Below are 56687 nucleotides of genomic sequence, written 5' to 3' on the forward strand. Positions count from 1 at the left end.
GCTGGTGATGGTGCCCATCCAGGAACCGCGGCGCCAAGGCGCTCGGTTCCCGCCTCAACAACCTAAGGAGCAAGACCCATGCACACGCATACCGCCACTTTCCACGGTGTTTCTCGGGCGACGGCACTGTCGCTGATCTGGAACGACACGCATACGGACTTCCGCAGCAGCAAGGGCTATCCCCGTTCGATTCTGACCCCGCGTGGCTTGGTGGCGCTGGACAAACTGACCGACGACGAAATCCTCGTTCGCACGGCTTCGGCTATCCGCTTCAAGAACCATCGTGGCTTCGTGCAGCTTGGTCTGACCGTTAACCCTAACCCTTCCCGTAGCTGGTGCGGCGCGATCGACCAGAACGGCGGCGCGTTCGTGGTGAACCTGCTTACCGGCGAGAGCCGCAAGGTTTCCGACCACAGCGACAAGCGCACCCATGATGCGCGCCTGACGGCCGCATTCATGGCCAGCGAAGCGGAAGCCGACCGCATCGCCAAAGCTGCCCGCAACGGTTGAGGGAGACACACCATGTGCAACGTCTACGCAACCGCCCAGACCCTCGCCCAGCTCGATGCCGCCATGCGCGAGCCGCACGCCCGCACGGTGGCGATCGCCAAGCGGGTCCGGTTCTACCAGCAAGCCGTCCTGCTCTTTGCCGTGCGCCGCCTCAACAGCCTCGGTGATCTGGTTCCCAGCTCCACCCTTTCGGAGCGATCGCTCGACCAGGTGTTCGAGGATCCGCGCTACTCGGACGCGGTGGTCGCCCACATCGTCCAGCTGGCCGACCGCGATCCGGCCTTCAGGGCCGCGCTCATCGAGCAGGAAGGGCCGATCGTGCTGAGCCAGTGGCGCGCACACCGCGCCGCGCCCCAGCTCGGCCTGTTCGCCAGCGCAGCCTAACCCCATCGCTCGGGGTCACCCGACCCTGAGCCCTTTTTTTGTTGCAAGCTGTCCGTGGTATATACACAATACGGACACGGAACGAAGGAGAGCACCCGTGTTGATCCTGCACCGCACCGTCGGCACCGCCCTGGTCATCGGCGACAACATCACCCTCACCGTCTTGAGCGCCAAGGCCAAGAAAGTCCGCGTAGCCGTCGAGTCCCCGGCCAACGCGACCGACACCACATGCCGCGTCGAACGCGTCAGCGAGGGCGAGAGCTTCAACCTGCTGGGTGACCAGATCACCGTCACCATCCTCGGCGTCAAAGGCCGCGACGTGCGCCTCGGCATCGCCGCTCCGAAGGCCGTGCCCGTTCACCGGCAGGAAATCTATGAGCGGATCCTCGCCGAGCACGGCCAGGTGCAGGCGCTCGACACCCTGCGCGGCAAGAAGGAGGACTGAGCCATGGTCGAGAATCGCGAAATCCGCGTGTTCCACGTCTGCGGCGCCATCGGCGGCGGAGCCAAAGGCTTCCAGCGCGCCTCTGTGCGTGTCGGCAACCTGCAGGGCGTGTTCCGTTGCCTGGGCAGCGTCGACGTCGACCCGGCCGCGTGCCGCGACTTCGAGAAGCTGATCGGCAGCAAAGCCACGGTCATGGACCTGTTCAGCCGCGACCAGTACACCGCGTGGCACGGCCACGAGCCGCCGGCAGGCTGGCGCGAGGCCACCCCGGAGGACATTCGCCGCGCCGCCGGCAACGAGCGGCCGCACATCGTCTTCACCAGCTCCCCGTGCAAGGGCTTTTCCGGCCTGTTGAACGAAGGCCGGGCCAAGACGGCGAAGTACCAGGCCCTCAACGAGCTGGCGTTGCGCTCCGTGTGGTTGTCCATGGAAGCGTGGAAGGACGATCCGCCGGAGTTTTTCCTGCTGGAGAACGTGCCGCGCATCGCCACGCGTGGCCGCCGTCTGCTGGACCAGCTGCGCGGCTTGCTTGAGCACTACGGCTACGCCGTGGCCGAGACCACCCATGATTGCGGCGAGCTGGGCGGCATGGCGCAGAGCCGCAAGCGGTTCCTGCTGGTGGCCCGCCACCAGGCCAAGGTGCCGCCGTTCCTGTACGAGCCGCCTGCGCGGCCGTTGCGCGGCATCGGCACGCTGCTTGACCGCTGCCCGCTGCCCGGTGACGTAGAACGCGCCGGCCCCATGCACCGTGTGCCTGCGTTGCAGTGGAAGACCTGGGTACGCCTCGCGTTCGTGGAAGCCGGCAACGACTGGCGGTCGCTGCAGAAGCTTCGCGTGGCCGATGGCGTGCTGCAGGACTTCTGCATCGTGCCGGAGCACGCGATGCCCGGTGCGCAGACGCACCCGGTCAACGATCCGCGCTTCAACCAGTCGGCACGCTGGAACGACGGCCAGCAGTACGGCGTGCAGCGCTGGGAGGACACCAGCGGAACGATCACCGGCCAGCCCAACCCGGGGCAAGGGCGCTTCTCAGTGGCTGATCCCCGATGCAGCGGCGGGTTCGAGGGCAAGGGCAAGTACAAGGTGACGCGCTACGACCAGCCGACCGGCACGGTCATCAGCGGCAGCACCACCGGACAGGGCGCTTTCGCCGTCGCGGATCCGCGCCCTTCGATCGACCGCAGTGCGGGCAACTACCTCACCGCCGGTCACTACGGCGTGGTGCCGTACGACGCCACATCCAAGGCAGTCACGGGGTCGGCTTGCCACGACAACGGCTTTTGGTCTGTCGCCGATCCGCGCGTCCCGGAGCCGTCCGAGAAGCTGACTTGCGTGATCCGTTCTCTCGACGGCACATGGCACCGCGCCCTTACGACTTTCGAGCTTTCGGTTTTGCAAAGTCTGATCGACCCCGAAGAGCAACTGGAACTTGACGGGCTCAGCGACCAGGCCTGGCGCGAGCGCATCGGCAATGCGGTGCCGCCGGACGCGGCTGAGGCCGTCGCCATCGTCATGGGCCGCACGCTGTTGGCCGCGTGGAGCGGGCAGACCTTTTTCCTCGACTCGATGCCCATCTGGGTGCGCCAGGTGGGCGTGGCGATCGCGCTTCCCGGCAACGTTGCGGAGGCGGCATGACTCAGCACCTTGTAAGCGTGTCCGGCGGCAAGGACAGCACGGCGGTCTACCTGCTGGCCATGGAATCGGGTCGCCCGTTTCGGGCGGTGTTCGCCGACACCGGGAACGAGCACGAGCAGACGTACGAGTACGTTGATCGACTGCACGAACGCACGGGCGGTCCCAAGGTCGAAGTCGTGCGCGCCGATTTCACCAAGGAGCTGGCCAGGCACCGCGAGTATCTGTTGCGCGAGTGGCCCAAGCAGGGCATCCCCGATGCGGTTGTGCAGGAGGCCGCTGCCCTGCACGAGCCGACCGGAAACCCGTACCTGGACCTGTGCATCAGCAAGGGGCGATTCCCCTCCCGCATGGCCCAGTTCTGCACCGGGGAATTGAAAGAAATTCCCATCACCACGCAGGTGGTCGGCCCGATGCTCCGCAACGGGCCTGTCCTGCAGTGGCTCGGAATCCGTGCGGCCGAGAGCCGCAACCGGGCGCGCCAACCGCGCTACAACCACCACGAGTCCGGCTCGATGGTCTGGCGACCGATCTTCCGCTGGTCGATCGACCAGGTGTGGGACATCCACAAGCGGCACGGGATCGAGCGCAATCCGCTGTACACGATGGGCATGGGCCGGGTCGGCTGCATGCCCTGCATCAACTGCCGCAAGAGCGAGCTGCGCGCCATCGCCCTGCAGTTCCCGGAGCACATCGACCGCATCGAACGGTGGGAGTCGATCGTGGCGGCCGCGAACAAGCGCCGTTCGGCGACGTTCTTTCCGGCGGTTACCGACCCCACCGACGTGGATCGGCCGGGCACGTACTCGCGCATCCGCACGCTGGTCGAGTGGAGCAAGACCGGGCGCGGCGGTCGGCAGTACGACATGTTTTTCGCTCAACAGGCCGGCGGCGGCTGCGCTTCCGATTTGGGCTTGTGCGAAGGAGCCGACCATGGCTGAGCCAGCACGCGCCAACCAGCTGACCGCGCCGATGCGCTCGATGCGCGAGTCCATGCGCTCCATCTGGGGCGAGCAGTACCTGCAGCGCGTCGCCCCGTGGAAAGAGGCAATCACCCGGATCGCCGACCGCGAGCACATGGAGCCCCTGCAGGCCGCCATCCAGTTGGCGAACACCACCGACGGCAATGGCCTTGCCGTGGTGGCCACCTTCGCCGCGTACGTCGAGCTGGTCGAAGGAACCACCCAACCGCAAGCACCAGGAGCTACCCCGTGATTTCGAGCCTCTTTGCCACCGCGACCTGCATCGGCTGCGGCTGTACGGACCATCGCGCATGCCTGAACCCACATTCCGGCGAGCCGTGCTCATGGCTGCGCGTCGATCGAGCGAAAGGAACCGGCGTCTGCAGCGAATGCCAGGCCTTCACGTCCCGCTGGGACGAGGAAGCCCGAGCAGCTGCCGGCGTCGCCGGCACGCCGGCCAACCCCACCCCGGCGACACCGAACCCGTGAGTCCGACCATGAACAAGCAACAGCGCCTGCAGCTTATTCGGCAGATCCACCAGGGCGAAGACCACGCCGCCCCGACGCCTCCGCCGGCACCCAAGCCCAAGCCGCTGCGGCGGCGCTGGGGCATGACGCCCATGGTGCCGCTTGGGGAATCCTCGCGGCATCGGGCGCTGCCGAACTACATGTTCACCACGTTGCGGAGCCGTACGTGAGCCTGACCCATGGCCAACTCTGCCAGATCGGCGCCAGGTGGCTGCGCGGCCGAGGCCGCTGCCCGATCGTGCTGACCGAGTTCGCCTGCCAACTGACCGAACAGCCTGACGTACTCGGCCTGCGGAACGCTGGCCAGGACTCCCTGCTGATCGAGGCCAAGGCCTCTCGCTCGGACTTCCTCGCGGACAAGCGCAAGCCGCACCGCAGCGATCGAGCGATCGAAGCGCTGGGAAGCTACCGCTGGTATCTGTGCGAGCCTGACGTCATCCGCGTTCAGGACCTGCCCGAACGCTGGGGCCTTCTCTACGCCTCGCGGAACCGCGTGCAGCTGATCGCCGGAGCGGATCCCGACCGGCACTACTGGCCGGCGGAGACCGACGTCTGGCGCTGGCCAGCCGGTGCCGGCGAGCTGACAGTGATGTTCAGCGTGCTCCGCCGGCTGCAGCTGCAGCTCGGCGCGGAAGCCTTCCGCGAGGCTTCACATCGCCGCCTCATGGTCACGCCCAAGCCATCCCCCGTTCGCGATCCACGCGCGACTCACACGCGCTACGCCGCATCCAGCGCGCCATCCAGCGATTGACCACACCCACGAAAGGACACCCATGCAACTGCATCGAGCACTCTGCCTGTTTCGCTTCTCGCCGGCTGTCGCCGACGATCTCAACCGCCTTGACGATGCTCTGACAGAGCACCGGCTGCGCCCCTGCGGGCCGCAGGAGATGGCCACCCGGGGCTTCGTTCCGCCGATCGGGCGTGGACCGGACGCGGCCTTGACCCACAGCGTCAACGCCTGCACCTGGTTCACGGTGGGAGGCGAGGACAAGGTGCTGCCGCCGGCCGTGGTGAACGACGAGCTGCAGCGCAAGGTGCAGAAGATCGCCGAGGAAGAAGGCCGCAAGGTCGGCGGGCGCGAGCGCAAGCGCATCAAGGAAGACCTGCTCAACGAGCTGCTGCCGCGCGCCTTCGTGCGCAGCTCGCGCCTGAACGCCTACGTCGACAAAAGGAACGGCTGGCTGGTCGTCGACTCGACCAGTCGCAAAGCGGCGGAGAATGCGCTGAGCCAGGTGCGCGAGGCGTTGGGCAGCTTCCCGGCCGTGCCGCTCGCGCCGGAGGAATCCCCGCGGATCCTCATGACCGATTGGCTGGCCAACGGCAACCTCCCCGAAGGTCTCGCGCTAGGCGATGAGTGCGAGCTTCGCGACCCCGCCACGGCCACGGGCGCGATCGCCATTGCCCGCCGGCAAGACCTCGACAGCGACGAAGTGAAGGAGCACCTGCGCACGGGCAAGCAAGTCTGGCGGCTGGGGCTGACCTTCGGCGACCGGATGAGCTTTGTGCTCGGCGAGGACCTGGTCGTGCGTAAGCTGAAGTTCCTGGACGTGGTGCTCGACGAGCTGGGCGACAGCCACCAGGACGCCGCTGCAGAAGCCGATGCCGGCTTTGCCCTGCTCACGCTGGAGGTCGAGCGACTGCTCGCCAAGCTGGCCGAGTGGTTCGGCCTCCCCCGCCCTGCCGACGCATGATCGACTGCCGACCAACTTCCCACCGAGAACACACACCCATGTCCTACGACTTGAACACGCAATACATGACTATCGTCCTGGCGCTACCGCAGGACTCCGCCCAGCGCGCCAAGGTCGTGCAGAAGTTCGGAATCGACAACCAGGTGGATGGCGCACGCGTGACCGCTGTTTCCATCGGGGACTGCATCACCGAGCTGGAGCGCCGGGAAGAGGTCGAAGGGCTGCATTGATGGTCCGCTCGATCGGGCGGGGATGCGCTCTATTTGCGTGACTTGGGTCACAAAACAGGCAGGCAAAACCGCAGGATTTCGCGGTTTCCACGCGGACCAGTCGGCAAACCAAGCGTGACGGCGGTCGCGGAATTTCATCCTCGCCGATTGACGCAAACCCGCCTGTTCACTTACTTTTCATTCCGCGCTATATACACGACACGAAACAGCAAGAGGGCCAAAAACACGTCCGCGTCCTGCTCTGTAGGCCGGGGTTAAGAGAAACAAGCACGCCTTAAAGTGGTTCAAGATCCGTCACGGAAGGCCGAAGTTATGGGAATGGACAACATGGATGCCAACAGGCTGGAGGCAGTGGTGCAGGAAGTCGTAGAAGCTCGCTCGGTAGTGTCCGAGTCTCCCCAGGTGATTCGCGTGTTGCCGGGCTTGCCACACCCCTCCGAGGTTCATATCCCCTTACCGGCGCTGGACGGCGCCTACCTCATCGTCACGCGCGGCCCGTCTCTTGAGCACGAAAGCATCTACGCCTGGCTCCAACCAGTCGGGCGCGGCGGTTGCACCGCCCTGATGACCTTCGAGGCCCTGTTGGTGGACTGTTCGATCGAGGATGAGGGCTTCGGCGGTGATCCGGTGGTACGGATCGGGTCCGCGAGCTTCCGCGTTGACCACGTCTACGCGCTCCAGCTGACCAGCCGACTCCGCTTCGCTTCGGCCGATGACTGAGCCTACGCCAACCCGCAGATGGTGGCGTGTCCCGCGCAAGCGGGCCATCGTCGTAGGCGTGCTGTGGTTTCTCTCAACTGTGCTCTTGCAGATCGTGGATCACCTTCACCACGGCTGACGGCATTGCGCCAGCCGATGAAGGGAAGTCCACACCACGCATAGGGAGTTGAGATGAACGAGACCGTGGCCGGCGCGATGTCGGTCGACCAGTACCAGGCGCTTCAGCTCCTGGAAGAAGGTGTGATCGTCCAAGCGGAGGAAATTCGCTTCACGGCCTATCGGCCTGCAGGCGAAATGAGCGTCCGGTTCAAGCTCCCGACGGCGAATGGTCGGCCGAGGTTCCTAGACTCCGAGGTCCGCTCGTACCGTGATGGCGTGCGGTTGATTACCGCGCTCTACGAGTGCCTCACCGACTGGGATGGCCACTTCGATGCCGAGAACGCAGCACGCGAGCACGCGCAGCTGCGTCCCGACGTGAGTGCTCGGCTCAAAGGGCGCCGGGCACGAGTGTGCACTTCTGGCATCAAGGAGCGAGGGCACGAGCGGTCGCTCGGATTCGTGACGGTCCTGACCTTTGCGGCGGACACCGCCAAGGCAACCAGACGTGCTGGCTGAGGCGCTGCCCATGCACGCCACGTTGCGGACGCTGCACGCGATCATCGACGAGCCCGGCCGTTTTCGCCGGGCTGTCTTCCGCCTGCAGACGAACGATGGTCGATCGGTTTTCATGAAGGTCGGCAGAAACAACGGCTTGAACGCAAGCCGCTTTATCGTAGAGGTCGATGCCAACCGGCTGCTGACGCTCTGGAAGCGGGACGCCTTTGCGCCGCCGTCAGTCCACGGCCGTCAACGTTGGTCGGAGGACTACAAGTACGATCGAGCCGAGGAAGGGTTCTCTCGCGGGCAGCAGAATCCCGTTGGCTTGGCCAAGGTCTACGTCCGCGATCGTCCGGTCTACGCGGAGCTGCCGCCCGTCCCGCGGTTCAGCATTCGCGCTTTGGCCACGAGACGGAAACCAGGGCGCCCAGCGGCGCAGCCCTCCGTGATGGAGACCGTTGCGACCTTGAACGATGGGTGCACCCGGACGATCTGGCTGCTGGCCAACGGCGTTGCCACGTTTCCCGTCGAGTGCGATGGCCAGGCATCCGCCGAACGCCTGCAGCACCTTGCCGGCGTTGGCTCACCGATCCTCTCGATCGACCAGCTCCTGCCGCTTCTTGCCGGCGACCAGGTAAACCCGGTGGCGTGAGAAACGCGGTTGCTGAGCTATGCTCAGGAGGCCGCCGCTTGCATATCCCTATCCTGATGCTGCACGTCGCGGCCCCCCGGAGACGGCAACGATCCGGGGGTTTCCTCAGTCCTCGGCAGCCGGCCTGCGGTTTACGGTTGAGCTGGTCACCGATTCCGGACGTCGCTGAACATCGCGCTGGTGCTGATCACCAAGCTCGGCGAGGAGGTGTGGAGCGCTGCACTGTCGCCAAGAGTATTAACCTACTTGCCTAATTAAACCTACTAGGTTAATCTTGTCTGCATGGAGAAAGGCACACCTCACTGCAAGCTGGCCGTCGTGAAGTCCTTGCTTGCCGATGGCAAGGTGCGCTCTACGTTCTCGGCTTTGGCCGGCGGTGCTGCCATGGGCCTCGACTTTGCGGGCATCGTCAACGTGGTTGCTTCGCTGGTCCCGAAGGATTTCTACAAGAGCATGACTTCCCATGCAGATCATCGGGTGTGGCAAGACGTGTACCGGCCCCGCACGCCAGCTGGCGAGGTCTATCTCAAACTGACGGTCATTGATGACGTGCTCATCGTGTCCTTCAAGGAGCTTTGACCATGAAATGTCCATCCTGTGCAGACGCGGAACTGGTGCGAGACACCCGCGACATGCCCTACACCTACAAGGGTGAATCGACCCTCATTCCTGACGTCACCGGGGACGTCTGCCCGAGCTGCGGGGAAATGATCCTGGATGTTGCCGAGTCGGTACGCACAAGTGCGGTGATGCTGGATTTCAACAAGCAGGTGAACGCTTCAATCGTCGATCCAGGCTTCATTGCCAGTGTCCGAAAGAAGCTGGCGCTCGATCAACGCGAAGCGGCCGAAATCTTCGGTGGTGGCGTCAATGCGTTCTCGCGGTACGAAACCGGGAAAACCAAGCCGCCCCTGGCGCTGGTGAAGTTGCTCAGGGTGCTCGATCGTCATCCTGACCTGTTGGGCGAAGTGAGGGCGGCCTAACTCAGGTTGGATCACTCGTCGCTTTCGTCCGCGTAATCCAAGCTTTCCGGATACAACGCAACGAGATCTGACAGGGTGTCGCGAATCTGCTCCAACGCCTCCATCATGCCGCTGACCTGGTCCTCCAATGCGCCGGCAAGTTCGAAGAACTCGCCGGCCTGGCGTCGTGCGCCGTTGTTGACAACGGCCATCGCGAGCTGATGCAGCTTGAGCAGATCATCTCGGATCACGGGTGGTGCGCCGTGGTCGCGGTCGTTCAAGTCGTCCCGAAGGCTGTCGACCGAATCCACCGCAGCCAGAATGCGGGTGGTCTCGAAGTTCTCGTATAGATTTTGCCATTCAGCGTCGGTCATAGCCGCCATACATGATCCTCGCCACGAAAAGAGGGCGACAGCCTCTCGCTCGGATCACACAGTGTCGCAGCGATAGTTGCCGACTTGGCCAAGCGAGCGAGCTTTACCCGAAAGGCACCCGCCACGACAGTGTATCGGCCTGTGGGCTCTCGACGCACGATGATCGGAACGCTAAGGAACTTGCGCCGCCTACCAATCCGGCCGCTCTTTGTTGCGACATAGCGTCTGATTTGGGCAGCCGTAGGCTCCGGTGCATCCCGAAGGTCGCGGGGGATGTCGACTTCGTCGATCGGCAATACCAGCAGCATGATCAGGCCTCACCGGAATCTGCAAGCGGCCACTGCTGCGCGCCGTGTAGCACTCGAACAACGATAGCTGCCGGTCTCAACTCGCTCGGCGGCATGTAAACCACGATGTGCTTTGTGCCGACGAGGACGAACTCGCGGGTGCCGTGAGCGCGGCCCTTTCTGCCGGCGTTGGGGTGCTTGGTCAGCGTCGACTCCAGCCGCTTGCGCAGCTGAAGCACGAATGCCTCGGCTGTGCTGGTCCAGTGCTCCAGCCCGTACCGAAGGATCTTCTGCAGGTCTTTCTGAGCGCTAAGCGCATAGCGGATCTTCACTTGCTCGCCCGCCGGGCAGCATCCATACGCTTAGCCTCGGCAGTCAGCTCGTCCCACATCGCGTCGCTGTCGATCAACGGCTCCGTGCCAGCCTCCACAGCATCCACCGTGCGCTGCACCTGACCGCGAAACCAGCGCTCGTGCTCAAGAGCAGCAGCGGCCTCGCTACTCCGCTTAGCGACGTCTGGCCGAGCCGGACGGATCCGGCCCGCCTCGAAGTCAGTCATGTCGACCTTGGCCACCCGCACACCCATGCCCAGGAGCTGGCGCACCGCCGTATCGACCGACGCGAACAGCCGGACGTCTCCCTCGCGCTTGGCCAGCAGGTGCTTTTCGTTCCCCACCATCGCCTGCAGCGCGAAGCCGCCCTTCTGGCCAACTAGCGTCACGTCGTAGATCGACCCGGACGCGACCAGGTCCTTGAATGTTTCGGGACGCATGAGATTGATCACGGTTCACTCTCCGTTTTGCCTAATGTGTTGCACATTATGCCTAATGTGCGTAACCTGCAAGCAACCGACAATCCATCACGCTGGCCAGTCCAAGGATCCGCGATGACTACCGAAGAGCTTACTGTGGTGACGGAGACCGAGACCGTAGCGGTCAAGGTGCCCGTCGAGTTTCGCCAGTGGCTCAAGGGCGGATACGGCCTCACACCTGAGCAGGTGCTGCAGGCGTTCGTCCACGACCTCTACGGGACCGTGGACAGCAACGGCAGCGATGAGCGGCGGATGGCCGAGGAATGGTTTGATCGCGTGATCTGGCCAGCTCCGCCTGCAGGCCGCGTTTTCCAAGCTCAGAGCGGCCAGTGGAGCTGGGCGATCGAGCAGGATGGCGTCGAGTTGGTCTGCGGCGCCGGCTACGCAAGTGAAGGCGCTGCAGACGAGGATATGCAGGAACAACTGAGCAACTACACCTGACAGAGGCACACAGCCATGAGCATGGAACTGGATACCAACTTCGGCGTTGACTTCGAGCGTGCCAAGGAGCGCTTGCACGCGGAGGCGGGCCGTCTGTACCGCCGGTACTGGGCGATCCGCAACACGGCGTCGCCGGCAGCGGTCGAGGAAGCCAAGGCTGCCTGGACCGACGCTCAGGCTCGCGCAGCTGCGCTGCGGCGCCAGGATGAAGCGGCGATTCGCGCGGTGCTGGCCAGCGGTCTCGCGCTGGCCACCTGACGCCCTCACCAGAGTTTGCACAGCTGCGCCACCCCAATCACGCAAGGAGCACATGCCTTGAGCAACCAAACCAACGTCGGCCTGACCGTGGTTCAGGCTCACTACTCCCAACGGCGAACGCTACGCGACAAGATCAGCCGTTGGCTGACGCCGCCCTACATGCGATACCTTGCAGGCCAAGACAAAATCGTTGTTCTCGTCGGCGATGCCGGGTCCGGAAAGACGACCATCTTGAGGAAGGCAAAGCTTGCGCTCGTAGACGGCCAACCATCGAAGCTTCCCTCCGCGCAATTCGCCATCGATGAGCCGGCAGGAGAGCAACATAGCGGATCCATTAGGAACAGGTTGTGCCACTGCCCAAGCGGCTTCGCGCTCGCCGTGCAGTCCATCAAAGACATCGAAACCCTCGGTGTTCTCCCGGACCTGGCACAAAGGCCGTCGGTAGAATTTTTCGTCATGGACGACGGCACCGGGCGGCGCGTTTCCGAGGCACGCTCATGGATTAGCCAGCATTGGCCCGTGGGTGTTCGACCAACCACACGGCGGATGTGATGCGGCAGGAACAAGGACAAGCCGCGTCGCAGGGCTACCGCCCTCTGTCCTTCGGCGCTGCGCACCTTCGCGACGTCGACTCCCGGAGAGGGCGTACCTCCCTCTCCCACCCGCTGCGGCGGGTGGCCCCCACTCCCCATGCCTCAGGCTGGCTCTATGCCTTCAAGGGCCGTACACCCCCCCGTGTCCTCGCTACGCTGCGGGCCGCGCCAGGGGGCGTACTGCGGCCTCGGCCGCTTCCCTTGATGGCGACCCACCCCTCAGCGTCTGGTTCGGCGTTCTGAAAGCATCCGCGACCCCGGTCGCTGCGCTTCCAGCGCCAACTAAAGGAGAACCAACCATGTCTACCCTGATCGCCCCTTTCGCCCCTGAAGCCCAACGGTTCCATGCCGTTATCCGCTCGAACCCTGTACCATCTTCGGTGACCCGCCAAGGAGGACTCACCATGTTCCGCCATCTCTGTGGTGTACTGCTTGCCCTCTGGACTCTCGCCCTGGTGCCCCTGGGCATCGCGTTCCTGATGAGCTTCCACTGGGACCATAGCTTCGGCCATCCCCCGGTTGCTTTCTGGACCTTCTGCGGCCTCTTTGCCCTCCTGGGCCTCGGCCTCTTCAAGGGCTCTCGCCGGCCCAAGGCCCTGACGACCGCGGAGTAACGACCCAATGCCATCCACCTGACAGGCCCGCTCGATGCGGGCCTTTTTTTTGCCCGAGCCGAACAGTCCTTCCATGCGATGGTCACGCACTCCGTACTGCTCAGCAGCAGCCCCGCATAGCCCTCGAAAATGCGAAAGCCCTACCGACAGGCAGGGCTTCGTAGTCCGGAATCTCTTGGTTATCCCACTCTTGGTGCGGACCCTTGCGGGCGGACGAGCGCCAGACCGGATGTTGCGCCCAGGCGCAAGCGTAACCCCAACGGCAGGGGTAGGCAATAATGGCTGCAGCAGCACCTGGCCGGCGTTGAGCGGCTGTCGCTCAGCCAGTACACCGAGCGCCGGGCACGCGGCGAGCTGACCGCCCAACAGGCCTACGCCTATTCCCTCAAGCGCAAGCGCGAGGCGCAGGTGTCGTTCGCGTGGTTCGCACTGGCCGATGCCATCGGTGTGGCTCAGGGCGAGGTAAGGCCGGGATTCTGGAAGTTTTCGCAGGAACGCAGCTAAGTGGCTGAATTAAAGCTGATATAGCAGGCTGTTGAGAAACCTCCTCGCCTCGCCGGAGTCATAGCCGCCCTCAATCACCGACCGCCCGATCAGATGCGCAGCCCCGACATCCAGCAGCTTGGCATGTTCTCATATGTGTCTGTCGAGGATCGGGTGCCACCCGATCGGTAAGGATGGCTCGGTGCTCTTCGGAGTCTCACCCCTCCACCCTAAGCGCCGGTCCATCCCGTCGCTGTCGAGTGGTGCGCGGCGTGGCCGCGCGATAGGCAAGTTCGCGGTTCAGCGAGATCGGCTGTCCGATCGGCGATGTCCTGCCGGCCGCGCACGTGTCCTCTTCCCGCGCTTCAGTTCCCCGGCTCCTCCGGGTACGCCCATCCGGGCCGGTGCCTTCGGCGAGTAGACGTAAGCCTTCCCGCCGGATGTTCTTCGCCGCATTGATGTCGCGGTCGTGCTCGGTACCGCAGCCGGCACAGGTCCAGTGCCGGTCGGACAATGTCAGGCCGGTGTGGATGTCGCCACACTCCGAGCACGTCTTGCTCGACGGATAGAAGCGGTCGACCGTCACAATGACCCGGCCGTGCCACTTCGCCTTGTACGCCAGCTGCCGGCGGATCTCGCCCAGGCCGGCGTCGCCGACGCCGCGCCGAAACGCCTTGCGGCCCATGCCGCGCGCCATCGCCTTCACGTTCAGGTCCTCGATCGCGATCACCGCCGCGTCGTCGACGGCGGCCGACGTCAGCTGGTGTTGGTGGTCGCGCCGCTGGTCGCCAATCTTCGCGTGCAGCGCGCCGATCTGCGCTTTGCGCCGGTGCATCCGGTTCGACACCACAATCCGCGTGCCTTTCGGGATCCGTTTAGCCGGGTTGAGGCCCTGGCGAACCATCGCGGCATCCCGCTGCCGACAGTAGCCTCGCTGGTACCGACGCAGCCGCCGCAGATGCGCGGCCAGGTGCTTTGGCGCGGCCACCTTACGGCTGCTCACGCCGTCGCTGATCACCGCGACATCCTTCAGCCCCAGGTCGATTCCGATCGCTGCCGTGGCCTCACCGGCATCCGGGGCTGGCACGCGGTCGGCGGTGAACGTCCCGAACCAGCGACCGGCGGCATCGCGACTGACAGTGATCGAGCGCAGTCGACCCGGCATCGCTTCGCTCACGCGAAAGCGCACCTTGCCGATGCCGGCCAGCTGCACGCGCCCGGCATAGCGGTCGACCAGTTCGCGCCGCTGATCCAGCGTGAAGCGTGCCGACATCACCGTGCCGAACGTCTTGCGACGTGGTCGCTTGGCTCTGCCGGCAAAGAAGTTGGTCCACGCCTTGTCGAAGTCGCGCAGCGTCTGGTTGAACGGCTCGCGCGGCAGTTCCGCCAGCCAGGCGGTCTCTGGCGACGCCTTCAGTTGGGTGAACTCACGGCTGAGAGCGACGGCGTTGAGCTTCGTGCCGTCCGCTCGCCATGCTTCGTCCTTGCGTCGAATCGCCCAGTTCCACACGAACCGCCGCGCGCCGAAAAGGCGCAAAAGGACGCGCTCTTGTGCCGGCTTCAGGCGAAGCCGCACACGGTACGCGCGTTCAATGGTGGCGGTGGATGGAACCATAGTTGCAATGTCTTGTACGGGGCATCTGACTCATGCTTTGAGACGGCACCGGATCACCGTCATCTACTTGTAGGCGTGGCCCAAAGATGGGCGAGCTTTTTGTTGAGTGCGTAATGCACTATCCACAGGTTCAGTACGAAATCCACGAGAAACGCGAAGCCGATTCCCCAGCTCGGTCCGGCGAGTGTGAATACGGGTGCGACCATTCCTAAAAAGCCGATCACCGTGACGAAAATCAGCAGGGTGAAATCCTTGACGCGTTGATCACTGACCAAAAGAACCCTCACTAGCAGGTGGATCGCGAGAAAAGCACCCAGCAACATACCGATCACAGGAACGGTCAACATCCCTGCTGCCACACTATTCACGCCAGCCGACGCTCTTCGCATGGCTGCATCCATGGAAACGGTCTTTCCATTCACTCCACACCTCCGGGGTTGGGGTTCAGTTCATCTGTTGAGGACGCGTTGCAGCGGCTCCGCACCTACGGCAGCACTGGGCCGTAGACTTCCGAATCCCAGTCCAACACCTCGCGCCGATTCGGCATCCGGTCAAATGTGCGTTTGAAAAGCGCCAGAAACTGTTCCCGGCGCTCGATGCGGGCGTAGTGGCGCAGTAGCGATCCAGGCCGGAGGCCGAGCGCTGCTTCTGATTCTGCGGCAGCGTTGTCGGCCCACCATCCTGGATGGAGCCACCACACGTTCGGAGACCCATGGCACTTTGCGGTGAGCCATGCCTCACGCATCCGAATTACTTCGACAATGGTTCTCCGCCTTCGTCTTTCACTGCTCTCTTTTAGAGTTCGCCACCTACACATGGTCTGGCTTCCTTCAACGTGTTTACTGAACGCCTAGAGGTTGTCACCAGGTCTTATTTCTTTGAGTCACTGACTGACCTATGCCATATGCGAGGGCGTTGATCAGTCCGACATACCGTTTCCATCCGTAGGAAGACGCTGACTATCACGGCGTATCCGGTCGGAGCCACGCTCATGCGTAGAGCCTGCCTTCTCCGCACCCTGAGCGAAGCCCGAACTGACCTTGTCCGCTTCCATGCCCAGTCGAGCCGAAGCGTAGCCGCCCACCCAGTTGATGACCTGGTCCGGCAGCACAAGAATCAGGTTGAAGCTGTCATGTGTCAGGCGGACGCAAATCTGCACGAACAGCCAGAACAGCAGCAGGATCGAGACCAGGCCGGTGATCGAGTTGAACTGCGCGTTCGCCACGGCCGCCGTGAACCCTTCGGCCGCAAACGTGCCGCCGACGGTCATGATGCCGCCACCGACGAAAAAGCCGATGCACATCAGGAACGGCCGAACGCACATGTTGAGCAGGAACAGGTAACCGTGCATGGACTTCTGGCCAAACCCCTCGCCATCGACGCCCAGGTGCGCGATCGCCCACAGCGGCGCCGCCACGATGCCCTCGGCCACCACCACCAGCCAGTTGATCGCCGCGCCAAACCACACGATGAAGGGCACCATCGGCAGGTAGACCGACAACGTGCCACCGAACAGGAGCAGCGCGAGCACGATCATGAACACGTAGGGCTTGAGCGCCTTGAAAACACCCGTGTATGCGTCGCCGGCACCCGTGACCGCGTTGCCTACGGCCGCCGCGAGTCCCATGACGCTGAACTTGTCCGACTTGATCTCGTTGACCACTTCGAGGCCCACCATCACCGTGATGGTCGCCTCGGCCATGGCCAGGGTGTAGTCGCCGAGATTCTTTAGCCGGATGAGCGGGTTCATCTGCCCACGGTCCTCACCGCTGCTGACCATGGCCTGCACGAGGCGCTGGCCTGGAGCCGCGAAAATCGTCTTGATAAGAGACGTGGCCGAACCGGCGGCGGTGGCCGCTTTCGGGCCAGAGGCCGGCGTGCCGATGGTGTCCGCCGCCGTGCTGTTGGCCAGCTGCGTGTGATACGCAGAAAGCGCGGCCTGCCAGGCTTGCATGGGACCAGGTGCGCCGACCGGAGACGGGGCACTGGAGGACGCCATTGCCGCGACCGCACTGGACAGCTTGGTGTTGGCCATCGCGAAGGTCTGATACCACGAGCCGAGCATCCACCAGCCCTTCTGGGACAGTGACTGCACCATCTGGCCAGAGAGCTGGTTCATGTCGCCGAGCTTCTGGGCCGCTTGCGCCTCGACGGTGTTCTCGTACGCGGCGGCGGCCGAGGCGATCGCCACGTTTGGATCCGGTACCGCCACGGACTTGCCGGACTGGACCTCCATCACCGCCTGCACGTATGCCTTAGCGGCAGGGTTCAAGGTCTGCTGCATCGCCGCCAGCGCGTTGACGTGCGCTTTGTAGACGTCGGCCACCGTGAACTCGGAGGTGTCGAACAGGTTCGTATTCTGTGGCTGGGCTTCCAACTGCGACGGATCCACCGCCGCGCCGCCACACGAGTACGTGCCGTGTCCGTCCTCCAGGACGAAGCCGTTGTTGTCGGGTCTGTCGGCGACCTGGCTGATGTACTCGCTGTCGTCGACCAGGCCGCCGGAGCTGGCCACCTGCGCGAGCCCGTAGTTGATGCCGTGCATGCACAGATCGGCCTCGAACACACCACGCGCCAGCGCGGTTGTCTGCGGCATCACCGGAGACATCACCAGCGGCGTCCCGTTCTGCAGCGCGGCGGCGGCCGCATCGACGGTCAGGTTCGCGGTACCTACACCCATGACCGACGCGGCCCAGAGCATTACCAGCTGAGCGATCGACCACCCGTTGGCCGTCGGAATCAGCGACGCAAGGCCCCAGACCGAGCGCAGCGGCATCCACAGGGAGCTGTTCTGCGCGTCGAATACAGAGCCCGACCCGGCCGTGGCCGCCACGCGCCGGAACACTCCCCAGCCGACGATCACACCTGCGATCGAGAGCAGTGCGACGTTGGTCCGTTGGAAAATCGCGGCGAGCAGCGTGTCGCCGCCGCCGGCGCCGCCACCCGATAGCGGATCGTTGACCACCTGGCCGAACACAGCGACTAACGCCTCGCGGCTCTTGTCGTCCGGGCGTTTGGCGGCTGCGCCAATCTCTCCGAGAGAGGATCCGGTGGCGCTTTGCGCCAGCACCGGAAGCGGAGCCAACCAGGACACCAGCAGGAACACACTGCACAGGCGAATAAGCCAGATTTTCATGCCATGTACTCCTCGTAGCAGGCGCCGGCCTCGACGCGCAGGATGGCCAGCGGCAGCGATCGTCGATCGAGCCGGTGCCGGATCACGGACAGCTTCAACTCCACCAGCATGGCCACCAGCAAGCCGGCAGCCGCTACGGCCACCGCGGGACCGGCGTATGCCGCGCTCCGCGAAAAGAACAGATCCACCGCGCAGAGCAGCCCCAGCACCATGGCCAGCAAGCCCACCCGCTTTGCCCAGAGCCATCGGCGATAGGCCTTCTGCCCGGCCTGCAGGCCGTAACCGGGCTCCGCGTCCAGCGCCCGGCGCCAGGCACCGGAATCCATCCAGAAATCCGAGAGCGAACCGCCCTCCGCCGCAGACAGCTTGCGGTTACGCAGCTGCCACAGCCGGAACTCCGCCAGCCAAGCGAATTCGAGACTCAGGCCGCCGCCAACCAGCATCGGCGCCAAACCCATCAGGTGGCCGTGGACCAGCCCGAGCCCGCCGATCGAGCAGAACAGCGCGCACATGGCCAACGCCACCCGCTTGCGCCGCACAAACCCCACGTAGGCCCGCTTCTCCGCCCCTGGCCGGCGCGCCATGGCCTCGGCGAAGGTCTCATCCGCCACGTCGGCCGGGCGAGCCTCTGCGGCCCCGAAAACACGCTTACGGGCCTGCCCCGCCAGCTCACCGAGCAGGCGGGTGTTATCCGCGGTGCGTGCGGCCTCGTCCTTCATCAGGCGGACGGACCGCTTCATGGAGGGCCACGCGATCCCGAAGGCGCCGTAAGCCAACACCTTCCCCGCCGTTTTGAGCGCCTTCTTGCCGTCCATCAGTGTGCCCTCCCCAACGACTGATCGACCTCGCTGAGCTTCGCCTGCAGGATCGGCGCGTATTCGCTGCGTGCCAGGCTGGCCAGGATCTGGCCATTGATGATCGCCTGCTGCTGCTCGGCGTTCTTCACTTCCAACAGGAGCCAGTTATTCAGGTTCGCCACCCGGATCTGCTCGCGCACCAGGTTGTCGCCACTCATCGCCTGCAGGTCCGCCTGATAGTCCGTGTTGGCGTAGCGGCGACCGACCTCGAACCGTTCCAGCTCCGCGTACGACACGTAGCCCACTTGCTTGGCGTACTTCGAGGCGGTCGCCTTGTAGTACGCCGCCGCCGACGGCGCCTGCAGCGCGTCGTTGAGCAAGTCCTTGGTTGCCGGGTTGGCCGAGTGATCGGCGATCGCCTGACGCTGCGGGAAGCCGGACGCATCGAGGATTGCCTCGTACTGGGTGCGCAGGCCCGTGTACTCGATGCCCTTCGGCGTCATCGCCTCGCCCTTGCCCAGGTCACGGCCGATCGAGCGATCGACGCTGTTCTGCAGGTACATGCGAGCTGCATCCACCTGCTCCGGGCTGAAAGTCAGGTCGGGATCCTTGCCGTTTGCGCCGGCACCGTCGACCAGGGAGTCCATGCGCTTGTCACCGCCCGGCATCTGGGAGACCGCCGGGCACAGCTTCGTGCCGCCATAGGCGGAGTAGTCGACCGAGTCGCAGAACTTGGCGTGGATCGCCGAGGCGCGCCGCGAGTCCGCCGTCGGATCCACCGCTGGGGTGTTGATCGCCTGGCTGATGGCGCTGTCGTTCGCCTGGGTCACGCCACCGCGCAGGCTGCCGCCACCACCAGCAGCAGCGGCGGCCACCTGGTACATGCCACCCGACGCCGAGTCCGCACACACGCTGTCCGGGACACTGAAGCTGTCGGCCGCGTTCTGCAGGCGGTTGTCCAGCTGCTGACGAACCGCCAGTGAACGATCCGCGTTGCCGTTCGCCTCGATCGTCGCCGCCACCTTGTCGCCGCTGGAATTGATCGCCGAGCCGATGTTGGTCAGGAGCATCGCCAGATCGCTATGCATGGCGCTCAGCGAGGCGTTGACCGCCATGTTCATGGCCTGGATAGCGATGACCGTAGCGCCCATGTCACAGCACGCCAGCGCAGGGGTGGCCACGCCCAGCCCGATGGCGCCAGCGATCAAGCGGCGTTTCAGCGTCCTGTTCATGCGTACTCTCCGGCCTCGTTGGCGTCTCTGGGGGTGCGGTACTCGGCAATGAGCTGCCGAGCGAGCTTGTCGATCACGCTTTCGTCCTCACCATCGGCCGAGGCGTCCACGCGCATCTGGTCAATCAGGGCGCTGGCGCTGCCGGTCTTGAACCGCTTGGCCAGCAGCCGGCGCGCCGCAGACGGCCCGATGGCTTTGAACAGGCGCCGCCGCAGCGCCATGTCGTCGGGCGTGGTCGAGAATGCCCACAGCTCCACCGGGCCTGGCGTATTGGTCAGGATCTGAACGATCGTGCCGACCTTTGTCTTGAACAGCGCCAGGTAGTTGCCGCCCTGCGGGCCGGGGCCGGTGGCTTCCCGATTTAGCCGGCGGATGCACTCTTCCGACACCTTCCAGTTGCTGCGCAGGATGTCGTCGTCGGCGGTATTGCCGCCGCGCATGACGTAGACCGATGTCGCCGCGTTGCGCAGCTCCTTCGGGTAGTCCTCCAGGTACTGGGAGCTGCCGATGATGCTCAAGCCCCACTTACGGCCCTCGCGACCGTCCTTGATCATGCGATCGGGGACGATCGTCAGGCCTTTCGCGTGCTCGCCGGGCTCCGGCGGCTTGCCGATGTTGTGCAGCTCGTCGTACGCGATCGTCTTGACCTCATCCTTCATGTCCGCCACGCGCTGCAGGTGGTAGTCCAGATACAGGTCATTCGGGGGGAGCACGTCGCGGATTTCGTCCTCGTCGAGGAAGTAGTTCCGGGCGCCCAGGTTGCGCGCGTACATGTACATCAACGTGGTCTTGAGCAGACCTTCGTTCGTGGTCGATCCGCCAACAACCTGCTGCAGGTCGATGCAGAGCAGCCGGGTTTCGGCACCGATCTCGAACCGCGTGCGGCCGGCGAACATAGCGTAGGTCGACGAGACGGCAGAAATGGCGCGCTGAACGTAGGCAAGCAAGGGTTCGCCGCTCGCGGTCATGGCCGTGTGGTACATCTGCTGCACGTCCTTGTCCTGCAGGCAGGAGGCCAGGTCAGGCAACGTTGGCATGGCCCGGAAATGCGCGAGCTGGGCCTCGCGTCGAAAGCCTGCAGCAAACAGCAAGTCGCGGACTTCCATCCAGGTGGCATCAGCCCACCATGCATCGCCCTGCTTTGCGCGGATCCCGGAGCTGTCCAGCCGCTGGTCCACCATCAGCTCGACGCCCGCCTCGTAGGGTTCCTTCTCGCTCTGGCTCTTCTTGTTGTAGATGTTCTTCAACAGGTGGGCGACCAGGCGGCCAATGTCGCCAGAAGCCGGCTTGAGGGACTGGGTGTCGATCAACATCGCGCCGATGAAATCCACGAGGAAATCCATTTCGGTGCGCGTCGGGCGCAGCGCGCCGAGCTGGGTATCCAGGGGGTTCGTGGCCCACTTCGAGTCGTTGGCGACGCGGATCGCGATCGCTTCATTCGCTCGCTCCGCCGGCAAGCTGTCCCGCACCATCTCGATGAGGCCGGTGGACGACGGGCCAACGTCCACGATCGTCATCAGCGGGAGCTTGCGCGAACCCGGGCGCAGCAGCGCCGCGAAGTTCATGCTATTGAGCATGACGGACTTACCCGAGCCCGGGGGGGCCGAAATCAAACGAATGTCCACGTCCTGCAGGCGGGATGCCAGGCCGATCGGAAAAATCTTTCCTTCCGGGGTGCGCTGCACGAAATTGCCGTTCTTGGACCACGGCGTCGCCGGCCGCTGGAAGGGCATCATGTACAGCGCTTCGCTGACCGGCGGGAACATCATGTTGCCGACGTTCTCCGTTGTGAAAGCCGCGATGCTCGACGCCAGCGCGGCCATCGGATCGCCGTGGGACGAGCGGACGTTGCACACGCCCCAGGACTGCAGCGCCTTCTCCAGAGCAGAACGCCGCTCTTTCAGCTTTCCGTCGGTGCTGGCCCAGGTGGCCGCGACGACGCGCATTGTGGTGACCGGGTCCTCGCGGTCGACCTTCACCAGCTCGTCGAACGACCGGCGGATGAGGTCGTTTTCCGGGAACATGCCGACGAAGGACAGGAGCGTGCGCCGGCCGCGCGTCTTGTCGATGCCGCCCGGCTCGAAATCGAACCGAATACGCCAGGGCAGCTCGCGCGAGAGCTTCTCCATCAGATCCTTGAAGGGCATCGGTTCGAGCGGCCCGAGTTCAAGGCTCAGCGTGGCGTGCAGCAGCTCGTCCGTCTTCACGAAATCCCCCACGGTCTCCACGTCGTGGGTTGCAATCTGGTAGTTGAGCTTCGGGTAGCTGACGTCCGAGAAATCCTTGGGATCCGGTGCGCCATGGGCCTGAACCTTGTCGCCAGGCAGCCGCGGTCGCCACTTCTGCGACGTGTGCTCGCGATCGAGCTGGATGCGGACCACCTTGGCCGCGTCATGCGCGGACATCGGTGTAATGAGGATGCCGCCCTCGCCAGCCGGGCCGCTTTTCAGGAAGTCGTCCTTGACGCGCTCCACGAAGCTGTCATGACGATGCTTGAGCGCTGACAGGTAGCTCGCCGGATTCTGCGCATACTGCAGCAGCGGAAGGTCGGAAGCCTTTGCCTGCTTGGCGCGCTCCATCAACACGCGCTTGCGCTCTTCGGCCGACATGACCGGCATGTGGGTGTAGACCATCAACAGGTTCTGCTCCCACGCCACCAGCGGCGCGTTCCGGTCGACACGGCTGAGCACAATGTCCGTGGCATCCAGACCGATACGCCGTGCCGTGTTGATCTGCGGTTCAACCAGGCGCATCAGCTCGTCGCGTGCCCGGTCCGGGTCGCGCTCAAGGCACACCGAAAACGAATGCCCGTAGGTCCGCATGTAGCTACCAAGACGGCTGCGCAGGTTTCCGATCACGACGCCGAACTCGTCCTCGGACATGAGCCGGAAGGTGCCTTGCACATCGAACACCGAGAGCATCGCGTTGGTGCTGGTGATGAGGATGTTCGGATCGCGCAGGTCCGGGTTCTGTTTCAGATCCTCTTCCGATAAGGGCACCGCCGTGACCAGGTCGCAGTAGGACGCCATGTCCTTTCCGATCAAGAGGCGACTCAGCCCCTCCATCACGGTTTCGACGACGTCGATACTCTTTTGCAGCAGGCTCATCGTTGCTTCCTATTACGCTGGGGAGCGCGTCACATCGTTGAAGAAGCGGCCCCACTGCGCACGCGGCAGCGAGGCCTCAAATTCACCCATCCACACACCAGCATGGGGTTGCATTCGCAAGGGACTGAAAACCAGCGCCACGCCAGCGAGGGCGTTGGTCCGCCGGGCTTTCACCGCCGGGTCGACCCGACGAAGCACCGAGCCAAGGACGTCCGGCGCCGAAGTGCCCACTGCGTCAGCCATGTACTGGTGGTGGGAGGCGAGCCAGTTGATGACGTCACGGGCATCGGCCTTGTCCTGGGGATCGCCCTCGTAGAGCGTGGCGATCGCCACTCGCTGCAAGTGATTCACGTCTGTCGGATCGAGCCCGGGGAGATACGCAAGGCGCGCGTCCTGGGCAGTCAGATCGTCCAGGTGGTGGTATCCGTGACACAGCGGATCCGCTGCCACATGGTTGTCGAGCAGCAGGTCGTGATGGTTGTCGTTGATCGTGTCCAGTTCCAGCGTCGACGACCGTGCGCCGCAGTAGACGCAGCGGCCGTCGCGCTGCAGCACCGCGAGACGAAGTTCTTCCAGCTCGGCGGCACGCTCGGTACCGCTTTCGACCTCAGGCTCCCACCCGCTCGGCGCCGCTTCACCAGCGAACACCGAGCGAGCGGACAGTTCCAACGCGCGCCTGGGGGCGACCTCGAAGTTCGCCCCCAGCGCCGGATCCGGCTCGATCGCGGCCGACGTAGACCCACCTGTTGGTTCGGTGGCCATGGCCGATCAGGAACCCGGCAGCGTGCCGTAGTCCGAGGACTGCAGGCCGACCGACGCACCGGCACGCAACAGCAGCGCGCCACCCGCACCGCAGATGATGGCGGCGATAACGGCGCCGCCGATCTTGCCCCAGGTGATCTGGCTCTGATCACCCTCGTTGCTGCGCCTGCGCATCATCAGGCCGGCACTGACCATGAAGACCGCCGCCAGTGCGATACCGATCTTGCCGGCGAGCGTTTTGCCGGCATCCACAGTCTGCCCGGCCGTGTTCATCGAATCGCCCAGCGACTGCTGCGCGTGCGCCATCGGTGCAAACAGCACCAGGGCGGCCGTCAGGCCGTACACTGCCTTGTAGGTGGCCTTCAGCTCCGGGGTGCCAGTCACGGCCCGTTCCAGGCGGTGCTGCGCGGACGACACCGCACAACTGGCGCGCTGCGCACCCGCCACGATCATGTTTGCGATCGACTTCATCTCGAAAATCTCCATTGGTTGGTTGATTGCGTCACTCACCAGAGGCCGCCCGTGGACTGCCTCAGGTGTTCCAGCAACTGGACGATGTTGACCATGCACGCGCCGCCCAAGACGTGCGTGAAGCCTTTCCAGCCCAGGTCCTGCCCGGCATGCCCTCCGCCGGTACTTGCACGTATCCACATCAGCACGCCACGGAAGGCGTAGATGCCCCCTGCCATGGCGCCGATGGTCAACACGGCATTGATTGCGGGGGCGAGCTTCCCGAAGCTCGCCGCGCCCGGGTAGTCGATGGCGCCGTAGGTCATGGTGCCCATGCCCAGCGTGCCGGAGACCCTGTTGAGGAAGCTTCCGAACTGCATCAGCACGGCTGCGAGCACCAGCACGGCGATCACCTCGCCGCCGGACACGTTCGATTGGCCAGGCAAGCGGCTGGCCTGCATCAGGCGGAACCCCACGTTCAGCACGTAGAACATTGCCAACGCGCCGCCGATGCCGAAAAACAGGTGCCAGAACGGTCCGACGACGTTCTGCACCATGTTCGAGAGGGCTTGACTCAAGTCCATGGCGTCAGCCTCAGCGGATCACGCCGTCGGCGGTGATGACGCGCCGCCCGACGGGATCAATGGTCAGCACGCGGGTCGTGCCGATGCGGTCGCCGGGCTGGACTATCTCCAGGTGGCTACCAGCCTGTATCCACGCGACACCGCGGCCGATCGAGGTGATCGTGTAGGCGTGTCCGTTGAGTGCGCGGACTTCGTCGGATGGCTTCTTTGCAAGCCCTGCTTTGGCGCGCCGCGTCGCTGAGCCAGAGCGCTTCGCGCCCTCCCGGCTGCCAGCAACCTGGGCGGCCAAGGCCTTCACCGCGCTCTGCACCTGCCCGAGCGTTTCCGCATCCTGCTTCACCTGCGCGTCGAGCGCGGCGAACTGCCCTTGCGTAGGGACGCCAGCGGCAGGCTGCGGTGCGGTAGACGACGATGCAGCGGGCTGCGCGGATACCGGCGCGACGGGCGCAAGCGGTTGCGCCGGAGCGGCAGCGACGGTCGCAGCTGACGTCGTGGGGCCGACGTCGTGGTCGACTGGAACCACGGGCTCCGCAGAGCCCGGCCCAGTGACCAGCAACGGCTGTGGAATACCCGGGCGGATCATCGCTCCGCGATCGGCCTGCACCGGGGCCGTAGTGGCCGCGCTGTTGGCCACGGGTGGAGCAAGGCGCGACCTCGGAGCAGGGGACGCCGGCCAGAACACCCACACCGCACCAGCCAGTCCCACCGCCGCCAGGATCGCCCAGGTGGGGATACCTCCCCCCTTCTTGGTGCCCGGCTTGGCGGTCGGCTTCGCCTTTGCGGGGGCCGGGCTGGCGGCCACGGGAGCCGGTGCGGGCGCGGTGGCTGCCTGCGGTGCCTTGCCGCTCATCGCGCCCTCACCGAACACATCGACATCGGTGGATGTTTCACTCATCGTTAAGCCCTTCCGGTGTTCCGTGGTATGTACACTATACGAACTAAGAGCGGCGAGAAAGAGCCGCCTTACTGGGTTCCCGCGAAGCCCGTTGCCGATGGCGCCGTCGAAAACCTCAGGCCTGCAGGAAGGTGCGGCTGCGGGCTGGCCAGCGCCGCCGGCTGAGCACCAGCCTGAGTCTGCGAGCGCGTAAGAGCAGGCGCCGCAGCGACAGAGCCACCGCCTGCAGTCGGCTGCGCACCGGGCTTTGCCAGCTGCAGGTCGTCAGAGGCCAGCACCGGGCCGATAAACTGGATGCCGATCATCTCGCCGCGCCGGACGATGGTCTGCTTCGCCGGAATCTGCGCCGCTTCCTGCGTCAGCACCTGGGCGGAGTTCTGCCCGAGCCCGCCGGCAAAGGTGCCGGCGATGTTGCGCATGCTGGGCGACGACGGCGAGGTGGTGATGATGCCGCCCTGCGGGGTAACGATGGTCTGCTGGTTCGAGTTGGCGAACAACTGGCCGGTGGCCGCAAGACCGCTGGCCACCGCCGGCAACACGATGCGGGTGAAGTAGTGATGGTGGACGTCGCCCGAAAGCGCCGTGCGGCTCGTTTCGAGGTCGACCGGCTTCGCATCGATCTTGTACGAGTGCCCCTGATAGAGCATCGCGTCGAAGGTCAGATCCACATCGTTGTTCAACCGCTTGTAGCCGTTCGCGTACAGCGTGGCGCCGGCATACGGTTGGCCTGGTGGGACCACTGCCCGCACCATCGACGACTCGTCGGTGTCGATCTCCGTGAGCAGCTGCGCGTAGGTGGTCGCGTAGGGCGCCACGATGACCTTTTGCTGCAATGCCGCCATCAAGGCGGCAGACCCGGCATCAGCACTCTCGCCCGCCCCCTCCGCGCTCGAACCGTCGAACGCGGAGGCGTAGCCGGGCTCCTGGTCGACCTTCGCCGCCACGATGCCGGTGTCGTCGGACCAGTTTTTCATCATGCCGACCAGGCTTTGCATGTCGTTCTTGGAGAGATAGCGCCCCCCGGTCACCGGCATCGGCGCCACATAGTGCGCCTGCTGCGGCGCTGGTGCGGCCGCAGCGCGTTGCTCCGGCTTGGGAGCGACCGGCTTCACCGGCTGCTCCATGGTGGACAGCGCCGCGATGTAGGTGCCGCCAGAGGCCTCCGCATGGTCCGCGTTGCGGGTGTCGAACTTACGCTGCACGTCGTTGTAGTGCGGGCTCTCGCTGGTCTTGGCGCCCTTCCCGACCACGTTTATTGGCGCAATCTGCGAGGCGGCCGTCGTGGACTTGCTGAAGTAGCCGTACCCGATGTAGCCGACAAGCAGCACGGCCAGCACAATCGCTGCGACCACGATGCCGGCATGTCGCTTCACTTCCGAATCTGCGGCCATGGCGATTACTCGATGTCCAAGGTGAGGGAGAGGTTGTCGCCCCCCTGCGAGAGGGCGATGAGCGGCGTAGGGGCCAGCTTGTAGACGTGCATCCCGTCGGCCGACGACGTGGTTTCATCGAACGCCGATCGAATACTCAGCGGCGTGCGCAGGTAGAAGGAGTCGCCGAGCTGCCACACCTGGGTGTGGGCCGGTGCCCCGCCCACGATGCTGATCGGCTTGGCGCCAGCGGGCGGCGTTCCGTCGAGGAACGCTTGCAGAGCATCGTCGTAGAGCCCGATTTGCGCCGGGCCGAGGATCGAGGCCTTCGCGTTCGGCCCACGGCCCGGCACATGCAGGTCCAGCCGGTAATCCACGATGCGCGTCTTGGCGTCGCTATCCGGGTCGCCAGAAGTCAGCTTAAGCATGACTGGCGTGGCAAGGCCTTTCAGGAACACCGCGACGCCTACCTGCTCGTAGGACGACCTCGCCGTGATCACGATCGAGGGAGTGCCCTTCAACCACACGACGTCGAAGTTCTCGTTGCCCGGCAAGCGAGGCGCGGCGGCCAACGGCCACGGCGCGCCGGTCGAATCGAGGAATACCACCGTCGAGGGTTCATTGCGCGCCGTACGCACCAATGGCGGTGCGCCGCCCGGTGACAGGTCGACAGCGATCGTGGAAATCCGCGGGACCGTGGTGACTGGCTGCTGCGCCTTCGCGCGGCGCGTCTCGTCGAAGTCCTGGTGCAGCTCCTTGATTTCGGGCGCCGTGAACGGCGACACCACATCCCGCGCCTGGTTGATCAACGGCGGCGGCGGGATAGTTGGCTGACCAGCGGCGCTGCTCGGCTGAGGCTGTCCGCCGGCAACCGGCGTCTCGCCAACAGTGCCGCCGTAGTTCTCCGGCCCGTTCGTCGGCGCCTGGAAGTTGGGGGCTTGCGGAGCCGTTGCCGCCTGCGCCGAGGGAAAGCCACCAGCGTCCTGCGGCGCGCTGGCGCTCACCCACTGCGGGTCAGGCGCTTGCTGCTGACCGCCCTGCCCTGCTGCCGCTGCTGCTGCGGCGACCTGCGATGGCGTCGGCTGCTGTGTAACGGCGGTCTGGGCCGCTGCTCCGGTGCTGGCGACCAACACCGCCACCAGGAACACCAAGATCAAGCTCCGCTGTGCGTGCATCGTAGGTGTCCTCACTGGGGCTTGGTGACGACTTCGGCCACGCCGATGCCTTCAACCGAGTCGAGGGTGGGAATGCGTCGGATCCGAACGGTTGCCATCAGGCGCTGGTCCGGCATTTCGGTGGTCTGGCCGACCAACTTCAAAGTAAGGGGGAAGCGCACCACCCACGCGTAAGTCCCGTCCTCCGGACCGTCGGCGACAAGAACCCCGGTGCCGGTCGACGACGTCAGGTTCATGCGGCGATCCCTAATCATCGCGAGGATCCCGTTGGCCTGAAGGCCATCGATGAAGCTCTTGAAGCCGGACCGGGTGAAGCGGCCACGGCATCCCTCCAGCTGGCCCTGGTAATTGCTGAAGTCGAGCGCGAAGCACTCTTCAAGTGTCCGCTTACCGAACGAGATCACGTCCGCTGGGGTGCGGTATGGAGCCGACAGCGGCGTCATTGGGATGATGCGGTTGTTGTCCGCGGCGAAGTACGTGCGATGAGGTGTCATGACGAAATAGGCCATGAACGCGACGACAACCGCGAGCACCAGATTCGCGAGGGCGTTCATGATCGTCACGCCGATAACGAGGTCCTTGGTGCGCTTCGCCTTACGGCGATCTTCATGGGCGCGCAGCGCCGGATCCAAGCTGTCTTGCGAGCGATGGAGCTTGCTCGCGGCTTCTTTCAGACCATCATCTGCTGCGCTCATCGGGCGGGATTCCCCTTGCTTCGGTTGTCCGCATTATACACACAACACGGACAGAACAAGCCCGCAAAATGGGGTGCTGAGGCCGCCGAACTACACGAGCTACACCGGCCGCGTGGGAACTGTAGAAGGTTCCCACGTCACGGCCCGTGCATCTGTGCATTTCGTCTTTGCAGCTTCCTGGAGACGCCTGCCGCCTACGCCTCGAACAGCTCTTGCTGCCGCTCTATTTCGATCTCAAACCGAAACCCGACGACCTTCCGCCCGGACCGCAGTGGCTGGGCGACTACACGCAGATCCGTGTGCTGGTTGATATCCGACACCGCCGGGTCGATCACCCGCACGCGAAGGTTTTTCACGTCGGCGTACTTGTCGCCCAGGTCGAACATGTCACGCAGCCGATCGAGCGCCAGCTCGCGGTACCCGGTGGTCTTGAACTGCGCGCAAATCTCATACAAGCGTATCGAGTAGAAGGACGACAAGCTGCCCACGTTGCGAAGTTCGTACGTGGTGAACTCTTTGTGCAGCATCGTCAGATACGGGATCACGTCGGGCGAAAAGCCCAGGGTCACGAATCCCTCGCCCGGGGCGTACTCGGACATCCAGACCCAGCGGATGTTGCGCTCGATCTTGCCGCGCGTTCCGTGGCGAATCTCCTTGATCGTGCGGCTGTAAAGCCTGCTGGAAGCTTCCTCAAGCGAATCGTACGCGTCGCGGCGATCAATCCCGAAGGTGTCCGCGAAGTCCACGGCGGACAACCGGACAGTGCCGTTTTCCGGGAGGGGTTTGCGCGGGTCCAGCTTGGCGGCACACGCCAGAACCATTCGTTTCTCGTTGAGCGTGAGCGTGTGCCCTGCCTCAATCAGTCTGTTCGACTGGGTGACCAGGTGATTCACCACGGTGGGGGTCGGTACCGGAGCCAGCGCAGTCGCGTTCATGGTCTGCCCATGCAGGAGATTTGTACCTGATAAGCTAACGGGTACAGGTACAGCATGCAATGCCTGTACCCCATGGCGCAATGGCCTGCGCGATCGAGCCGGAAATCTGTACCTGATAGCCCGGCGCCCTGCCCTATCCCATCCATTCGATAGCCCTGCTTTTCCCTGCTCGTCGGTTCGATGCGCCACCGGAAATCTGTACCTGATGGCCGAGCCCAGATTCGAGCCGGCGAGCAGCATGACCGGAAATCTGTACCTGACGCCCCTGTCCGGTGGACCGGAAGCCGCTGATTTTGGCGCCCATGGGGCACGCGGAGGGGCTTTTCGGCCGCTCGCGAAGATCCTTTAGCGCACCAGCTGGCCAGACAGGGAATCTGTACCTGATAAGACGGCGCTAAAGCCTTGGAAACACAGGGCTCATGAGGGGCGCAGGAAATCTGTACCTGATGCATGTCGCGGCCTGCTCACCGGAAATCTGTACCTGATCACTTTAGGCGTCACCGTGACCGGAAATCTGTAGCTGATGCAGGTTCGCCCACGACAGTGCCCGCTACCGGAAATCTGTACCTGAAGCTTCCGCCGATGCTCAACCAGGCCTCCGTGCAGTCAATCAAGCGCACCAGGGCGCTGCAGGCGCCGCTCTGAGCCTCCTGGCTGTGCATAGTTGGTGGATAACATTTGGATTGCCAGTGGATTACAGCGGAAATCTGTACCGGCACTACCGGAAATCTGTACCGCGTTGGCCGGGAATCTGTACCTCACCACACCGGAAATCTGTACCGCGATCACCGGAAATCTGTACCTGATCGACCGGAAATCTGTACCCGACGCCCCTTGCAAGCCGTTGTTTTTACGTCAATTTCATCCGCCGAAAACAAGATTCTAAAACAAGGCTAAAACAAGCTTTTCAAAAACAAGCAATAACAAGCTTTTAAAAAGGGAGGCTGTGGTTGGATAAGAAATGACCAATCGGGCAAAAAAGCGCCGACCTCCCCCCATCCCTGGGGGGCACCCCGTCGCTAACGCGACGGCCCCGGTGGCCATCCATGGCCACCAGAAGCAGACCTCGCGGGACTGATGCCCACCCCGCTGTAGACGCCGGAGAAGCAACAAAGCAATCGGAGCGGGCATCCTGCCCGCACCAATACCACGTCCATTGCTTCGCGAGGGGCTGCGCCCCTCCTGTCAGCCCTTCGCCGGCAAGCCGGCGAAGGGCTCGAAGTCGACCTCCCGGGGGGACCAAAAAGGTCCCCCCCAAAACGGCGGCAAGCCGCCGTTTCGGCTCCCCTCCCCTCCCTTGGGTTTAGCGGCGAAGGGGCAAGGGGGTGCCTCGCTCCCCTTCCGGCATGGCCCTGTACTGGCACCAGGTGGTTGTGGTGATCCACCAAGAGCGCATCCGTGGGGGCTCCGCCCCCACAACCGGCTCCGAGCTACGGCCTCCGTAAGCGGGTATGGGAACGCCCTGCCCTGCCCCGAGTTCTCGCCGACGAATTTCTCGCATGAGAGAAAAGTGTTGCGAAAGGTGTTGCAAACCGAATCGAGGTGTTGCAACATCTGTTGCGTAGCGCACCACATCGCGCAACACATGATGCCGCTGCCCGTCTTGTGAGCGGTGCTGACCACCTGATCGGCTGAAAGGAGAAACCGGATGCCTCCACGCATCATCGCGTGTTCCAACATCAAAGGCGGCGAAGGCAAGACCACCCTCGCCCGCCACCTGGCCCACTTCGCGGAAGAACGGGGATTGCGCACGCTCGCGATCGACCTGGATCCTCAGGGGGACCTTTCCGCGTCACTAACCCCGTTGGCCATGGAGGTCGACGAGGATGAAGCGTCCAACTCGGCGGAGCTTTTCATCGCGGACTTCGACGTCGCCAACGTCAAGCTCATCAACGTGAGCGATCGCCTCGCCCTACTCCACTCGACCGACGATCTGGACGAGGTCACCGAGCTGGACGAGCGGTCCTCCGCCCTGGTGAAACGGGCGCGGGACAACATCCGTGCCCTGGCCAAGGATTTCGACGTGGTCATCGTGGACACGCCGACCAATGCGGCCACCTGCTACAAGACCGGGATGGCGGCGGCTCACGTCACGGTGTCGCCCCTGCAGCTGGACACCTACGGCATGCGCGGTGCCCAGAAGTTCATCCGCAAGCTCAACCAGGTCAAGAGCACCTTCAACCCGACCGTGAAGCATCTCGGGTTCGTGGTGAATCGCTACAACAGCCGCGCCAAATCGCATGCCCAGATGGTGGAGGAACTGCGCGAAGCCGGGTTCAACCTGTTCCCGACGATCTTGCGGGAACGCGCCGCCGTTCAGGACGCGCTCGATCGACAGATGCCCGTCTGGAGCGGCCCTCGCGGCACGGTCAATCGAACCGCAGCCAAAGAGTTCCGCAACATGTGCGCCGAGGTCTATCTCGGGGCCGGTGTCGCGCTTCCCGTCAGCGCGTAAGGAGTGAGGTGACTTATGGCAAAGCTAAGCAGCCTGCGACTGAGCACCCTCAAGGGCATGAAGACCGAGGACGAGGCCAAGATGGTCCTCAAGATCGACCTGGACGACATGATTCCCGATCCGAGCCAGCCACGAACGAAGTTCAAGCAGGAAACGCTGGAGGAATTGGCCGGCAACATGGCCCAGCACGGGCAGATGGTGCCTGTGCTGGTTCGGGAGAATCTATCCGGCGAAGGTCCGCCGTTCATGCTCTTCGACGGTGAACGGCGTTGGCGTGCTGCGAAGTTGCAGGGCGTTCCGAGTCAGCTGGAGGCCATCGTCTATGCCGGCGACGTGGACCCGGATGTGATCCTAGATCGCCAGGCCCTGATCAACGAGCAAAACGAGAAGATGTCCTTCGAGGACCGCGCAGCTTATTACCAGAAGCGGATCAACAAGTACGGATCCGTGGAAAAAGCCGCCGAGAAGCTTGGCGTGAATCCCAAGCGGATCTACAAGGTGCTCCAGGCTGGCACCTTGGATGGTGCGGCAGGCGTGGCGCGCGACCTGGAACTTAGCAAGGATGCCGAGACGCTCAATGGCATTGGCGCACTGGAGAAGAAGGATCCGCAAGCAGCGCAGACGCTGGTCGACCAGGCGAAGGCGACCGGGAAGAAGATCACCCGGCAAGATGTGACGGAAGCCAACCGCGCCGCGCGAGCCAAGAAGGAAGGGAAGGCTGGTGCGGGGTCCAAGCCGGCGACCACCCCGGCACCGGCACCGGCGTCTGCACCCGTGGCCGCGACGCCGCCGGCAAGCAACGACGACGGCCAGGCGGTTCGGCCGGCGGACGTCTCCGGGCGAGCGGTCTCAGCTCCGCGCATTTTTGTCAGTTGGGACGGGAAGGATGCCGGGCACTCGAAGCTTTGGAAGCAGCTCGAAAAGCTGGGGCAGGCGCAGCTGGACCTGTCGTCGGCTGCAGACGGTGAGGGCAATGCGGCAGTGACGTTCGGCAACGACCGAAAGCTGAACTTCTTTCCGCTTGCCGGCCTGCGCATCGAGCGGATCGAGGCTGGCCAGTGAGTACCCGTCGACCAGCGCGACGACTCACCGGCTCAGAGTTCGATGCGGCAGCACGCCGGCTGAGGATCCAGCCGGCGAACCTGCAGTTGGCAAGGGCGGTCATGGTGGACGGGGTGCCAGTCACTGAGCTGGCCGCAATCCATGGGGTGGCCCACCAGGGTGTGTCGCGGACGGTTGGCCGGGTCTACGACGCACACCTGCAGGCCGCTCAGCTTCCGAGCGACTGGCGCAGCGTGACGGTGACGGTACCGCCGGAGATGGCGGACGAGATAACCACGATGGCCGCCAAGGCAGCCGACGCGCTACATCGCCGGAAGAGGGCAGAGGACGCGATGAATTTCTCGCATGAGAGAAATGGCCACACTGGGGAAGCGGGCTAGGCGGTCCAATAGGAGCCCAGGTTCGAGGTTTTCTCGCATGAGAGAAAATTGGCCCGTCTGGAAAGGGCAGGGGATGGGCCTCTAGCGAGGCCCATCCCCTCATGCGAACAGCGAGACCAGGGCGACGCAGGCCGTCAGAACGAGCCCGGCGCACGCCGCCAATTGCCACACCCTCGGGCGCGACGTGAGGCGGGATATCCACCAGGACGGCACAGCGATACCGGCCGCGACGATAACCACCCAGCCGACCGGCGCCTGCATCACCATTCGCAGCAGGTTGCCAGCGGCCGACGTCGCCGGGGCAGGGCGGAACCACCACGGGGCCGAGCCACTTCCGAGCACAAAGCCGGCCGCCAGGCAGCACCCGGCGAACACCGCCGAAATAGCTACTGCCCAGCCGGACGCTAACCAGAGAGAGGCCTTTGCCTTGTGGGCAGCAAGCCTTTCGCTGGTGTCGGCCACCGATTGCACCAGCTCGACATGAGCCCGCCGAGCTTCACTGCGTGCCAGCTCCCCGACCTGCTGCCTTACCAGCTGAAGCGCTCTTTCGGTCTCCGATGCGATCAGGGTCGGGTAGCGCCGAAAACCCGCATCGTAGAGTTCGAGCGCCATGAGGACGTCCCACAGCGCATCGTTCTCCCGGATGCCCAACGCGTCCCGGATCTGCACCAGGCGCGCCACCTCCACGTCGCTCGGCTGCCTGCCGATCAGCCGAGCGAACGCGGATTGCAGTTCCTCAGCCGAGCGCGCCACGGACCACGTCCTGGGCCATACCGCGCCAGCGCTTCAGCTCCGCCCGATTGCCGATCGGCAGATCCTGCAGGGCGGTCTCGATCGTCAGGCGCTTGCTGTACAGATCGTCCACCACGCGGTCGGCCAGGTCCGGGAAGTGGAAGGAACGCCCACCGTTTGCCTCGATTGTTCCGCGGATCTTCGACCCGTTGTACAGCTCGAACTTGTGCTCATCGCCGAAGTAGCCGTTGCGGAAGACGTGGACCGTGCTCTCCGGCAGAGCACCCATGAAGGCTTTCAGCAGTTCGAGCGAGTCTCGCTGGCGGTTGATCACCCAGAACGTGACCAGCTCCCGATCCAGCTCCGGGAGGCTATCCCGCAGCATCGCGCCGAATCGCTCGATACCCTCGTTGTTGCGGGCTGCCGTGTTGACCACGATGGTCTTGCCCTTCATTTCGTCGGCGTAGTTGACCAGGTCCATCCAGCCGTCGACGGTGTCGAGGTTCATCAGGCGGTGGGGCAGGGTGCTGCCGTACATCTTGAACACGTCGGGGTTCGACGTGTCCGACTCCACCAGTGCCAGATCCTCACCTGCGGCGAGCAGGGTGTCGATGGTGGCGATGGAGACCATGGATTTGCCCACGCCGCCCTTGCTGCCGGCGGACAGGATGATGCGAGCGCGTTGCTGTTGCGTGTTGTCAGATTTCATCGGAATCAGCCCTCGGGTCGAATGAACCACTGGAAGTCACGGCACCAGTCGGCTCAGCTTGAGCCTTTGATGCCGCATCCGTTCGCCCGGACGTGTCAACCGGCGTTGCCGGCTGCCCTCGCTTTTGTGCTTCTACCACTACCTTCCCCGGACCGCTCTTTGGCGCTTTTCCGGTTTCTTTCTTTCCGTCTTTCTTGCCTTCGTTCTTTTCACCAGCTTTCAAGCCTTCCCCAGCGACAGCCTTCCCCTGTTCTTGGCCATCGTTGCTTGCGCCCGTCACACGAGCAGGGCGTCTGCCCTTTGCGTGCTCCTTGTCGCGCAGATACTGCCCGAGCATGTTCGGGTGAATCTTCACGCCATTCTTTTCCATCAGCTCGGCCAGGTCTTTCAGCGTATAGCCTCGTCGCTGTGCCTGCTCCAGTTCCTTCCGCAGTTTCTCGACCATGTCGCGCTTCGTTAGCTGCCTCGTGCGCAAAGGCGCTTGAGGCAGATCGTTCAACGCACTGCGAAGCTGATTGATGTTTTCCGTTGTGATGGTCATTGCATCCCACCGTTGTCTTAGCCGCTTGCGGCGCATTCTTAGGGGGGATGCCTTGCGCCGTCAAATCGTCGTTGCTAAGGTGGAGCGCAGCGGAGCCGCTAGTTTCTGGACAAGGTATGGTTTTGTTATACCGCCCTCCAAGGAGGGGGCATAACAAACCGGGGTGCCTCCACTCGTTTCACTCGCTTTGGACCCCTACCCCTTGCTCAGGGCTGCGCCCCGAGACCCCTTCAGCAAGTAGCCAAGAGAGCAGCCCGGCACACCCGGTTTCGATAGCCATGCGACCCCACGAAATCCACGAAGGTATGGAGCTGATATACGGAGGTGGTCCCGTCGTGGGCGGCTGGTTCACCGTGATGTGCCGCGTGCATGTTCTCCGCTGCGGGCGAGGGCGGTTCCAGGTTCGCCATCAGGATGGCGCGACACCTGGCGTAGTCCGCTGGGTGACCTCTTCGCATCTGTCTCAGCCGGTCGAAGCTGGATCGACCGCATCGCCGGTTTGCGGTCATGAGTAGGAGCGAGAACCGGGTCAAGAAGAAGGCGTACCCGATCCGATTGTCCGAGCAGGACCACGCCACCATCGCCGCAAAGGCAGCGGCGTGTGGGGCGAGCTTCGGTGGTTACGTCCGGGCGTGCGCCATGGACCGGGTGATTCCCACTCGGTCCCGCGAGAAGCAGGTGAACGAGTTGCGGCGGCTGGGCGGCCTGCTAAAGCACCTCTACAACGAGGGTGCCCATGAGCGGGCAAACATCGACCCGCGTCAGTTCATGTTGCTCCTGGCCGAGATTCGCATGGCGATACATCGCACCGAGGCGGCACCGGAGTGATCGCCAAGAAGGTCAGCAAGAGGGCAGACCGCAAGAGCAGTGCGGCGGACCTGTTCAACTACATCACGGCACCTGAGAAGGCCGAACCAAAGGATTCCAACGACCATGAGTTCAGTGATCGCGAACGACAGCGAGGCCGAAGAGTTCTTGAATCTGCTCTCCGCGATTTGCTCGCGGCAGAGGAAAGTCTCGGCAGCGCTCGACGAGCTGGTCCTGTTGTTGCAGATGCCATCCGAAGACGTGCTGCGGGTCTTGCGCGGCTTGCTCATCCCCTTGGACCAGGAGATGGGCCAAGTGAACCTGGCGATCGCACAGCGGATGCTCCCGCTGGCGGTCAAGGAGTAACCCATGGAAGTGAATCTCAGCGACGCCTTGCCGCTGCTGCGGACGATCTTGAGGCAGCACGACACCATCTTAGAGCGGCTGGAAAGCCTGGTGCTGACTTTGAAGCACGAGCCCGAGCCCGTAGAGCCTACCTTGCGCGCGTTGCTGAAACCGCTGCACAACGGGCTGTCGGAAGCCAAGGACACGCTGTCGCGCCGGGATTCGGGCGCGGCATCCAGTACATCCGCAAAGAAGGCGTAGAGGTCGCGACCAATTGCTTGTCGGTCGACACCGCAGCGGCCGAGATGGACGCCCTAAGCGCCGAAAATCCACGCGTAAAGGATCCGCTCTACCACCTGGTGATTTCATGGATGGAGGGCGAGTCACCTTCGCCCGACCAAGCGTTCGAGGCCGTGGCCTACACCCTCAAGCAGCTCGGCTTCGAGGGGCACCAGTTCGTCGCCGCGATCCACCGGGACACCGAGAACGTGCACACCCACGTCATGGTCAACCGGGTCAACCCGGAAAGCTTGCGGGCCGTGTCGCCGTCCAATGACTACTACGTCATGGACCGCAGCATGCGCGAGCTGGAGATACGCCAGGGCTGGGGCCATGCCCCCGGCCCGTACGTCGTGGTCGAGCGCAATGGCCAGAAAATCGTCGAGCGGGCCAAGGCGTCGGAGGGGGCCGCCAAGAAGGACAAACGTCGACCGGCAGGGGCCGAGCGCATGGAAGAGAGTGCCGGCGAGGAAAGCCTGCACACGTTCGTCCGGGGGGCTCCGAGAAAGGCGGTGCTGGCGCTGTTCAAGACCGAAGGCGTGACCTGGGCAGCGCTGCACCAGGAGCTGGCCAAGCACCAGCTGGCTCTGCGCCGGAAAGGGCAGGGGCTTGCGATCCATTCGCTGACCGCGCCGGACGTCACCCCGGTAAAGGCCAGCAGCATGCACGAGGATCTGTCGCTCGGGCGGCTGGAGAAGCGCCTCGGCGCCTTCGAGCCCTGGGACCCGTCGCTGGCACCCGCACCTGTCCCGGTCCCGGATGCTGCGGACGAGGACGTGACCTCCGCGCCGGCATCGCCAGAGGAACGCCAAGGGGGATACACCCCCGGCCGGGAGCTGGATGCAATCGACGAACGCCAGCCGCGCAGCAAGCGCGACCCCGAAAAGCGCGAGGCCCGGAAGCAGGCGAGGGCAGAAGCGCGGCGCGACCTGAAGCAGCGCTACCAGGAATACGTGGACCGCCACGTCGTGACGCGCCTGTCCAAGGATGAGGTCGGGCGTCGGCTGCGAGAGCTGGCCGCCTCGGTCAAGCAGCGAAGGGAAAGGATTAAGGCGCAGGGTGGCCCGGCCCCGGCCCGGAAGATGCTCTACAGCTTGCTTGCGCTGGACGCCGCGAAGGAGCGCATCGTCCTGATGGAGCAGATCGCCAAGGAGCGAGCGGCTCTGAAAGCCGACCCGCAGAATCAGCGGCTGAGCTACAAGGACTGGGTGCATGAGCAAGCCAAGACCGGCGATGAGGCGGCCGTCGCCCAGCTGCGCGGCTGGGCATACGCGGACCAGCGTGCGCGCAAGAACCTCGACGAGATCGAAGCGAACGAGGCGGCACCGGGCATGTCCCCGGAATACGTCAGCGCCACTATGGCCAGCTTCGTGTTCACCCGCGTGCAGGCGCTCGATGTACGCCGGAGCGGCGCTGTCGTCTACTGGCATGGCCACCAACGCGCCTTCATCGACTATGGGCGAGTGGTCCGTATGGCCACCGACCGCATCATGGACGACGCCAGGGTGCTGGCGGCGCTCACATTCGCCCGCCAGAAGTTCGGCGGATCCTTCAAGCTCACCGGCAGCGACGCGTTCAAAGCGAAAGCGATCGAGCTGATCGCCCGGAACAACCTCGATATCAAGTTGAAGGACCCGGAGCAGCACAGCGCTCTGCAGCAGGCGAAGCAACGACACGCCCCGCGCGGACCCCGCGGTTAGGCGGGCAGGCGCCATCTCCACGGACTTGCTCGCCGGCCGAGCTTGCGGGACCGCGTAACGGCGGCCCGGCGCTCGCCAAAGGCGAAGCCGCCAACTTATGGTTTAGCGGACGGACACGATTTGCTTTCACGATCGCGTCCAGCGGCATGCAGACAGGCGTCCGGCCCTTGCTCTGTTCCGTGTTATAGATATGATACGAAACACAAAGGAGACGAAGGCCCCCTATGTTCCGCAAGCTCGCTCTCACTCTCACGGCCATGGCATCCCTATCGGGATGTGCTTACATGCCGTTCCACCACAAGGCGGCTGCGGACTTCGACCAGGCGCTGCTCGATAAGCAGCTGCTCGATGCGGCGCATCGGATCGAGCTGACGCAAGCAGAGCTGCGGCAGGTCAACGGAGTCAGCACGACGGACACGTTGGCCGACCAACTGAACCTCGCTTCGCAGAAAGCCAATAGCCAGCCCGTCACGATCGACTGGTCAGGCGATGCGTCCGAGCTGGTCAAGTTGCTGGCGATGCGGGACGGCCTGTCATTTGAAAAGCGCGGTGTTGCCGTTCCGCTGCCCGTTGCCGTCAACGCGAAGCGGTTGCCCTACGGCGAGGTCATGGCAATGCTGCGCGCTCAGCTCGGCTACCGCGCCACGGTCTACGGCCTGCCCGGCAAGCTGGTCATCGAATACTCCCCGAGCACCGGGGTGCTGCACTGATGAACACCGTCCGTTCCCTTAGCGTGGCGCTGGCGCTGGCGCTGGCGCTCGCTGCGGCCACGGGAGTCGCACGGGCGGACAACGTCACGCCGCCTACCCTCAACGACGTGCTGCAGCTCAAGGGACCGTCGGCCGATCAGGTCGCGGACCTGCGCGCCAAGATGCTCACGACTGCGGGTCGCACCGTCGGCTTTCGCGCTGGCCTGGCGAATCACGGTCTCGAATACAAGCGCATGCTGGACGGTCGCGCTGCAGTGCTGGACACCATGTACCAGTTCCAGACGCTTCTTGGCCCCGGCGGCGTGCTGCCACCCGTGATCGTCGAAGCTCGTGACAGCGAGTCGATCAACGACGACCAGATGCGCACCGCCACCCGCATCTACAAGATCATCCGCCCGGAGAAGCTGGTCAGTGTTCCGCCGACCTGGCGCGATTACCTCTACACCGGGCTCATCCTCAACGGCGATATTGCCCTCCCCGAGGGCGATGCTCGACCGAAGAACAAGGCCGAAATGGCCGTCTGGCAGGCCGCTGTGCGCGAGGGCTGGGCGCAGGGCCAGAAGGAGGCCACGGCCATCTTCGAGGCGAACCTCAATCGTCTGACGCGCGACTTCAACGGGATGCTGCGTTACTCGATCCTGCTCAAGCAGCACATCATCACTCCCACCCAGGTGGCCGAGTCGCATCGCGCCGTCACTGGCGACACCATCGAGATCAAGCTCGATGACCGTCTGCGCCGGATCACCGAGAAGGCGAAGCTCCAGACCGACCCCAGCAAGTGGCACCTGAAGGAGGCGCAAGGCGCGCCGGCAGAAGGGCAGGCGGTGAAACCGTGAGCGCGGAGTTCGAGCCCTTCGACCTGGACGGCGACCTGACTGTCCGCCAGTTCAAGGCGTTCCTGCGGCACGTCACGCTGGCGGGCGCCAGCGACATCCTCATCCAGAGTGGCGATCACGCGTGGGTGGAAATTCACGGCCGCCAGGTGCGCGCCTCGACCAGCACGCTGAAGCACGGGCTGATCGGTCCGCTGATCGAGGGGCTGTTCGGATCCGACGTCGTGGTTCAGGTCGGCAGCGGGCACCCCGTGGATCGCTCCCTGCAAATGCAGGGTATTGAGGACGGTCTTGAGCGTGGCCAGGTGATGCGCTTTCGCGTCAACGTCGTGCAGGCGGTGTTAGCGCGCCTGCAGAAGGGCTACTCGATCACCATGCGCACGATCCCGCAGGATATCCCCGATATCCACAAGCAGGGCGTGGACGATGAGCTGTTGGCCGAGATGTATCCGGCCAAGGGCTTGGTGCTGGTGTGCGGCCCGACCGGCTCGGGCAAGTCGACTTTCCTCGCCGGCATCTACGCGAACGCCGGCATGACGATGCCAGACCGCAAGGTCATCACCTGCGAGGATCCCGTCGAGTTCGTGCTCGGCGGCCAGCATTGGAAGGGGCCTCAGCCGGCGCAGAGCGAAATCGGTCGGGACTTCGGCACGTTCGCGGAGTCCCTTCGTGCAGCCATGCGCCGCAAGCCCTCCATCGTCGGCATCGGCGAAATCCGCGATCTGGAAACCATCGACGCCGCGATCGAGGTTGGCCTGACCGGCCACCTGTGCCTGGCCACCATGCACACGGACTCGGTGCCCGAGACGATCAACCGCGCGATCCAGATTTACCCGCCGGCACAGCAGGCGGCGGTCGCATCGCGTCTGCTCGGTGCGATCCGCGTGATCGTGGTGCAGCGTTTGCTGAAAACCACCGACGGGCGGCGGACCGCCATCCGCGAGTACCTGGTCTTTGACCGCGAGGTCCGTGACGCCCTCTCTGCGCTTCCGTACGACCAGTGGGCGCGGTACATGCGGCACCAGCTCGAAGCCAAGCAGGGGACGCTGGACGACAAAGCCTGGGCGCTGCTGCAGGCAGGCCGGATACCGGAAGCGGAGTTCGTAGAGCTGGCAGGCGCTAAGGCGCTGAGGTCGCGCCAAGCCTTTGCCGCCGAGTCGGAGGCGGCCTGACACCATGAAGCGATCGACCTGGCGCCATTGCTCGAACCCGCCAACCATTCCCCTGCTGCCGGGGCTTGGCGTGAGTCCGTTCGCTTTCCTGCCGCTGCTTCTGTGGCTGTTTCATTGGAGCTGGACGATGTTCTACATCGCTCTGGGCTCCGTGGCCTTGTTCGTGGTCTTGGCCAAGGTCGGATACACGCGACAGACCGCGACCGGCCTGATCCGACACCGGCTGCGTGGCAGCCGCATCCATGCACGACCGTGGTGGTATCGCAAACGATTCGCCCCGGTAGGCAACCGAGTCGGCTCTCTCCGTAGTGACGTGACCTACGACGAAGAGGGCGACGTCGAATGAGCGCCCGTTCTCGCATGCGAGAAAGCTCATTCTCGAACCGCGCTGCGCAGCCGTGTGTGTGTCCCCGCACGAGCCCGAAGCGGTCCCCCTGTTCCGCAGTGGGCGCGGTTCCCATGGTCACCGGAGTCCCATTACGACCCGGTGCTCTCCTAAGGACCCGGCATGGCGCGCAGCAAAGCACCACCCCAGAACGACCCACAGCTCGGCTTTGATTTCCTATTCAACCAGACCATCAGCGCGGCCGAAGGCCTCAGCGCTACCATCGACCAAGACGACGAGGACCAGACCCATGCTAAGCGGCAACCCGATGCCCCTGTCCATCGCAGCGAAGGTGCTGCAGAAAGCAACGATCTCGCAGCTGGCGAAGGATCCGTTCACGCCGCAGGGCTGGAAGATCGTGGATCGCTGGGCTTTCAACTCACCGGAGAAGCTGGTGGAGCTGGAGCAGCAGGGCGAAATCAAGCTGATGAACCGCGTGCTGGAGCAACAGCGCCTGGAGGTGCAGGTGCTGAGCGAGTCACTGGAGCAGCGGAACAACGGAGTGGCGGAGCACGAGATTCTGGCGGCGAACGAGGTCCAGACCGAGCTGTAAAGCCTGTTGACTACCGGATCACCGCTGCGGCGCGGATCGGCAGCGGAGGTCCGAAAGCCAAGTTCCGCGACAACATCGCGGCGCTCAAGGTGCTGGCCACCGTCACGGACGAGAAGCGCCACGCCACACCTGAAGAACAGCAAACCCTCGCCCGCTACGTCGGGTGGGGCGGCTTGCCTCAGGCGTTCGATCACCGCAACGCCGACTGGCGACGTGAGTTCGAGGAACTGTCCCAGGTTCTTACCGGCGACAGCTACGCCAATGCGCGCCGCTCCACGCAGGACGCCCACTACACGCCCGTAGAGGTCATCCGCGGAATCTACAAGGGGCTCGGCCGTCTCGGCTTCACGGGCGGCCGTGTAGCGGATTTCGGCGCCGGTACCGGGCACTTCATCGGCGCGATGCCCGACGACATGCGAGCGGCATCGGATTACACGGCCGTCGAGCTGGATCCCGTGACGGCCTCGATCGGCCAGCTGCTGTACCCCAAAGCCGGCTACATCAACCGGGGCTTCGAGACCGTGTTCGTCCCCACCGGCTACTTCGATGCCGTGGTGGGCAATCCTCCGTTCGGCCAACAGTCCCTCTACGACGCGGATCACCGCGATCTGAGCGACTTCTCGATCCACAACTACTTCCTGGCCAAGTCGGTCGACAAGCTGCGGCCCGGTGGCGTCATGGCTGTGGTGGTCAGCCGGTACTTCATGGACGCGGCGAACAGCGCCGCACGCGAGCACATCGCTGAGCGTGCGCATCTGCTTGGCGCAATCCGGCTGCCCAACACGGCGTTCAAGGAGAACGCGCTCACCGAAGTCACCACCGATATCGTGTTCTTCCAGCGGGCACGCGAGGGTGAAGTCACCAACAAGCGATGGGTCGAGATTGAACCGATCCTCGACTACGACAGCAACGACCAGATCCATATCAACCGCTACTACGTCGATCACCCGCAGCAGATGCTCGGCACCATGGCGCTTGTCCGTGGAGCGCACGGCGACAAGCCCGAGCTTCTGCCGCTCACCAGCGGCGATCTATCTGCGCACATCGACCAGGCGCTGCAGATCCTGCCGGAAGGACGCTACGTCCCTGCCGACCGGGCTGAGCCCGAGCCCGGCACGGAGCTTCCGGCGCTGGTGCTGCCTGAGAGCGTCAAGGTCGGTGGCCACTTCATCACGCCATCCGGCGAGCTGGCCCGGCGCCTGCCTGACGTGCTCACGGACCACGCCTACGAGCTGGTGGTTGCTCGCAATGCCGTTGCCGCCGAGCGCATGCGGGCCATGGTCGGCATCCGCGACACCTTACGGTGCCTCATGGCATGCGAACTCACGGGCGCCTTCGAGTGGCCGGCGGACGCCGTCGCTGGGGAGTCGGTTGCATACGTGCAGGGGGAGGATCCGTCGCCTGCGCGAGCGCCGAGGCTGTGGAGCGAAGGCAAGGACTCGGCCGACACATGCTCCGCGAGGAACTGAACCGCCGCTACGACAAGTTCGTGGGCCGGTATGGCCACATCAGCGCACAGGCCAACCGCTTGGCGATGCGGGATGACCCGGAGTACCCGCTGCTGTTCGCGCTCGAACGCGACTACGACAAGGGCGTGTCGCCCGACATGGCCAGGAAGCATGGCGTGCCGGCGAAACAGCCCAGCGCCAAGAAGGCAGCGATCTTCTCCCGGAGGGTGCTCACACCGCGCCGGGAAGTAACGAGTGTGGACTCGCCGAAGGATGCCCTGGTGGTGTCCATGAACGAGCGCGGCCGCATCGACATGGCGCACCTCTGCCGGCTATGCCGCCAGGACGAGGCGCAGGTGATCGAGGCGCTGCGAGGACGGATCTACTTCGATCCCGAAACCGAGCAGTGGCAGACCTCCGACCAGTACCTGACCGGCAACGTCAAGCACAAGTTTGCCGTGGCTGAGGAAGCCGCAAAGGCGGATCCGCGGTACGCCGAAAATGCGGACGCCCTGCGCGCAGTGATCCCCGCCGACATCGAGGCGGTGGACATTTCCGTCCAGCTCGGGTCCACGTGGGTGCCTGCCGACGTGGTCGGCCAGTTCGTGCGCCACCTGTTGGGTGATGTGCGATCGCGCCTCTCGTACCACGAGGCTCTCGGCAAGTGGACCGTCGACATCGCCGAAGGCGATCACACCGCATGCCGGGTCACCTGGGGCACCGGGCGCTATCCGGCGAACGAGCTTATCGAGGCGATCCTGCAGCAGCGAGCGGTGCAGGTGAAGGACCAGGTCGGGCGGAACGAGCAGGGCAATCCCGTCTACGAGTTGAACGCGGCCGAGACCACTGCAGCCAACCAGAAGGCCGACGAGATCCGGCAAGCCTTCCTTGACTGGCTCTGGGAGGACAAGGACCGCCGGCACCGGCTGGAGCGTCTGTACAACGACCGCTTCAACACCAACGTCGCGCCGCGCTACGACGGCTCGCATCTGACGATGCACGGCACGTCGGCGGCGATCACCCTGAACCCACACCAGAAGGACGCCATCTGGCGTGGCGTCCAGGAGGGCAGTGTGCTGCTCGACCATGTGGTGGGCTCGGGCAAGACCTTCGAGTGCATCGGCATCGTCATGGAAGCCAAGCGCATGGGCCTGATGAACAAGGCCATGCTGGTGGTGCCGAACCACCTGCTCTTGCAGTGGAAGGATTCGTTCTACGAGCTGTATCCGAACGCGAACATCCTTGTCGCGGACAAGACCGACTTCAAGAAGGAGAACCGCGAGCGGCTGTTCGCCCGCATCGCCACCAACGACTGGGACGCGGTGATCGTGGCCCACAGCAGTTTCAAGCGCATCGGCATCCCGAAGGACACGCTGGACACCATCCTGACCGAGCAGATTGATGACCTCACGGATGCGATCCTGCAGATGAAGCGGGAGAAAGGCGACCGGGTCACGATCAAGGAGATGGAGAAAGCGAAGGACCGCATGGAGGCGCGCATGAAGAAGGCCGCCGACACCGGCTCGAAGGACAAGGCGATCACCTTTGACGAGCTGGGCGTCGACGCGGTGCTGGTCGACGAGGCGCATCTTTTCAAGAACCTCCAAATCACCACGTCGATGAGCCGCGTCAGTGGCCTGGGCAATCTGGAAGGGTCGGAGATGGCGTTCGACCTGTTCGCCAAATGCCGCTACCTGCAGATGAAGCAGGAAGGGCGCGGCGTGTACTTCGCCACCGGCACACCTATCAGCAACACCATCGCCGAGCTGTACACGATGAACCGCTACATGCGGTACGACGATATGCGCAAACGAGGCATCGCGCACTTCGATGCGTGGGCCAGTACCTTCGGCCAGGTGGTCACTGGGTGGGAGCTGGACGCCACTGGCGTCAACTACCGCCTCAACAGCCGGTTCGCCAAGTTCCAGAACGTCCCCGAGCTGGTCGCGCTGTATAGGACCTTTGCCGACGTCATCACCCAGACGGACCTGCAGCGCCAGGCAGCCGAGCGTGGCACCCGCTTTCCGGTACCGAAGCTCAAGACAGGCAAGCCGATCAACGTGATCGTCGACCGTTCCCCGGCGCAGGCCCGCTTCATGGGCGTGCAAGAGACGGTGCTGGATGACCAGGGCGAGCCCATGCGCACGGCCAACGGCGCGGTGGTCAGGGACTGGAACCCGGGCTCGATCATCTACCGCATGGAGAACCTGCCGGACGACCCGCGCATCGACAATCCGCTGAAGATCACCAACGAAGCGCGCAAGGCAGGGCTCGACTTCCGACTGATCGACTCCGGTGCGTCTGATCACCCCAACAGCAAGGTCAACGCGTGCGTCGAGAACCTGCTCACGCTGTACCGCGAATGGGGCGATCGAGCTGGCACGCAGCTGGTGTTTTGCGATCTTTCCACGCCGAAGGCCGGCGGCAGTAAGCCTGCGCCTGTTGTTGCGGATCCGGGGACAGATGGCGAAGACGTCGAGGCCGAGGACGAGATTTCGATGGACGAGCTGCTCGCCGGCAACGGACCGTTCAGCGTCTACGACGACATCAAGCGCAAGCTGATCGAGCGGGGCGTGCCCGAGGCGGAGGTGCGATTCATCCACGACGCCCACACCGATGCGCAGAAGGCGAAGCTGTTCCAAGACATGAACCGCGGGGCCGTTCGCTTCCTGCTCGGCTCGACAGCCAAGATGGGCGCCGGCACGAACGTGCAGCGGTTGCTGGTGGCCATCCACCATCTGGACGCGCCATGGCGGCCGTCCGATCTGGAGCAGCGTGACGGTCGAGGCATTCGCCAGGGCAACCATTTCTACCAGGAGGACCCGGAAGGCTTCGAGCTGTCCATTTTCAGGTACGCCACCAAGCAGACCTATGACAGCCGCATGTGGCAAACCATCGAGTACAAGGCCGCCGGCATCGAGCAGTTCCGGCGCGGCGACTCGCTCACGCGCGTGATCGATGACGTGGCCAGCGAAGCAGCGAATGCGGCGGAGATGAAAGCCGCAGCGACCGGCAATCCGCTGATCTTCCAACAGGTAAAGCTCACCGCCGACCTGCGGAAGCTGGAGGCGGTCTACAGCAACTACGTGCGGGGGCGGCACTCGCTGGAAAAGCGCGTCGACTGGCTGTCGGACAAGGACACCCGGGCGGACCGGGCCGTGCAGCGCTGGACGGCAGAAATCGCCATCAGGAACCAGCACCCGGGCGACAAGGTGCCCTTCATCCTGCCGAACGGCCGCAAGCTGGGCGAGGATGATCGCAAGGTCCTGATGGAGCACGTGCTCAGCTGCATGAAGATCGCGCTCGATCGAGTCAAGCTGCGCGACGACTCGATGAAATCCGTGGGCACCTACCGAGGCTTCGAGATTCAGGTGTATGGCGATCGCTGGGATGCCTTGTGCTTTCGGGTCACCGGGGCAGGGGATTACGAGAGCGACAACCTCCGCTACAAGGCCGATGAGAAGTTCAGCGTCACGGGCTTCCTCACTCGCGTCGACAACTACCTGGGCACCTTCGAGTGGCGGATCCGGGAAGCGGAGGATCTACGCGCACGAGAAGCGGCCGAGCTGGAGAAAGCCAAGCAGGAGCTGCTCAAGCCCTTCGCGCAGATGGCGCATCTGGAGGATCTGCGAGCGGACGTCCGCGACGTGATGGCCGAGCTGCAGCGCATCCAGGCGGACGACGGCTACGTCTCTACCTGGCGGCCACGGTCGGCGGCGCACGAGGCGGCAGACCACAAACCTGCGAAGCAGGTCGACGCGTTCATTGCGAAGGTGATGGCCGCTCCCGGAGCCGCGTGAGACACGCAAACTGAAAAGGGGCGCTGGATTTCCAGCGCCCCTTCCTTTTGTGCCCGTTACGCGATCGGCGCGGCTGGCCAGCGGCAGCTTTACTTCCAGATGCCGGACCAGAAATCCTGCCCGAGCTGCGGCGGGCTGTTCGGCTTCGTGGACGGATTGGTCACGGTGCTCACCGGGGTCTCGCTGATCGGGTTCGTCACCAAGCCGCCGGTCTGCTTCTGAGCTTCGGCATTGAGCTGGCCGATGATGGCATCGAGATCGTTCTGCGGGGTGACCTGGCCGATGACGGAGTTGACCTTCTGGGTCGCTGCGTTGCAGACCTTCTGCACCATCTGGTTCATGATGTCCCCGAAGGAGGGGAACATCGTCACCGTCTGCATCGAGGCAATGCCGGCGATGCACTTCTGCAGCATGGTCTGTGCCGACGTTTCGTTCTGGGAGATGCTGACCGCGCTGGTCTGAGCCCGCTCGAAGCCGAGTTGACTGCCCCTTACCGCTGCATCACCAGCCCGGCATCCGGCATGTGCGGTGCTGGCGGCCAGAACGGCCACCAGCACCACGCCACAGCGTCCGGCGTTGAGAAGCGCCCCCATCCCCTTAGGCCCGAGCCCGCTGCGCGCTGCGGGCCGGTTTGCGGGCGGCAGGCGCAGGCTCACTGTCGGCCGGGGCCGGAGCGTTGCTGGTGCCGCGCTCCGGTCGCTTCTCGCGGGGATGCTCGAAGCCAAGGTGGTGATGCAGCGACTTGCTGACCTTCGCGACCGCGCGAGCACTGAGGACCTCGCCCTCGACCTTGAACAGCAGTTCGTCGAAGTAGACCTTCTTGCCGTCGCTCCGACGATTGACCGCGTTGCCGTGCCCCAGCTCTTGCCACAGCTCTTCCTCGCCTTCGCGGGACACCAGCTCGGACAGGACGATGAAATTGGCCTTGACTTCGCCAGTCGCCGTATCGGGCTTGCGCTCGTTGATGTGCGCGATGACTTGGGTTTTTTCACCCCCGGCGACGACGAAGCCGGTCAGGAAGTTCGGCCGGTCGTTGCCCGGCTGCGGGTTGAACAGGAGCACGGTGGTCTCCCAGCCGCCCTCCACCGACTCGTTGCGGCGGGAACCGCGAATCACCAACTCCGGGGTCGGCTTCTTGCCGCCCTGGGTAGCGTCGTTGGCAGCGGGGGCCGCGCTGCCTTTGGGTTGCTTCGTTGCCATGGTGCTCACCTCTGCAGGTTAGGAAGGACCGCGTTGGTTCGATACCGCAACTTGCACGCGGGGCAAGTGTCCGTATCGTATACCCACCACGAACAACCGGCAACGCGCAAAAGCCTATCCCACCGGGGTTCGCGTCCCTAGTTAAGTCCGCGATTTCCGTCTAGACTTGGAGCCACGAACACTCCATTCAGGCACCCCGTGACGACCCGTCCTCCCGCGAAGAAAACCGCCACCAAGCGCACCGCTAAAACCAAACGGGCGCGTATGGTGCCGTCACGCCGCGAGAAGCTGGTCACGCACTTCACAGGCGCGTCCCTGGAGCGGTGGCGTCTGGAGAACGGGCTGACGCGAGCGGAAGGCGCCGAATCGTTCGGGCTGCCGGTGGCGAAGTGGTACGCGCTGGTTTCCCGTGAAAACGCCAAGAAGCCCCTCGAAGACATGGCGCTGGCCATGTGCCGCGTGCTTTACACCCGTGAGCCGCTCTCGGCGCCGACGCAGGGCAGGCCGGACCTGGTCGCGTTCTACAAGTACCTCGGCTTTGACGACACTGCCGAGTCCAAGAATCACTTCGCCTGGCTGATCGGCCGCAAGCCGCCCTCGGTGTATCGCCTGCTCAGTGCTCAAGGAAAGCCGAGTCGGCCGTTAATACGGTACATTGAGGCGCTTATGAAGCTCGGCCTCGATCCCAAGCCGACCCTCCGTCTCATGGAGGCGGTCGCCAAAGAGGTGTACGTCCCACCCTCCGATCAATAACGCTACAAGGCGCAACGCCAATGACCAAACAGGGAACGGCCCAAGGACCCGCCGTCCATCCCAGTCCAGGTAGTGAAATCGAACTGTCGACCCTGTTCTGGCATCCCGGCCAGCTACCGGAGACAGTGGCATTGCTGGACTGCGCCCTCAAGCTTCCGCTCGCTGAGGGCGGCATGCACGGTCTCTACGGCCGCACTGGCCGACACGAGGGTTTCATGGCTGCGCGTGAGCGAGCTGTGGACACGGGCAGCATCTACACGGTGATCGACTACCGGCTGCAGCTCAGCCACAAGGTGGAGCAGAAGAAGCGCAGCGCCGAGAACATGTCCGAGCACGAGGTGCTCCCGGTGCATGCGCTGACGGCCGACTACGCGGCCGAGCTGGACACGCGGATCCGGTCCGCGCACAAATGGCGCACCAGGTCCGCCGACGAGCGCACCGCCAGCTGCCTGCTGGAAACCCTTGCCGAGCACCCGAGCGCGGTCAACGACCTACTGCACATGCCAGAGCTGGAGCATGTGCGCCTGTTCGTCTACCTGGCCAAGCCGTCGTTTTGTCAGCGACCCGTGCCGGTGGCGACGGTGCCCGAGCGGCACCTTGGGCACATCTTCCGTGCTGAGTCCCGGCTAGACCCGGAGCTGGTGGTAACGCTCCCCCGCGCACCTAAGGCGCGCAGCGCCCCTGCGCACCATCACGCGGCGCCGGCACACACACCGAAGCCCCGATAGGGGCGCGTCACTCGCTGCAGGGGAGAGCAGCAACCAGGGCTATCGATTTCGCTTTGGCCACCTGCAGGTCACGGATCGACCGTGCTCGCCCCAAGGCGTCGGCACACTCCTCGGCGCGTGCAGCGCCGAGGATGCAGGTCGCCGGGGGCGGTTCCACGTCGACCCACAGGACATAGACCGGGTTCCAGCAGACCTTGCAGTACCCGCTGTAGGGGCCGTGGTCCCTGGCGCTGCGACGGTCTGGAATCGTCGGGACGTCGGCGATCACTGGAACTGCACCCGGCGAAACGCCGGCACGCGGTTCTTTTCCAGCATGCGGACAGCACCTGTCTGCTGCGGACGCAGGAAGCGCAGATCGTTTTGCTCGATCTTGAGCTTGCGAATAGCCGGATCCCAGTCGACCGTAGCCAGGTTCAGCAGCATGAGCGTGCCGGCGCTCTTGATGAAGTCTTGGGACCAGTGGGCCGGCGACTGGCCAGCCTGCACGATCATCAAGCCGAACTTGCGCATCTCGGTGGCGATCACGTTGATCGGCGCCTGCGGATCCTCGTCGAGATAGTTCTTGCACTCATCGAGCACCACCATGCGGCGAATCCGCCGCGACTCGCCGCGCTCCTTCATTTCCCGCACGATCGCGGAGAGCCGGAAGTTCACGAACATCCGCAGCTCGTCGGTGCTGTGCGAAACCGGCTTGAGGTTGTAGCGGCGGATCATCGCGTCACCGAACGGCGGCGGGTTCGGATTGAAGATGCCCTTGTCCATCAGGTTTTCGAGGCGCGTGATGACGCTGGTCAGCGTGTCCTTGGACTGGTACTTGGTCACGTCGTCGAACTCGCGGCCAGTTTCGATCTGCGTGACGTAGGCGCTGAACGCCGCGATCGCCTTTTCCTTGCCGGCTTCGAGCCTCTTCTCCAGTGCCGCCAGGTCCCCATCCTCGGCGCGCATCTTGGCCATGCGCTTGCGGGCCTGATTGAGCGACCACATCGCACGGGAGCACTCGTCGAACGCGGACATGGCCGCCTTGCCGGTCGCCGAGGAATCGTCGACCCCCAGCCACAGCGCCTTGAGCTTGCGCTTGGCCAGCGCAACCACGTCGCTCAGATGCGGGTAGGCCTGGCGCAGCGATGCCCAGTCGCGGTTGTCCGCGTAGGCCTTCGCTTCCGCTTCGGTGATCTCATTCCGCGCCCAGGTGGCCGGCGAGTTGGCGAAGATCCCGCGCAGCGCGTACGTATCGGTCAACAGGTGGCGCAGCACACCGGCCTGCTGGTCCCCAAGCTTCATTGATGAGCTGGACGTCTTGCCGAGAGCGTGGAGCATGTCACTTACGGCACGGCGGACACCGCCGTAGTGCGGGTCAGGATTCAATGACAGCAGATTGAAACCGTAGCGCGTGGACTCGCTGAACAGCACTTCCCTCGCACCCGGCACGTCGATATCGCCGTGGATATCGAAGATATCGACCTCGACGTCGTCCGGCATCGCAGCGATGAACCGCTTGATCCAGAACGTCTTGCCGGCACCCGTGGTGCCGGCGATCCCGACGTGCGGATTCGACAACTGCAGTTCGTCCCAGATGATGGGCGACTCGACGTTGCGCTTCTGGCTCTCCCAGAAATCGATTCCAATGGGGATGGATGCGGTCATGCTCAGTCTCAGGCTTCGATTTCGGGATAGGCTTCATCGTCGTCAATGACGGCGCTCGTGTCCGGGCCATGCCAGAACGCCGGCCGTTCACCCGCCTCGCGCTGCTTACGGATTTCACGACGTACCGCCTCGAACAGCACGATTGCCCGCTCGTTGGCACTCAGCGAATCGGCGGGCTGAGCATTGAGGTGCTTGGCGGCCGCTTTCGCCGCTTCAAGCACCGGATCGTCGAGGCGCGGATACGACGGCACGATTCCACGGAACAGCGTGGATGCAAGCTCACGCGACGCAATCCGGTCGCGCTTAGCGGCCTTCTCCGCTTCTACAGCCACGGCGGGCAGGTTCTCGTAGACCGGCGCTGGCACCTGCAGGAAGCGATTGATCCGCGCTTTAACGGCCTTACTGGTGGTGAAGGCCGACGGCACGTAGAACGCCGCGCTGCGGATCACCTTGTCCTTGAATATCAGCACGCCTTGTCCGGCATCGGCTGCTTTCAGCTCCGATATGTTGATGCGATCGCGCAGCTCAACCCGCGTGGACTGCTGCGTGCCCCAGCTGGTGGAGAGCACGCCGTCGCGTGCATCGTGGCCTGACACCACGCTTACGGCGGTCTGCCCACCCGCCTTGCGGAACAGCTCGAACGTGTCCTCTGGATCTTCGAGCGCCAGGCAATACTTGAACTTCGTGTTGGCCAGCATCGAGCCGACTTCGTCTGCCGCCTCACCACGCTTAAGGCCCTGCACGTCCTGGAAAGCGATCACGATGAACATGTTGAGCGCACGCGCCTGGGCCAGCTGCACCGCCATACCCGAGGCCGCGTAATAGCTGACTTCATCCCACAGCACGGGCGTCGGGAAGGGCGTGTTGGTCGCCTTCACATCCACGACGTCCTGCTTGGTGCCTTCGAGCTGGTGGCCGAGGTTCTTGGCCATCATCAACCGAGTGCACGCCACCAGGAGCTTGCCGAGCGCTGCTGCTTCCTCCGCACTCTTTTCCATGCTGGGGATGAGGGCGACGAGGATCCGGTTGTTGATCATCACGTCGTACATATCAATCTCGCCGGCAGCATCAGCGAAGATGTAGCCGTAGCTGTCCATCATCATCGAGAGGATGCGGGCGAACTGCCCGGTCAGATAGCCGTGCTGGTTGCGCACTTCCTGCGACCAGCTTGCCGGATCCGCGGCTTGCGCCGGCACAAAGCCGGGAAGGGCGGTCTCGAAGTAGGCCTTGATCGGCAGCCAGGCCAGCTCCGGCAGCTTGCCTTCCTTCCCCTCGATATAGAACTGCACCAGGTTATCCAGAGCCAGGTAGTGCCGGATGCTGGGAATCGAGGTGTCCAGCTCGCGCATCGCCCGCTTGTAGCAGAGCACGCGAATCACCGCGTCGATCATGTTCAGCGCCTTCGTCTGCCACTGCGCACCCTCGCCGCTGGCTTTGGGAATCAGCGAGGCGATCATCTGCAGCAGGAACGACGCCTCGCCGTCGGCGAAGGGTTGGATTGAGTTGGACTGGAAGGGTTTGAACGTCTTGACCTTCCGCTGCTGCTGGGCCAGTACCTCGAACGGGTCGGTACCACCCGTGAGAAACGACAGATACAGCACATCATCCTCACGGCCGAAGTAGCGCGCCATGCACCAGAACGCGTAAGCAAGGTCCGACATCGCCTTGCCGTCGCACATGACGGTGCCCGACCCCCAGCACAGGGCGTTCCAAGCGAAGCCGAGCAGCGATTGCGTCTTACCCGAGCCGGTGGTCCCGGCCTTCGTCATGTGTGTGCGAATGTCCGAGCTGGTGGCCCACAACTCCATGCCTTGCTGCCAGCGATCGTGCGATCGCTGGTAGCCCAGGTACAGGATGCCTTGTGCGCGTTCGGCAACTCGCCGCGTGACGCGCTTCTTGTAGAGCCCGAACCACTGCGGTACCAAAGCCTCGGTCTCCAACACGTCCGAATGGTCCAGGCCGCCCAGGTCCTTGGGCATCCGCAAAGGCAGCTTGAAACGTTGGTCGGCGAGCGCCACAAACAAGCCGCCAACGGCCATCAACCAGAGCGGCCACAACGGCGCGGCAACGACCGAAGCAACGGCAATGCCCAATAGCACCACAAGCAGGTTGTTGGGCTGCAAGAGCCAGCTTTGGAAGCGCGTGACCGCACTTCGCGTGTCGCGAACCAGCTCGTTCGGGTTCAGCTCATGGCGCGGAGCGAGAGACATACGTGGTCCTCAGAGTTCGATGCCAAGGCGGCGCTGCAGGCGCTGCCGAAGCGCCTGGCCATACAGCGGGCAGCGCTCGCACAGGGGCAGCCACTCGCGGCTGCGCAGAGCCTGCTGCACAAGCACTTCCGGCGCGTCAGCGTCGACGTCGCCGCAGACGACTTCAAGCACGAAGTCGCTCAGCGGCAGGCTTGCATCCAGCTCCGTCCGCCATGCGTCCGCGCCGTGCTCGCGCACGTAGTCGTCAGGGTCCAAGCCGCCAGGCAAGCGGACGATCCGAATCTCCTGACCGTCCTTCATCCGAGAGAGCAGCAGCTTTGCAGCAGCAATCGTGGCGCGCTTGCCCGCCTTGTCGCCGTCGAGGCACAGATACACGGTCGTCACGTCGCGCAGCAGCCGGTCGGCCTGCGATTCCGACAGTGCGGTGCCCATGCCGGCGACAGCCCGCCGCTCGCCGGCCTGGTGCAGGCTGATCACGTCGAAATAGCCCTCCATGAGGATCACCGAGCGCGTCTCGGCGATCACTCGGCGAGCCAGGTCGAGACCGAACAGCTCGCGGGACTTGTGGAACAGCTCGGTTTCCGGCGTGTTGATGTACTTGGGGGAGCCGACCTGGTCGTACAGGTGACGGCCAGCAAAGCCGACCACATGGCCACGCTCGTTACGGAGCGCGATCGTCAGTCGATTGCGTAACAACTCCGTCTCGCGCCCACCGTCGTGGCGCGTGACGATTCCAGCGCGGATGATCGACTCGGGATCCACGACGCGGTTCGTCAGCACCTTGTGGATGCCCGACCGCACGTAGCCGAGCCCGAAGGTCTGGGCGGTCTCCGGCCGGATGCCGCGCTTCGCCAGGTAGTTACGAGCCTGTTCGTTGCCGTCGAGCCCGTAGGCATAGAGCGAAGCGGCCTGCCGGAGCGCAGACGCCGTTGCGCCGGCACTCCGAAGGGCTTGCACGTCCTCGGCTGTGCGAGGTTCGGCGCGGGGGATCGAGAGGCCCACCCGATCGGCGAGCTTCACCAGGGCCTCCCAGAAGGTCAGGTGTTCACGCTCCTGCACCCATGTGAACGCGTCGCCCTTCGCGTCACAACCCCGGCACATGTAGGTGCCGCGCACCGGGTCGACCTCGAAGCTGGGCGACCGATCGTCGTGGAACGGACAGCACGCCGTGTAACGCTTACCCGAACGCTTGAGCGCGATTTCCTCGCCAATCAGCGAGACCAGGTCGGTCCGCCGCCTCACATCGACAATGAAGTCACCGGGAAGCCGGGCGCGACGGTCCACGTTCAGCCCTCGGTGGTCAGCCATTTCTCGATCGCTTCGGCGGTTGCGGGGGAATCGGACGGGAACAGATCGCCCTTGGCGCTGAATACCGTCGGGGTGTAACGCAGGCCCAACGCACGGAAGATTGCATTGTTGGCGTTGACCTCATCCGTGCAGGCCTGCAATTCGGCCGCGTCCGGCTTCTTGCCGGGGAGAGTGACGGTCGAGGCTCCCGACTGAGCCAGTTCCCAACCCTTGGCGCGATCCTTCGTGCACAGCGCAGTTGCCGCCGCTTTCACAGAGTCGTCGCCGCCGATGACACTTACCGGGAACACGTAGACCGCGTGCGACTTCGAGAGCTTCGCCAGCTCGGGCGCCATCTCCTGGCAATGCGTGCACAACGGATCCTCGAAGGTGTAGATCGGGCTGCCCTTCGCGTCGCCGATCTTCACCGTGAACTTGCCGGCCTGCACCCCGGATTCCAGTGCTGCCGCGATGCGCTCCGGCGGCGCCGCAAGCTGCAGGGTGGCCGGTGTGGCAGCGGCGGTCGGCAGCGGCGAGTACGGAGCCGCCGCCGGGTACGTCGACGGCGCACGGTATGCCGCGACGGCGGGCGCCGCCTGGGAGCCGCCATGCACGGCCACGTTCATGGCCAGCCCGAACAGCACAAGGCCGAACGGGGCAACAACGTACTTGGCCAAGCCCCGGCCGATGGCCGTTGCGCGCCGCAAGCGCTGGCGCTTGGCCATGGCCGTACGCACCGCCTCGAACGCGTTGCGTGCCGTCGGCGCCGCGGCGAACTCTTCGAGAATCACGCGCCGGCCGTCCACCAGCGCGACGAGCTGAAGGTCGTCCAGTTCGAGCGAGGCACCCTTGGAAAGGTCCAGCATCGTCGCCGTCTGCCGCGAACCGGATGCACCGAAGAACGTGTACAGCTCATTGCCAACCAGTTGGATCGTGTCTTTGATGTTCATGCGGGCTTCGTCTTTTTGGGAGTGGAGATAAGCCCGACCTTCGCGAGGTACGTTTCCAGCGCGGTCAGGGCGTC

Annotated in this window: 60 protein-coding genes and 2 pseudogenes (1 of these 62 running past the window's edge); 35 read left to right on the forward strand and 27 right to left on the reverse strand. The window is 64.3% G+C overall.

Translation table 11 applies throughout. The annotated features are described in order from the left end of the window. The first annotated feature begins 78 nt into the window (after positions 1–78). The 17 genes and pseudogenes from C693_RS0106020 (at position 79) to C693_RS0106090 (ending at position 9337) form a co-directional block, all read left to right on the forward strand. Positions 79–510 carry a hypothetical protein gene (locus tag C693_RS0106020; RefSeq protein ID WP_017461350.1) on the forward strand — a complete coding sequence of 144 codons (432 nt, stop codon included), beginning with the start codon at positions 79–81 and terminating at the stop codon, positions 508–510. Positions 511–522: 12 nt separating this feature from the next. Then, positions 523–894 carry a hypothetical protein gene (locus tag C693_RS0106025; protein ID WP_017461351.1) on the forward strand — a complete coding sequence of 124 codons (372 nt, stop codon included), beginning with the start codon at positions 523–525 and terminating at the stop codon, positions 892–894. Between the two features lie 97 nt (positions 895–991). After that, positions 992–1096: pseudogene (locus tag C693_RS24370) on the forward strand (carbon storage regulator); the annotation flags it as partial. A 51-nt stretch (positions 1097–1147) separates the two neighbouring features. After that, a pseudogene (locus tag C693_RS24185) lies at positions 1148–1339 on the forward strand (carbon storage regulator); the annotation flags it as partial. A 3-nt stretch (positions 1340–1342) separates the two neighbouring features. Then, positions 1343–2974, forward strand: a complete 1632-nt coding sequence (locus C693_RS0106035) for a DNA cytosine methyltransferase (protein WP_017461353.1) — start codon at positions 1343–1345, stop codon at positions 2972–2974. Next, positions 2971–3912, forward strand: a complete 942-nt coding sequence (locus tag C693_RS0106040; protein WP_026107220.1) for a phosphoadenosine phosphosulfate reductase family protein — start codon at positions 2971–2973, stop codon at positions 3910–3912. The genes C693_RS0106035 and C693_RS0106040 overlap by 4 nt, the downstream gene beginning before the upstream one ends. Beyond that, positions 3905–4186: a hypothetical protein gene (locus C693_RS0106045; protein ID WP_017461355.1), complete on the forward strand. Its 282-nt coding sequence runs from the start codon at positions 3905–3907 to the stop codon at positions 4184–4186. The genes C693_RS0106040 and C693_RS0106045 overlap by 8 nt, the downstream gene beginning before the upstream one ends. Beyond that, a complete protein-coding gene (locus tag C693_RS22950) occupies positions 4183–4422 on the forward strand; it encodes a hypothetical protein (protein WP_083868244.1) in 240 nt (79 codons plus the stop codon). Before C693_RS0106045 ends, C693_RS22950 begins: the two co-directional genes overlap by 4 nt. Positions 4423–4430: 8 nt before the next feature. Further along, the gene (locus C693_RS22545; protein ID WP_017461356.1) at positions 4431–4631 is read left to right on the forward strand and encodes a hypothetical protein; all 201 of its coding nucleotides are present in this window, start codon (positions 4431–4433) and stop codon (positions 4629–4631) included. Beyond that, positions 4628–5212 (forward strand): hypothetical protein, encoded by a 585-nt coding sequence (locus C693_RS22550; RefSeq protein ID WP_017461357.1) that lies wholly within the window; start codon positions 4628–4630, stop codon positions 5210–5212. The genes C693_RS22545 and C693_RS22550 overlap by 4 nt, the downstream gene beginning before the upstream one ends. Positions 5213–5234: 22 nt before the next feature. After that, entirely contained in the window at positions 5235–6155 is a 921-nt protein-coding gene (locus C693_RS0106060) for a recombination-associated protein RdgC (protein WP_017461358.1), read from the forward strand. A gap of 38 nt (positions 6156–6193) precedes the next feature. After that, positions 6194–6385 (forward strand): hypothetical protein, encoded by a 192-nt coding sequence (locus C693_RS0106065; RefSeq protein WP_017461359.1) that lies wholly within the window; start codon positions 6194–6196, stop codon positions 6383–6385. A 318-nt stretch (positions 6386–6703) separates the two neighbouring features. After that, on the forward strand, positions 6704–7105 hold the full coding sequence (locus C693_RS0106070) for a hypothetical protein (protein ID WP_157798558.1): 402 nt from the start codon (positions 6704–6706) through the stop codon (positions 7103–7105). 171 nt (positions 7106–7276) lie between these two features. Then, complete coding sequence (locus C693_RS0106075) at positions 7277–7720, forward strand: hypothetical protein (RefSeq protein ID WP_017461361.1); 444 nt, start codon at positions 7277–7279, stop codon at positions 7718–7720. Between the two features lie 10 nt (positions 7721–7730). Continuing rightward, a complete protein-coding gene (locus C693_RS0106080) occupies positions 7731–8354 on the forward strand; it encodes a plasmid fertility inhibition factor family protein (RefSeq protein WP_157798559.1) in 624 nt (207 codons plus the stop codon). A gap of 282 nt (positions 8355–8636) precedes the next feature. After that, positions 8637–8933 (forward strand): type II toxin-antitoxin system MqsR family toxin, encoded by a 297-nt coding sequence (locus tag C693_RS0106085; RefSeq protein WP_026107221.1) that lies wholly within the window; start codon positions 8637–8639, stop codon positions 8931–8933. Positions 8934–8935: 2 nt separating this feature from the next. After that, positions 8936–9337: a type II toxin-antitoxin system MqsA family antitoxin gene (locus C693_RS0106090; protein WP_026107222.1), complete on the forward strand. Its 402-nt coding sequence runs from the start codon at positions 8936–8938 to the stop codon at positions 9335–9337. An 11-nt stretch (positions 9338–9348) separates the two neighbouring features. Here the strand turns inward: C693_RS0106090 and C693_RS0106095 are convergent, their stop codons facing one another. The 3 genes from C693_RS0106095 to C693_RS0106105 all read right to left on the reverse strand — a co-directional run bounded on the left by C693_RS0106095 (position 9349) and on the right by C693_RS0106105 (position 10761). After that, the gene (locus C693_RS0106095) at positions 9349–9690 is read right to left on the reverse strand and encodes a transposase (RefSeq protein WP_241762640.1); all 342 of its coding nucleotides are present in this window, start codon (positions 9688–9690) and stop codon (positions 9349–9351) included. A 310-nt stretch (positions 9691–10000) separates the two neighbouring features. Further along, positions 10001–10309, reverse strand: a complete 309-nt coding sequence (locus tag C693_RS0106100; protein WP_017461366.1) for a type II toxin-antitoxin system RelE/ParE family toxin — start codon at positions 10307–10309, stop codon at positions 10001–10003. Then, complete coding sequence (locus C693_RS0106105; protein ID WP_017461367.1) at positions 10306–10761, reverse strand: hypothetical protein; 456 nt, start codon at positions 10759–10761, stop codon at positions 10306–10308. Before C693_RS0106105 ends, C693_RS0106100 begins: the two co-directional genes overlap by 4 nt. Before the next feature lie 102 nt (positions 10762–10863). Between C693_RS0106105 and C693_RS0106110 the strand changes: the two genes are divergently transcribed. The 4 genes from C693_RS0106110 to C693_RS0106125 all read left to right on the forward strand — a co-directional run bounded on the left by C693_RS0106110 (position 10864) and on the right by C693_RS0106125 (position 12694). Next, positions 10864–11229 carry a hypothetical protein gene (locus C693_RS0106110; RefSeq protein WP_017461368.1) on the forward strand — a complete coding sequence of 122 codons (366 nt, stop codon included), beginning with the start codon at positions 10864–10866 and terminating at the stop codon, positions 11227–11229. 15 nt (positions 11230–11244) lie between these two features. Next, positions 11245–11487 carry a hypothetical protein gene (locus tag C693_RS0106115; protein WP_017461369.1) on the forward strand — a complete coding sequence of 81 codons (243 nt, stop codon included), beginning with the start codon at positions 11245–11247 and terminating at the stop codon, positions 11485–11487. Positions 11488–11544: 57 nt separating this feature from the next. Beyond that, on the forward strand, positions 11545–12039 hold the full coding sequence (locus tag C693_RS0106120; protein ID WP_017461370.1) for a hypothetical protein: 495 nt from the start codon (positions 11545–11547) through the stop codon (positions 12037–12039). 340 nt (positions 12040–12379) lie between these two features. Further along, positions 12380–12694, forward strand: a complete 315-nt coding sequence (locus C693_RS0106125) for a hypothetical protein (protein ID WP_157798561.1) — start codon at positions 12380–12382, stop codon at positions 12692–12694. A gap of 700 nt (positions 12695–13394) precedes the next feature. On the opposite strand, the gene C693_RS21180 is transcribed toward C693_RS0106125, so the two are convergent. The 14 genes from C693_RS21180 to C693_RS0106200 form a co-directional block, all read right to left on the reverse strand. After that, positions 13395–14792: an RNA-guided endonuclease InsQ/TnpB family protein gene (locus C693_RS21180; RefSeq protein WP_017461373.1), complete on the reverse strand. Its 1398-nt coding sequence runs from the start codon at positions 14790–14792 to the stop codon at positions 13395–13397. Positions 14793–14851: 59 nt separating this feature from the next. Next, entirely contained in the window at positions 14852–15214 is a 363-nt protein-coding gene (locus C693_RS0106140; RefSeq protein ID WP_157798562.1) for a hypothetical protein, read from the reverse strand. A 497-nt stretch (positions 15215–15711) separates the two neighbouring features. Further along, positions 15712–17928: a DotA/TraY family protein gene (locus tag C693_RS0106145; RefSeq protein WP_017461375.1), complete on the reverse strand. Its 2217-nt coding sequence runs from the start codon at positions 17926–17928 to the stop codon at positions 15712–15714. After that, entirely contained in the window at positions 17925–18743 is an 819-nt protein-coding gene (locus C693_RS23585) for a hypothetical protein (RefSeq protein WP_017461376.1), read from the reverse strand. Before C693_RS23585 ends, C693_RS0106145 begins: the two co-directional genes overlap by 4 nt. Next, positions 18743–19957: a conjugal transfer protein TraW gene (gene traW, locus C693_RS0106155; protein ID WP_017461377.1), complete on the reverse strand. Its 1215-nt coding sequence runs from the start codon at positions 19955–19957 to the stop codon at positions 18743–18745. Before traW ends, C693_RS23585 begins: the two co-directional genes overlap by 1 nt. Further along, on the reverse strand, positions 19954–23064 hold the full coding sequence (locus C693_RS0106160; protein ID WP_017461378.1) for a hypothetical protein: 3111 nt from the start codon (positions 23062–23064) through the stop codon (positions 19954–19956). The genes traW and C693_RS0106160 overlap by 4 nt, the downstream gene beginning before the upstream one ends. A 12-nt stretch (positions 23065–23076) precedes the next feature. Beyond that, the gene (locus C693_RS21185; protein ID WP_017461379.1) at positions 23077–23826 is read right to left on the reverse strand and encodes an HNH endonuclease signature motif containing protein; all 750 of its coding nucleotides are present in this window, start codon (positions 23824–23826) and stop codon (positions 23077–23079) included. A 6-nt stretch (positions 23827–23832) separates the two neighbouring features. Further along, the gene (locus C693_RS0106170) at positions 23833–24297 is read right to left on the reverse strand and encodes a hypothetical protein (RefSeq protein WP_017461380.1); all 465 of its coding nucleotides are present in this window, start codon (positions 24295–24297) and stop codon (positions 23833–23835) included. Between the two features lie 35 nt (positions 24298–24332). After that, on the reverse strand, positions 24333–24860 hold the full coding sequence (gene traQ / locus C693_RS21190) for a conjugal transfer protein TraQ (protein ID WP_277813082.1): 528 nt from the start codon (positions 24858–24860) through the stop codon (positions 24333–24335). Positions 24861–24870: 10 nt separating this feature from the next. Then, positions 24871–25755: a hypothetical protein gene (locus C693_RS0106180; protein ID WP_017461382.1), complete on the reverse strand. Its 885-nt coding sequence runs from the start codon at positions 25753–25755 to the stop codon at positions 24871–24873. 68 nt (positions 25756–25823) lie between these two features. Further along, positions 25824–27146, reverse strand: a complete 1323-nt coding sequence (gene traO, locus C693_RS21195) for a conjugal transfer protein TraO (RefSeq protein WP_017461383.1) — start codon at positions 27144–27146, stop codon at positions 25824–25826. Between the two features lie 5 nt (positions 27147–27151). Next, positions 27152–28273, reverse strand: a complete 1122-nt coding sequence (locus tag C693_RS0106190) for a DotH/IcmK family type IV secretion protein (RefSeq protein WP_241762641.1) — start codon at positions 28271–28273, stop codon at positions 27152–27154. Between the two features lie 38 nt (positions 28274–28311). Further along, positions 28312–28995 carry a DotI/IcmL/TraM family protein gene (locus C693_RS0106195; RefSeq protein WP_017461385.1) on the reverse strand — a complete coding sequence of 228 codons (684 nt, stop codon included), beginning with the start codon at positions 28993–28995 and terminating at the stop codon, positions 28312–28314. Positions 28996–29189: 194 nt separating this feature from the next. Next, a complete protein-coding gene (locus C693_RS0106200; protein ID WP_083868245.1) occupies positions 29190–29930 on the reverse strand; it encodes a replication initiation protein in 741 nt (246 codons plus the stop codon). 1648 nt (positions 29931–31578) lie between these two features. Between C693_RS0106200 and C693_RS0106210 the strand changes: the two genes are divergently transcribed. From C693_RS0106210 to C693_RS24475, 3 genes are read left to right on the forward strand one after another with little or no spacing between them, the layout of a single operon-like run. Beyond that, positions 31579–32385: a ParA family protein gene (locus C693_RS0106210; protein ID WP_017461388.1), complete on the forward strand. Its 807-nt coding sequence runs from the start codon at positions 31579–31581 to the stop codon at positions 32383–32385. A gap of 15 nt (positions 32386–32400) precedes the next feature. Beyond that, the gene (locus tag C693_RS0106215; RefSeq protein ID WP_017461389.1) at positions 32401–33447 is read left to right on the forward strand and encodes a ParB/RepB/Spo0J family partition protein; all 1047 of its coding nucleotides are present in this window, start codon (positions 32401–32403) and stop codon (positions 33445–33447) included. After that, on the forward strand, positions 33444–33827 hold the full coding sequence (locus tag C693_RS24475) for a TrfB-related DNA-binding protein (protein WP_083868246.1): 384 nt from the start codon (positions 33444–33446) through the stop codon (positions 33825–33827). The genes C693_RS0106215 and C693_RS24475 overlap by 4 nt, the downstream gene beginning before the upstream one ends. A 99-nt stretch (positions 33828–33926) precedes the next feature. Here the strand turns inward: C693_RS24475 and C693_RS0106225 are convergent, their stop codons facing one another. Genes C693_RS0106225 through C693_RS23590 form a run of 3 tightly spaced genes read right to left on the reverse strand, consistent with a single transcriptional unit; the run spans position 33927 to position 35809 of the window. Beyond that, positions 33927–34580 carry a hypothetical protein gene (locus C693_RS0106225; RefSeq protein ID WP_017461391.1) on the reverse strand — a complete coding sequence of 218 codons (654 nt, stop codon included), beginning with the start codon at positions 34578–34580 and terminating at the stop codon, positions 33927–33929. Continuing rightward, on the reverse strand, positions 34564–35268 hold the full coding sequence (locus tag C693_RS0106230) for a hypothetical protein (protein ID WP_017461392.1): 705 nt from the start codon (positions 35266–35268) through the stop codon (positions 34564–34566). Before C693_RS0106230 ends, C693_RS0106225 begins: the two co-directional genes overlap by 17 nt. Beyond that, entirely contained in the window at positions 35258–35809 is a 552-nt protein-coding gene (locus C693_RS23590) for a hypothetical protein (protein WP_157798563.1), read from the reverse strand. The genes C693_RS0106230 and C693_RS23590 overlap by 11 nt, the downstream gene beginning before the upstream one ends. Before the next feature lie 507 nt (positions 35810–36316). Between C693_RS23590 and C693_RS21200 the strand changes: the two genes are divergently transcribed. The 9 genes from C693_RS21200 (at position 36317) to C693_RS21230 (ending at position 47841) form a co-directional block, all read left to right on the forward strand. Further along, entirely contained in the window at positions 36317–36637 is a 321-nt protein-coding gene (locus C693_RS21200; protein WP_017461394.1) for a plasmid mobilization protein, read from the forward strand. Beyond that, positions 36634–38940 (forward strand): TraI/MobA(P) family conjugative relaxase, encoded by a 2307-nt coding sequence (gene traI, locus C693_RS0106255; protein WP_338390719.1) that lies wholly within the window; start codon positions 36634–36636, stop codon positions 38938–38940. The genes C693_RS21200 and traI overlap by 4 nt, the downstream gene beginning before the upstream one ends. 284 nt (positions 38941–39224) lie before the next feature. Further along, positions 39225–39650, forward strand: a complete 426-nt coding sequence (locus C693_RS21205; RefSeq protein WP_017461398.1) for a DotD/TraH family lipoprotein — start codon at positions 39225–39227, stop codon at positions 39648–39650. After that, positions 39650–40486: a type IV secretory system conjugative DNA transfer family protein gene (locus tag C693_RS21210; RefSeq protein ID WP_017461399.1), complete on the forward strand. Its 837-nt coding sequence runs from the start codon at positions 39650–39652 to the stop codon at positions 40484–40486. Before C693_RS21205 ends, C693_RS21210 begins: the two co-directional genes overlap by 1 nt. Continuing rightward, positions 40483–41655 carry a plasmid transfer ATPase TraJ gene (gene traJ, locus C693_RS0106270; protein WP_017461400.1) on the forward strand — a complete coding sequence of 391 codons (1173 nt, stop codon included), beginning with the start codon at positions 40483–40485 and terminating at the stop codon, positions 41653–41655. The genes C693_RS21210 and traJ overlap by 4 nt, the downstream gene beginning before the upstream one ends. A 4-nt stretch (positions 41656–41659) precedes the next feature. Then, positions 41660–42001: an IcmT/TraK family protein gene (gene icmT, locus C693_RS21215; protein ID WP_198506841.1), complete on the forward strand. Its 342-nt coding sequence runs from the start codon at positions 41660–41662 to the stop codon at positions 41999–42001. A gap of 307 nt (positions 42002–42308) precedes the next feature. Beyond that, positions 42309–42593: a hypothetical protein gene (locus C693_RS0106280; RefSeq protein ID WP_198506842.1), complete on the forward strand. Its 285-nt coding sequence runs from the start codon at positions 42309–42311 to the stop codon at positions 42591–42593. An 89-nt stretch (positions 42594–42682) separates the two neighbouring features. Further along, entirely contained in the window at positions 42683–44062 is a 1380-nt protein-coding gene (locus C693_RS22555) for an Eco57I restriction-modification methylase domain-containing protein (RefSeq protein WP_052329356.1), read from the forward strand. Continuing rightward, positions 44044–47841: a DEAD/DEAH box helicase family protein gene (locus C693_RS21230; RefSeq protein WP_052329357.1), complete on the forward strand. Its 3798-nt coding sequence runs from the start codon at positions 44044–44046 to the stop codon at positions 47839–47841. Before C693_RS22555 ends, C693_RS21230 begins: the two co-directional genes overlap by 19 nt. A gap of 89 nt (positions 47842–47930) precedes the next feature. Here the strand turns inward: C693_RS21230 and C693_RS0106290 are convergent, their stop codons facing one another. Then, the gene (locus C693_RS0106290) at positions 47931–48401 is read right to left on the reverse strand and encodes a hypothetical protein (RefSeq protein ID WP_157798564.1); all 471 of its coding nucleotides are present in this window, start codon (positions 48399–48401) and stop codon (positions 47931–47933) included. 37 nt (positions 48402–48438) lie between these two features. Continuing rightward, the gene (locus tag C693_RS0106295; RefSeq protein WP_017461404.1) at positions 48439–49041 is read right to left on the reverse strand and encodes a hypothetical protein; all 603 of its coding nucleotides are present in this window, start codon (positions 49039–49041) and stop codon (positions 48439–48441) included. Between the two features lie 198 nt (positions 49042–49239). On the opposite strand from C693_RS0106295, the gene C693_RS21235 reads away from it, so the two are divergent. Beyond that, positions 49240–49794, forward strand: a complete 555-nt coding sequence (locus C693_RS21235; protein WP_157798565.1) for a hypothetical protein — start codon at positions 49240–49242, stop codon at positions 49792–49794. Between the two features lie 20 nt (positions 49795–49814). Further along, complete coding sequence (locus C693_RS23335) at positions 49815–50522, forward strand: hypothetical protein (protein WP_157798566.1); 708 nt, start codon at positions 49815–49817, stop codon at positions 50520–50522. Between the two features lie 264 nt (positions 50523–50786). Here the strand turns inward: C693_RS23335 and C693_RS0106310 are convergent, their stop codons facing one another. The 5 genes in view from C693_RS0106310 to C693_RS0106330 are tightly spaced (at most 9 nt apart) and all read right to left on the reverse strand, a layout consistent with a single transcriptional unit that may run on beyond the window. Further along, positions 50787–52166, reverse strand: a complete 1380-nt coding sequence (locus C693_RS0106310) for a helicase HerA domain-containing protein (RefSeq protein WP_017461408.1) — start codon at positions 52164–52166, stop codon at positions 50787–50789. Positions 52167–52174: 8 nt separating this feature from the next. Beyond that, on the reverse strand, positions 52175–54376 hold the full coding sequence (locus tag C693_RS0106315) for a hypothetical protein (RefSeq protein WP_017461409.1): 2202 nt from the start codon (positions 54374–54376) through the stop codon (positions 52175–52177). A 9-nt stretch (positions 54377–54385) separates the two neighbouring features. After that, complete coding sequence (gene dnaG, locus C693_RS0106320; protein WP_043598496.1) at positions 54386–55660, reverse strand: DNA primase; 1275 nt, start codon at positions 55658–55660, stop codon at positions 54386–54388. A 2-nt stretch (positions 55661–55662) separates the two neighbouring features. Next, positions 55663–56613 (reverse strand): DsbC family protein, encoded by a 951-nt coding sequence (locus tag C693_RS0106325; protein ID WP_017461411.1) that lies wholly within the window; start codon positions 56611–56613, stop codon positions 55663–55665. Then, positions 56610–56687: the 3' end of a hypothetical protein gene (locus C693_RS0106330; protein WP_043598497.1), read on the reverse strand. It continues 1047 nt past the right edge of the window; the window shows 78 of its 1125 coding nt (coding positions 1048–1125); the start codon falls outside the window, past its right edge; it ends in the stop codon at positions 56610–56612. Before C693_RS0106330 ends, C693_RS0106325 begins: the two co-directional genes overlap by 4 nt.

It is taken from the genome of Dyella ginsengisoli LA-4 (genome assembly GCF_000334915.1).
GTDB lineage: Bacteria > Pseudomonadota > Gammaproteobacteria > Xanthomonadales > Rhodanobacteraceae > Dyella_A > Dyella_A ginsengisoli_A.

Coding starts and splice junctions, on each gene's coding strand:
- C693_RS0106020 (WP_017461350.1), top strand. CDS start 79: ATGCACACGCATACCGCCACTTTCCACGGTGTTTCTCGGGCGACGGCA.
- C693_RS0106025 (WP_017461351.1), top strand. CDS start 523: ATGTGCAACGTCTACGCAACCGCCCAGACCCTCGCCCAGCTCGATGCC.
- C693_RS0106035 (WP_017461353.1), top strand. CDS start 1,343: ATGGTCGAGAATCGCGAAATCCGCGTGTTCCACGTCTGCGGCGCCATC.
- C693_RS0106040 (WP_026107220.1), top strand. CDS start 2,971: ATGACTCAGCACCTTGTAAGCGTGTCCGGCGGCAAGGACAGCACGGCG.
- C693_RS0106045 (WP_017461355.1), top strand. CDS start 3,905: ATGGCTGAGCCAGCACGCGCCAACCAGCTGACCGCGCCGATGCGCTCG.
- C693_RS22545 (WP_017461356.1), top strand. CDS start 4,431: ATGAACAAGCAACAGCGCCTGCAGCTTATTCGGCAGATCCACCAGGGC.
- C693_RS0106060 (WP_017461358.1), top strand. CDS start 5,235: ATGCAACTGCATCGAGCACTCTGCCTGTTTCGCTTCTCGCCGGCTGTC.
- C693_RS0106065 (WP_017461359.1), top strand. CDS start 6,194: ATGTCCTACGACTTGAACACGCAATACATGACTATCGTCCTGGCGCTA.
- C693_RS0106070 (WP_157798558.1), top strand. CDS start 6,704: ATGGACAACATGGATGCCAACAGGCTGGAGGCAGTGGTGCAGGAAGTC.
- C693_RS0106075 (WP_017461361.1), top strand. CDS start 7,277: ATGAACGAGACCGTGGCCGGCGCGATGTCGGTCGACCAGTACCAGGCG.
- C693_RS0106080 (WP_157798559.1), top strand. CDS start 7,731: ATGCACGCCACGTTGCGGACGCTGCACGCGATCATCGACGAGCCCGGC.
- C693_RS0106085 (WP_026107221.1), top strand. CDS start 8,637: ATGGAGAAAGGCACACCTCACTGCAAGCTGGCCGTCGTGAAGTCCTTG.
- C693_RS0106090 (WP_026107222.1), top strand. CDS start 8,936: ATGAAATGTCCATCCTGTGCAGACGCGGAACTGGTGCGAGACACCCGC.
- C693_RS0106095 (WP_241762640.1), bottom strand. CDS start 9,690: ATGACCGACGCTGAATGGCAAAATCTATACGAGAACTTCGAGACCACC.
- C693_RS0106110 (WP_017461368.1), top strand. CDS start 10,864: ATGACTACCGAAGAGCTTACTGTGGTGACGGAGACCGAGACCGTAGCG.
- C693_RS0106115 (WP_017461369.1), top strand. CDS start 11,245: ATGAGCATGGAACTGGATACCAACTTCGGCGTTGACTTCGAGCGTGCC.
- C693_RS0106125 (WP_157798561.1), top strand. CDS start 12,380: ATGTCTACCCTGATCGCCCCTTTCGCCCCTGAAGCCCAACGGTTCCAT.
- C693_RS21180 (WP_017461373.1), bottom strand. CDS start 14,792: ATGGTTCCATCCACCGCCACCATTGAACGCGCGTACCGTGTGCGGCTT.
- C693_RS0106145 (WP_017461375.1), bottom strand. CDS start 17,928: ATGAAAATCTGGCTTATTCGCCTGTGCAGTGTGTTCCTGCTGGTGTCC.
- C693_RS23585 (WP_017461376.1), bottom strand. CDS start 18,743: ATGGACGGCAAGAAGGCGCTCAAAACGGCGGGGAAGGTGTTGGCTTAC.
- traW (WP_017461377.1), bottom strand. CDS start 19,957: ATGAACAGGACGCTGAAACGCCGCTTGATCGCTGGCGCCATCGGGCTG.
- C693_RS0106160 (WP_017461378.1), bottom strand. CDS start 23,064: ATGAGCCTGCTGCAAAAGAGTATCGACGTCGTCGAAACCGTGATGGAG.
- C693_RS21185 (WP_017461379.1), bottom strand. CDS start 23,826: ATGGCCACCGAACCAACAGGTGGGTCTACGTCGGCCGCGATCGAGCCG.
- C693_RS0106170 (WP_017461380.1), bottom strand. CDS start 24,297: ATGAAGTCGATCGCAAACATGATCGTGGCGGGTGCGCAGCGCGCCAGT.
- traQ (WP_277813082.1), bottom strand. CDS start 24,860: ATGGACTTGAGTCAAGCCCTCTCGAACATGGTGCAGAACGTCGTCGGA.
- C693_RS0106180 (WP_017461382.1), bottom strand. CDS start 25,755: ATGAGTGAAACATCCACCGATGTCGATGTGTTCGGTGAGGGCGCGATG.
- traO (WP_017461383.1), bottom strand. CDS start 27,146: ATGGCCGCAGATTCGGAAGTGAAGCGACATGCCGGCATCGTGGTCGCA.
- C693_RS0106195 (WP_017461385.1), bottom strand. CDS start 28,995: ATGAGCGCAGCAGATGATGGTCTGAAAGAAGCCGCGAGCAAGCTCCAT.
- C693_RS0106200 (WP_083868245.1), bottom strand. CDS start 29,930: ATGAACGCGACTGCGCTGGCTCCGGTACCGACCCCCACCGTGGTGAAT.
- C693_RS0106210 (WP_017461388.1), top strand. CDS start 31,579: ATGCCTCCACGCATCATCGCGTGTTCCAACATCAAAGGCGGCGAAGGC.
- C693_RS0106215 (WP_017461389.1), top strand. CDS start 32,401: ATGGCAAAGCTAAGCAGCCTGCGACTGAGCACCCTCAAGGGCATGAAG.
- C693_RS0106230 (WP_017461392.1), bottom strand. CDS start 35,268: ATGAAATCTGACAACACGCAACAGCAACGCGCTCGCATCATCCTGTCC.
- C693_RS23590 (WP_157798563.1), bottom strand. CDS start 35,809: ATGACCATCACAACGGAAAACATCAATCAGCTTCGCAGTGCGTTGAAC.
- C693_RS21200 (WP_017461394.1), top strand. CDS start 36,317: ATGAGTAGGAGCGAGAACCGGGTCAAGAAGAAGGCGTACCCGATCCGA.
- C693_RS21205 (WP_017461398.1), top strand. CDS start 39,225: ATGCCGTTCCACCACAAGGCGGCTGCGGACTTCGACCAGGCGCTGCTC.
- C693_RS21210 (WP_017461399.1), top strand. CDS start 39,650: ATGAACACCGTCCGTTCCCTTAGCGTGGCGCTGGCGCTGGCGCTGGCG.
- icmT (WP_198506841.1), top strand. CDS start 41,660: ATGAAGCGATCGACCTGGCGCCATTGCTCGAACCCGCCAACCATTCCC.
- C693_RS0106280 (WP_198506842.1), top strand. CDS start 42,309: ATGCCCCTGTCCATCGCAGCGAAGGTGCTGCAGAAAGCAACGATCTCG.
- C693_RS21230 (WP_052329357.1), top strand. CDS start 44,044: ATGCTCCGCGAGGAACTGAACCGCCGCTACGACAAGTTCGTGGGCCGG.
- C693_RS0106295 (WP_017461404.1), bottom strand. CDS start 49,041: ATGGCAACGAAGCAACCCAAAGGCAGCGCGGCCCCCGCTGCCAACGAC.
- C693_RS23335 (WP_157798566.1), top strand. CDS start 49,815: ATGACCAAACAGGGAACGGCCCAAGGACCCGCCGTCCATCCCAGTCCA.
- C693_RS0106310 (WP_017461408.1), bottom strand. CDS start 52,166: ATGACCGCATCCATCCCCATTGGAATCGATTTCTGGGAGAGCCAGAAG.
- C693_RS0106315 (WP_017461409.1), bottom strand. CDS start 54,376: ATGTCTCTCGCTCCGCGCCATGAGCTGAACCCGAACGAGCTGGTTCGC.
- C693_RS0106325 (WP_017461411.1), bottom strand. CDS start 56,613: ATGAACATCAAAGACACGATCCAACTGGTTGGCAATGAGCTGTACACG.